Origin of the sequence: Vibrio sp. YQ_11 (assembly GCF_043103065.1) — a bacterium.
GTDB classification, from domain to species: Bacteria; Pseudomonadota; Gammaproteobacteria; order Enterobacterales; family Vibrionaceae; genus Vibrio; species Vibrio parahaemolyticus.
In genome coordinates this window covers 230,687-288,357 of the sequence record NZ_JBICJM010000048.1, presented here as the reverse complement: position 1 = coordinate 288,357, position 57,671 = coordinate 230,687, and the positions used below count along the sequence as shown (strand labels likewise).

37 protein-coding genes (2 of these 37 running past the window's edge) are annotated in these 57,671 nt (G+C 44.3%); 20 read left to right on the top strand and 17 right to left on the bottom strand.

Annotated elements, in window-relative coordinates; all coding sequences use genetic code 11:
• Window positions 1-4,751 carry the 3' end of a tandem-95 repeat protein gene (locus tag ACF8EG_RS19720; protein WP_392419699.1) on the top strand. Its footprint begins 5,671 nt before the window's first position, so only the last 4,751 of its 10,422 coding nucleotides appear in the window; its start codon lies off the left edge, out of view; the stop codon is at window positions 4,749-4,751.
• 65 nt (window positions 4,752-4,816) lie between these two features.
• On the opposite strand, the gene ACF8EG_RS19715 is transcribed toward ACF8EG_RS19720, so the two are convergent.
• The gene (locus ACF8EG_RS19715; protein WP_005477806.1) at window positions 4,817-5,434 is read right to left on the bottom strand and encodes an OmpA family protein; all 618 of its coding nucleotides are present in this window, start codon (window positions 5,432-5,434) and stop codon (window positions 4,817-4,819) included.
• Between the two features lie 2 nt (window positions 5,435-5,436).
• The gene (locus ACF8EG_RS19710; protein WP_005485460.1) at window positions 5,437-6,753 is read right to left on the bottom strand and encodes a TolC family outer membrane protein; all 1,317 of its coding nucleotides are present in this window, start codon (window positions 6,751-6,753) and stop codon (window positions 5,437-5,439) included.
• Window positions 6,754-7,155: 402 nt separating this feature from the next.
• Here ACF8EG_RS19710 and ACF8EG_RS19705 point away from each other — a divergent pair, with 402 nt between their 5' ends.
• Window positions 7,156-14,517 (top strand): VWA domain-containing protein, encoded by a 7,362-nt coding sequence (locus ACF8EG_RS19705; RefSeq protein WP_392419693.1) that lies wholly within the window; start codon window positions 7,156-7,158, stop codon window positions 14,515-14,517.
• 52 nt (window positions 14,518-14,569) lie between these two features.
• On the opposite strand, the gene ACF8EG_RS19700 is transcribed toward ACF8EG_RS19705, so the two are convergent.
• Window positions 14,570-15,763, bottom strand: a complete 1,194-nt coding sequence (locus ACF8EG_RS19700) for a class I SAM-dependent methyltransferase (RefSeq protein WP_025533725.1) — start codon at window positions 15,761-15,763, stop codon at window positions 14,570-14,572.
• A gap of 183 nt (window positions 15,764-15,946) precedes the next feature.
• On the bottom strand, window positions 15,947-17,350 hold the full coding sequence (locus ACF8EG_RS19695; RefSeq protein ID WP_005490568.1) for a methyl-accepting chemotaxis protein: 1,404 nt from the start codon (window positions 17,348-17,350) through the stop codon (window positions 15,947-15,949).
• 91 nt (window positions 17,351-17,441) lie between these two features.
• Here ACF8EG_RS19695 and yccX point away from each other — a divergent pair, with 91 nt between their 5' ends.
• Window positions 17,442-17,714, top strand: a complete 273-nt coding sequence (gene yccX, locus ACF8EG_RS19690; protein ID WP_021822802.1) for an acylphosphatase — start codon at window positions 17,442-17,444, stop codon at window positions 17,712-17,714.
• A gap of 2 nt (window positions 17,715-17,716) precedes the next feature.
• On the opposite strand, the gene ACF8EG_RS19685 is transcribed toward yccX, so the two are convergent.
• Complete coding sequence (locus ACF8EG_RS19685; RefSeq protein WP_015296771.1) at window positions 17,717-18,046, bottom strand: TusE/DsrC/DsvC family sulfur relay protein; 330 nt, start codon at window positions 18,044-18,046, stop codon at window positions 17,717-17,719.
• Window positions 18,047-18,454: 408 nt separating this feature from the next.
• Between ACF8EG_RS19685 and ACF8EG_RS19680 the strand changes: the two genes are divergently transcribed.
• Complete coding sequence (locus tag ACF8EG_RS19680; RefSeq protein ID WP_020840603.1) at window positions 18,455-18,829, top strand: chromosome partitioning protein ParB; 375 nt, start codon at window positions 18,455-18,457, stop codon at window positions 18,827-18,829.
• A 76-nt stretch (window positions 18,830-18,905) separates the two neighbouring features.
• On the opposite strand, the gene ACF8EG_RS19675 is transcribed toward ACF8EG_RS19680, so the two are convergent.
• The 5 genes from ACF8EG_RS19675 to ACF8EG_RS19655 form a co-directional block, all read right to left on the bottom strand.
• The gene (locus tag ACF8EG_RS19675; RefSeq protein WP_005494926.1) at window positions 18,906-19,574 is read right to left on the bottom strand and encodes a Bax inhibitor-1/YccA family protein; all 669 of its coding nucleotides are present in this window, start codon (window positions 19,572-19,574) and stop codon (window positions 18,906-18,908) included.
• Window positions 19,575-19,825: 251 nt separating this feature from the next.
• Window positions 19,826-20,575, bottom strand: coding sequence for an amino acid ABC transporter ATP-binding protein (locus ACF8EG_RS19670; protein ID WP_005457131.1), 750 nt, complete (start codon window positions 20,573-20,575; stop codon window positions 19,826-19,828).
• A gap of 23 nt (window positions 20,576-20,598) precedes the next feature.
• Complete coding sequence (locus ACF8EG_RS19665; protein WP_042780173.1) at window positions 20,599-21,696, bottom strand: amino acid ABC transporter permease; 1,098 nt, start codon at window positions 21,694-21,696, stop codon at window positions 20,599-20,601.
• A gap of 1 nt (window position 21,697) precedes the next feature.
• Complete coding sequence (locus ACF8EG_RS19660) at window positions 21,698-22,903, bottom strand: amino acid ABC transporter permease (RefSeq protein WP_025611085.1); 1,206 nt, start codon at window positions 22,901-22,903, stop codon at window positions 21,698-21,700.
• A gap of 228 nt (window positions 22,904-23,131) precedes the next feature.
• On the bottom strand, window positions 23,132-24,160 hold the full coding sequence (locus ACF8EG_RS19655) for an amino acid ABC transporter substrate-binding protein (RefSeq protein WP_005457119.1): 1,029 nt from the start codon (window positions 24,158-24,160) through the stop codon (window positions 23,132-23,134).
• A gap of 461 nt (window positions 24,161-24,621) precedes the next feature.
• On the opposite strand from ACF8EG_RS19655, the gene ACF8EG_RS19650 reads away from it, so the two are divergent.
• A complete protein-coding gene (locus ACF8EG_RS19650) occupies window positions 24,622-25,542 on the top strand; it encodes a bifunctional precorrin-2 dehydrogenase/sirohydrochlorin ferrochelatase (protein ID WP_015296766.1) in 921 nt (306 codons plus the stop codon).
• A gap of 127 nt (window positions 25,543-25,669) precedes the next feature.
• Here ACF8EG_RS19650 and ACF8EG_RS19645 read toward each other — a convergent pair whose 3' ends face one another.
• Window positions 25,670-26,152 carry a YajQ family cyclic di-GMP-binding protein gene (locus ACF8EG_RS19645; protein WP_005457116.1) on the bottom strand — a complete coding sequence of 161 codons (483 nt, stop codon included), beginning with the start codon at window positions 26,150-26,152 and terminating at the stop codon, window positions 25,670-25,672.
• A gap of 34 nt (window positions 26,153-26,186) precedes the next feature.
• Complete coding sequence (locus ACF8EG_RS19640) at window positions 26,187-27,239, bottom strand: 3-deoxy-7-phosphoheptulonate synthase (protein ID WP_021822869.1); 1,053 nt, start codon at window positions 27,237-27,239, stop codon at window positions 26,187-26,189.
• 382 nt (window positions 27,240-27,621) lie between these two features.
• Here ACF8EG_RS19640 and ACF8EG_RS19635 point away from each other — a divergent pair, with 382 nt between their 5' ends.
• Window positions 27,622-28,119 (top strand): DUF4442 domain-containing protein, encoded by a 498-nt coding sequence (locus ACF8EG_RS19635; RefSeq protein ID WP_005457113.1) that lies wholly within the window; start codon window positions 27,622-27,624, stop codon window positions 28,117-28,119.
• Between the two features lie 17 nt (window positions 28,120-28,136).
• Here the strand turns inward: ACF8EG_RS19635 and ACF8EG_RS19630 are convergent, their stop codons facing one another.
• The gene (locus ACF8EG_RS19630) at window positions 28,137-29,489 is read right to left on the bottom strand and encodes a hypothetical protein (RefSeq protein ID WP_005457111.1); all 1,353 of its coding nucleotides are present in this window, start codon (window positions 29,487-29,489) and stop codon (window positions 28,137-28,139) included.
• Window positions 29,490-29,680: 191 nt separating this feature from the next.
• Between ACF8EG_RS19630 and ACF8EG_RS19625 the strand changes: the two genes are divergently transcribed.
• A complete protein-coding gene (locus tag ACF8EG_RS19625) occupies window positions 29,681-30,514 on the top strand; it encodes a S1 RNA-binding domain-containing protein (RefSeq protein WP_005457108.1) in 834 nt (277 codons plus the stop codon).
• A gap of 282 nt (window positions 30,515-30,796) precedes the next feature.
• Here ACF8EG_RS19625 and rsmF read toward each other — a convergent pair whose 3' ends face one another.
• The 4 genes from rsmF to ACF8EG_RS19605 form a co-directional block, all read right to left on the bottom strand.
• Window positions 30,797-32,233, bottom strand: a complete 1,437-nt coding sequence (gene rsmF / locus ACF8EG_RS19620; protein WP_069507014.1) for a 16S rRNA (cytosine(1407)-C(5))-methyltransferase RsmF — start codon at window positions 32,231-32,233, stop codon at window positions 30,797-30,799.
• A 130-nt stretch (window positions 32,234-32,363) separates the two neighbouring features.
• Window positions 32,364-35,012, bottom strand: coding sequence for an MCE family putative adhesion factor MAM7 (gene mam7 / locus ACF8EG_RS19615; protein WP_069507013.1), 2,649 nt, complete (start codon window positions 35,010-35,012; stop codon window positions 32,364-32,366).
• Window positions 35,005-36,252, bottom strand: coding sequence for a paraquat-inducible protein A (locus ACF8EG_RS19610; RefSeq protein ID WP_005486416.1), 1,248 nt, complete (start codon window positions 36,250-36,252; stop codon window positions 35,005-35,007). Before ACF8EG_RS19610 ends, mam7 begins: the two co-directional genes overlap by 8 nt.
• 24 nt (window positions 36,253-36,276) lie before the next feature.
• On the bottom strand, window positions 36,277-38,073 hold the full coding sequence (locus ACF8EG_RS19605; RefSeq protein WP_005480797.1) for an ABC transporter ATP-binding protein: 1,797 nt from the start codon (window positions 38,071-38,073) through the stop codon (window positions 36,277-36,279).
• Between the two features lie 92 nt (window positions 38,074-38,165).
• Here ACF8EG_RS19605 and ACF8EG_RS19600 point away from each other — a divergent pair, with 92 nt between their 5' ends.
• The 13 genes from ACF8EG_RS19600 to ACF8EG_RS19540 all read left to right on the top strand — a co-directional run.
• Window positions 38,166-38,639, top strand: coding sequence for a GAF domain-containing protein (locus tag ACF8EG_RS19600; protein ID WP_005480795.1), 474 nt, complete (start codon window positions 38,166-38,168; stop codon window positions 38,637-38,639).
• A 97-nt stretch (window positions 38,640-38,736) separates the two neighbouring features.
• Window positions 38,737-39,366, top strand: coding sequence for an RNA chaperone ProQ (gene proQ / locus ACF8EG_RS19595; protein ID WP_005458274.1), 630 nt, complete (start codon window positions 38,737-38,739; stop codon window positions 39,364-39,366).
• 17 nt (window positions 39,367-39,383) lie between these two features.
• The gene (prc, locus tag ACF8EG_RS19590) at window positions 39,384-41,390 is read left to right on the top strand and encodes a carboxy terminal-processing peptidase (protein WP_025534473.1); all 2,007 of its coding nucleotides are present in this window, start codon (window positions 39,384-39,386) and stop codon (window positions 41,388-41,390) included.
• A 194-nt stretch (window positions 41,391-41,584) separates the two neighbouring features.
• Window positions 41,585-42,250, top strand: a complete 666-nt coding sequence (locus ACF8EG_RS19585; RefSeq protein WP_021453961.1) for a hypothetical protein — start codon at window positions 41,585-41,587, stop codon at window positions 42,248-42,250.
• A gap of 231 nt (window positions 42,251-42,481) precedes the next feature.
• Window positions 42,482-45,088, top strand: coding sequence for an aminopeptidase N (pepN, locus tag ACF8EG_RS19580; RefSeq protein WP_025591004.1), 2,607 nt, complete (start codon window positions 42,482-42,484; stop codon window positions 45,086-45,088).
• A 65-nt stretch (window positions 45,089-45,153) separates the two neighbouring features.
• Window positions 45,154-45,372: a DUF2835 domain-containing protein gene (locus tag ACF8EG_RS19575; RefSeq protein WP_074534427.1), complete on the top strand. Its 219-nt coding sequence runs from the start codon at window positions 45,154-45,156 to the stop codon at window positions 45,370-45,372.
• A gap of 201 nt (window positions 45,373-45,573) precedes the next feature.
• Complete coding sequence (locus ACF8EG_RS19570) at window positions 45,574-50,415, top strand: NAD-glutamate dehydrogenase (RefSeq protein ID WP_005458266.1); 4,842 nt, start codon at window positions 45,574-45,576, stop codon at window positions 50,413-50,415.
• Between the two features lie 306 nt (window positions 50,416-50,721).
• Window positions 50,722-51,732, top strand: a complete 1,011-nt coding sequence (gene pyrD, locus ACF8EG_RS19565) for a quinone-dependent dihydroorotate dehydrogenase (protein ID WP_005458264.1) — start codon at window positions 50,722-50,724, stop codon at window positions 51,730-51,732.
• Between the two features lie 168 nt (window positions 51,733-51,900).
• Window positions 51,901-52,443, top strand: a complete 543-nt coding sequence (locus ACF8EG_RS19560) for a cell division protein ZapC (protein ID WP_005494967.1) — start codon at window positions 51,901-51,903, stop codon at window positions 52,441-52,443.
• Between the two features lie 496 nt (window positions 52,444-52,939).
• Window positions 52,940-55,063: a bifunctional 23S rRNA (guanine(2069)-N(7))-methyltransferase RlmK/23S rRNA (guanine(2445)-N(2))-methyltransferase RlmL gene (gene rlmKL / locus ACF8EG_RS19555; RefSeq protein ID WP_069507012.1), complete on the top strand. Its 2,124-nt coding sequence runs from the start codon at window positions 52,940-52,942 to the stop codon at window positions 55,061-55,063.
• A 28-nt stretch (window positions 55,064-55,091) separates the two neighbouring features.
• On the top strand, window positions 55,092-55,334 hold the full coding sequence (locus ACF8EG_RS19550) for a glutaredoxin family protein (RefSeq protein ID WP_011105882.1): 243 nt from the start codon (window positions 55,092-55,094) through the stop codon (window positions 55,332-55,334).
• The gene (locus ACF8EG_RS19545; protein ID WP_069507007.1) at window positions 55,312-57,231 is read left to right on the top strand and encodes an ABC transporter ATP-binding protein; all 1,920 of its coding nucleotides are present in this window, start codon (window positions 55,312-55,314) and stop codon (window positions 57,229-57,231) included. The genes ACF8EG_RS19550 and ACF8EG_RS19545 overlap by 23 nt, the downstream gene beginning before the upstream one ends.
• Before the next feature lie 7 nt (window positions 57,232-57,238).
• On the top strand, window positions 57,239-57,671 hold the 5' portion of the coding sequence (locus tag ACF8EG_RS19540; protein WP_069507005.1) for a DUF3466 family protein. Its footprint extends 1,319 nt past the window's final position; only the first 433 of its 1,752 coding nucleotides appear in the window; its start codon is at window positions 57,239-57,241; the stop codon falls past the right edge of the window.

Here is a 57,671-nt window from a genome sequence, read left to right as displayed (position 1 = left end):
ACACCGTCTCCGACGGCGCACTGACTGACCAAGCAACGGTCAAAGTCACCGTGAATGCTGTAAACGACACGCCTGTTGTTGAAAGTAACATCGCAGATCAAGCCTTGGCAGAAGACTTCACGCCATACACCATCGATCTAAATACCGCTTTCAGCGATGTGGATAACGTTGATGGCGAGTTAACGTTTAGCGTCTCTGGCAACAGCAACATCCAAGTGGCGATCGTCAATGGCATTGCCACGATCACTCCAACGGCAGACTGGAACGGCTCAGAAACACTGGCCTTTACCGCCACCGACCCAAGTGGTGAAAGCATTAGCCAAACGGTGGACTTTACGGTTGCACCAGTAGTCGACATCAAGGCTGACAGCACAAATGTAGTCGAAGACACACCAACCATAATTAACGTCTTAGGTAACGACACGTTTGAAGGCGCTGATAAAGTGGTGTCTTTGGACGCTGAGAATAGTCCTAAAAATGGTACCGTCATCGTAAACAACGACGGCACGGTGACCTACACACCAGATGATAACTACGTCGGAGAAGATACGTTCACTTATGTCGTGACATCAGGTGGTGTATCCGAATCTACCACCGTCACTGTCAATGTGACACCAGTAAACGACAAGCCTGAAAGTGAAGACTTTACGCATGTCGTCGATGATCAGCTTACGCACGTTGTGTTTGATACCGATACTAAACCTCTGGGGAGCGGTGACTCTAAGGATCATATCGCGGATGTTGAAGACGACTTAAAAGGCAACGATCTACATGTCCGGATTACTGAACTGCCAACATCAGGTACGTTGTTCTTTAAAGATAGTGACGGTGAGTTGCACGAAATTAAAGAAGTAAGCGATACGCTTTATGACAAAGACAGTCTTTACTATGAAGCTGATAATGTTGGCTTCTTATTAGGTATCAAAGATCGTCCAAATACGCCTAATGGCTCAGAATCTACATCAGATTTCAATAACTGGGGATTAAGTGAGGATGGTGGACCATCACATTCCCGTATTGAGCATTTAGCAAATGGAGCCTCTATCACGATTTCCTCTGATAGCGGTGAACTTGCGCAATACAACCGTCAGGTGTCACATATCGGCAATGGTATCGCTGACAATGACGGGCAGGGTATTGAGAAGGGTGAAACGATTACGGTCGATTTGTCTAATAATCCTGTGGGCTCCGTAAACCTTGGTCTAGATGGATTAGGTGGATTGTTTGATTACGGTGATGACAACGCAGCGCTTATTACGGTTACATACTTAGATTCAAATAATGTCCAACAGACTCAAACGTTCGAGTTTTTGAAGCCTGAAGGCAACTTCATGCTATTCCAAGAAACAAGCGTTGGTTATGGGAAAGATCTAGCTCTTCCTGAAGGTTCGGTCATTACTCAGTTAGATTTTTCTACGAAAAATGAAGGTAACTGGGAGTTACGTTATGTAGAAGGTGTTCCTGCCGAAGACAGCTTTGGATATGTGGCAGTCGACTCTGAAAGTGGCGTTAGCGATCCATCTACAGTCAATATCGTTAACGAAATGCTAGATGGTAATGTTGCGGAAAATGGACCTGCGGTGCAGAGCATTACAGGTGTTACTGTTGTTGAAGGTGACAATGTCACATTTTCTGTTTCTCTAAATAATGCAACAGATCAGACCGTTAAGTATCAAGTGGATTTCTCTGCAGAGGGTTCTAGTACGAGCTCTCAAGACATTGATTTGTCGAACGCAACTTTTACTAATGGCGTGAAGTATTTGGGCGGATACCTTATTGTTCCAGCCGGTGTGAATGGCTTTGATATTACCATTCCAAGCATTGATGATCAGTTGGTTGAATCAACAGAAAGCCTTGTGATTAAAGTCGGAGATGTATCTGGCGTTGGCTATATTGATGATAATGATGTCCCTCCAACGGTTCAAAGTAACGAAATTTCCGGATTAGAAGACGAAGCGATTGTTATCACACTAGAACATTTAGGCGTCGTTGACAGTGAGGTAAGTGTTGAGTTTGACACTTCTGCTCTAAATGGCTCACTACAAGTGAAAGGTTCTGATGGTTGGGAAGTGGTTTCTAGCAGTGTACTCGCTTCTGATATCGAAAATGGTCTTGTTCGCTATGTTCCTGCTGAACATGAATCTGGTGCAGATGTTTTCGATAAAGACGGTGTTGGGAACGGCTTGGATACTTACGAGCAGATTCATTTCACTGTTAGTGATGGCAATTCTTCTGCTTCAGGTACGTTGAGTATCGACATAGAGCCTGTCGCGGACCCAGTTAAGATTGACCTTACTTTCGGTCCTGTAACGTCTGTACCTGTGACATTAGGCGGAAGCTGGTCTACAGACGAAGAACTTAAAGATCTGCTTGAGGCAAGTAATTTACCAGGGCTTGACTTTGAACATGTGGTGACACAAGCGTTTAATAATGGTCATGCTGGTAACGACTTAATGCTAAGCGGAGACACTGAATCACCACTGAGTTTTGTAGGTGATCAACAAGCAGGTGCCAACGTTGATGCTCAAGGCAGTGACATCTTTGTGACTGGAGGAGGTAATGATTCTATCTATGGCGGTATTGGTTCATTAGATGATCAAGCTGAGACTGACACAGTTGTTTACTCTGGTAAGTTGTCTGATTACGACTTCAGCTATTACCCAGCATCTGACCACTCAGAAGTCCCGTATTGGATTGTCGAAGATAGTAGATTTATTGATACAAAAGATGTTGTTTCGAGCACTCATAAAGAGTCGGGTGACCACCTTTATGAAATTGAACAGCTTATCTTCCAAGATGCCATTATCAAGCTAGATAACAACACAGGAGAGTATGTTGTTCTTACAGAGCAACAAGTCTCTTTTGAGCTGAACCTTGATCTTATCGATGTGGATGGCAGTGAGTCATTCATTAACGATAGCGTCACCTTAACGGGAATCCCTTCAGGGCTAACATTAGAGGTGAATGGCAAAACGGTTACAGAAAATAGCGATGGTTCTTACACGGTTGACCTTTCAAGTGAACCAAATCAAACCAGCCATCAACTAAGCGGTACGATTACGGTACCAGCCGATTACAATGGTTCGTTAGATTTTGATGTAACAGCGACGGCAGGAAGTGTTGAAGTTAATAACAATACTCAAATGGGAGCGGACACGGCTTCTGTTTCAGTCCGTGATTATGAGTTTGTTTCTGGTACGCATGGTGATAACAACATAGTTGGGTCCGATGATAACGACGTGATCGTTGGTGATGTTCAAGGGTTACAAATTGTCGAAGGTCAGGATTACAACATTGCCTTTATGCTAGATACGTCTGGCAGTATGGGTTACGACGTTGGCCGTGCGGTAACTGAACTAAAAACAGTGCTGAATACTCTGATCGAAAGTGCAAGTGGACCTCATTCGGGCAAAGTGAACGTTTTATTAACCACTTTTTCCACTGAGAGCAAACAGGTGCTCGAATTGGATTTGAGCTCTGACAACGCTAAGACTCAAGTAGAATCAATATTGGACGCAATTGTTAACCGCGGCGACGGTAACACAAACTATGAAGCAGGCTTCCAATCAGCATTGAACTGGTTTGAGAATGCTGATAGTGGCGTAACGAATTTAAGCTATTTCATTTCTGATGGTCGTCCAAACCAAGCTACTGTGAATGATGCAAATAACATAAACCAAATGGATAGCATTGTTCTTGGAGTGGAAAACAACAAACTGGTAACGTTAGCTGATGTGTTGCCAGCGGATTACAAAACTGGTGATGTTGTAACTTACGACAATAAGACGGTGGTAGATAGTAACTCACTTGTTTATTCGCTTTCGACAGGTGAGTTGTTAGGGAAGATGACAAGTAATCATAGTTATTACGATTATGAAACGTATGTACTTCATCAAGCAAATAACGCATATCAGGCATTGGAAGAACTTAGTGAGGTTCGATCGATCGGTCTTGGTCATGACTTAGATGAAGATTCGTTGAAACACTTTGACTCTGATGGTGTTGTAAGAACTAACATCGATGTTAATCAACTTGCAGAAGTGATTCTTGGCAAAGAAGTGTCATTAATGCAAGGCAAGGATGAGATTAGTAGCCTTGATGGAAACGACATCATTTTTGGTGATGCGATTCGTTTTGATATCAATGGAGAGCAAGGTGTTTCTGCGCTACAAAACTATGTAGCTTCTCAACTGGGGAAAGATGTTGCTCTGGTAACGAAGGAGGAAGTTCATCACTACATTACTGAAAACCAAGCTGAGTTTGAGCAATCTCGTTATTATGACCAAGCGGACACCATTTATGGTGGTGCAGGAAATGACATATTGTTTGGGCAAGGTGGAAACGACAAGCTGTTCGGTGGCGCAGATAATGACATTTTGATTGGTGGTTTAGGCAGCGACATTCTGACTGGCGGTGATGGTGAGGACATCTTCAAATGGATCGATGTGGCCAACGAACGCGACACTGTCACAGATTTTTCTAGCAGTGAAGACTCTCTAGACTTCTCCGATCTGTTTGATGATTTATCGAAAGATGAAGTAGGCGATCTGTTAAGTGATTTACAATCAGGTAGTCATACAGGAGACGCCGGCGGCTATCATGTTGAAGTAAGCCAAGATGGCAGCGCAGATACGAATTTGAGTATTACTAAAGGTAGCTCAACATTAGATATCCACTTCAATAGCACAAGCGTGGATGATATTACACAGCATTTGATTGCAAGTCTCGATTCTCAATACAAAGACATGTAGTGACAAATCAGCCTCTAATAAAAAGGTCTAGCAATTGCTAGACCTTTTTTGATGTTCTTGAATAGTTAGCTTTTTGGAAGTGTGGTAAAAATGGTCCATTCTTTTTTCACTTCACCTTTATGTCCTACTACTGTTGCGGTCACACGTCGGTTCAAAGCATGGCTTACTTCGTCTGTTCCGGTTGTTGCTAAAACCGTATCGCCGTAGCCAACAATAGTAACTCGATCAGGAGTAATACCGTTTTGAAGCAGTGCCTTTCTTACGTTCTCTGCTCGGCGTTTGGAGAGATCTAAATTGTGCTCAGACCCACCTGTGCGGCTCGCGTAACCTTGTAACTCAATGGATGTGCTTGGGTATTCTTTCAAGAAATCTGAGAGTTCTCGAATCTGCTTCGCGAAAACCGGGTTGATTTCATCTGAATCATTCGCAAATAACACTCGAATTTGCATTTGTTGTGATGAGTTTGCGTAAGATCCGCAGCCATCATTATCAATTTCCGCACCTAATGGTGTGCCCGGGCATAAATCGCGCTGGTTAATAACGCCGTCGCTGTCGTCATCTTGGTGGTCGGCCCATTGATCTGCAATAGGAGTGTCGATGTAATCGTATTCGTCGCCTCGATCACTCGAAGAGCTACATGCAGCAACAACTAATGAGAGTGCAATAATAGTTATGTTTTTCATAATTAATACTCCACTTTTTCTAGCCATTCTTTCGGCATTTCGACTCTTAACGCACTCAACAATTGGCCAGTTGCGTTCATCACACGATATTTGGCATATTGCTCTGCATATTTTGAATCAAGGTAATCTTTACGCGCTTCAAACAACTCGTTTTCAGTGTTCAGAACGTCTAGTAAGGTTCGTTTACCGATTCGATATTGCTTTTCATACGCGATGACCGTCTCAGCTGCCGAATCAACGTGGTCTGCTAAAAATTCTTTTTGTTGCAACGTTAAGTCCAGAGCACTCCAAGACAAGCGAAGTCCTTCCTCAACATTACGGTACGCGCCTTCACGTAAGTCTTTCGCTTTGTTGAGTTGGTATGCGAAGTTTTCTGAATTTGCCGCATCGCTACCGCCGTTGAACAAGTTATAGCGTAAACGCAACATGGCGAGAGTTTCATCGCTTCGACCTTTTAAGCCATCCGCATCGTCTTTCCAAGTTTGAGAAGCTTCAATCGAGATCGTCGGGTAGTTAACGCCTTTCGATTGTTTGTATTGGAACTTGGCAGAATCCACATCCGCCAATGCGATTTGAATCACCGGGTGTAATTCAAATGCCAAGCCAACCGCTTCATCGACGGTGTAGGGGATAAAGTTCTGATCAGCTCTTGGAAAAATTAACCCTTGTGGCGTTTGCCCCACCAAGCGAGTAAACATTGTGTGGGAGTCGTACAGGTTGTTTTGTGCAGCTGCCAGATTACCATGCGCTTTCGCTAAACGCGCTTCAACCTGTGTTAAGTCCGCAGTCGAGCCGATGCCGGAAGTGACGCGTTTTTTGATGTCCGTATAGATGTCTTTGTGAACGGCAAGATTGTTCTCAGACAGCTTTAAGACTTCATAAGCCTTCACCGCATCTAAATAGACTTTAGTGACTTCTAATGCTTTGTCTGAAGCATCAGCTAACAGTTGGAATCGCACCGATTCTGCATCAGCAGCGGTACGGTCAATATCGTTTAATGTCGCGCTGCCATCCCAAATTAATTGGGTTAGGGTGATAGACGCTTCTTTTCTCGTATAGTCAGTGCTGCCTCGTCCGACTTCATCAGATGGGTCGAGGCCTTCGTAACCAATGCCCGCATCAAGATCGAGAGAAGGCAAATAGGCGCCTGTTGACGCCTCATTGATGTACCTTCGGCTCTCAAATTCATTAAATGCGCTTTTGATATCTGGGTTATTTTTTAACGTTAATGCCACGGCTTGCTCTAAAGTTTGACCGAAAACGGGTATAGACACTATTAAGCTACAGCAGCAAGCAATACTTAGTCGGTTCCATTTCACGGTGTTTCTCCTAAAAAATCGTGTTGCTTTTTGCTGTTTCATCTCACATTTGAGATAAAACATCACAAATAACAGTGTTTGAGTAAGTAAATTATCAACCTACTGTTAAACCTAGGCTTTTGTTTCGAATATCCAGAAGTTCGCCTGATTAAACCTTAGCACATGTGCAAAATGTTGCTTGGCAACCGTTTGTGTTTAAGCAAGAGAAAAGCTTGATTTCTTAATATCATAGCGTTCCACGACCTGTGCAATTCCCGGCTGCACCTGTAACCCCGCCCCTTGAGTTAATCAGCACATCGCCCCTTGCACATACAACGAAAATATGAAGATTTTGACTAAACTATAGACGTAAATATTGGGGTGACAAACTTTTGACTTAGTTCAAAGTGGGGCGAGGTAGATATGGAACGAGTAACTTTTGGCTCAATGATGAGTAATATTGTAGTTATCGGTCTCGATGGGGAAATTAGAACCCTCGAACAAGGACAGTTGCCTAAACCAGGGGAACTAATTATTAACGAAGTTTCAGACACTTCAGAACTGGTCATTGAGCAAGTGACACCGCAAGGCAGTTCAATCAATGTAACTGGTGATATTACTGCGTTGATAGAAGCTATTGCAGCGGGACAAGACCCGACCCAACTAGGTCAAGAGTTTGAAACCGCAGCGGGCGAAGCAAATGGGTCTAGTCCTCAGACAACAGGGAATGTTGCGCGAACGGGGACAGAATTGCTCGCCAGTACCAACTTTGAGACAGTTGGCACTGAAGGAGCGGGGTTTTCAACCACTCAGATTCTAACTTTATTGGACATTCTCCCACCAACTCAGGCACCAGCTCCGACAGGAATTCCGATTCCAGTAACAATTACGGTGCAAGATATTTCAAGCCCTGCAGTAGATGAAGGGCAGCAAGTCTCTTTCGACGTTACCCTTAATCAACCAACGGAAGAAGAAACGACCATAGAGTTTACTCTTAATGATGGTTCTGCTGTAGGCGGGGCGGCGAGCGATGTTGGTGCAGATTATGTAAATACAACGGTTTTAATTACATTATCCGACGGAACCACCCAAGAAATTCAGGTGAATGATGATGGATCGTTCACTGTTTCTCTTCCGATCGGGGAAGAGTCTTTTACGGTTAGCTTGGATACCATTGATGATAATTTAGCGGAAGGTTCGGAAACATTCAGTTTGTCCGGTTCAACGCCAGATCAGCCTACTCCAGTTACGGGTGTTGCAACGATTACAGATGAGGCAGAGCAAGGGCCAGAAGATACGGTTACCGTGACCATGACCGGCCCGAATAGTGTTTCGGAAGGTGAAACTACTTCCGAATACACCGTGACACTGAGCGATCCGGCTCCAGTCGGTAGCATCGTGACTTTAGCTTATAGCTACACCACCGCGTCCGGTGATGACATCACTGAAACCACTCAAGCAGTGATTGGTGCCGATGGTGTGACCGCCACATTTACCATTGATACCGTGGACGATGTGTATGCAGAAGGCGATGAAGTATTCCGCGTCAGTGTGTCGGGCATTGTCGATAGCGACAGCAACCCTATCTTCGAAGCGTTGAACTTAGACAATGCCTTTGTCGATACCACCATCAGTGATGAAACCGACCCAGGGCCAGAAGATACGGTCACCGTCACCATGACAGGTCCAGCGAGTGTCGTGGAAGGCGACACCACCACAGAGTACACTGTGACACTGAGCGATCCAGCGCCTGTGGGCAGTATCGTCACGCTCGCTTATAGCTACACCACCGCGTCAGGTGATGACATCACCGAAACCACTCAAGCCATTATCGGTGCGGATGGTGTGACCGCCACATTTATCATCGATACGGTAGATGATGTTTACGCGGAAGGCGATGAAGTGTTCCGTGTCAGCGTATCGGGTATTGTCGATAGCGACAGCAATCCGATTTTTGAGGCACTAGATGTTTCAAATGCCTTTGTTGACACCACCATCAGCGATGAAACCGACCCAGGTCCAGAAGATACGGTTACCGTAACCATGACCGGTCCAGCGAATGTGGTGGAAGGCGACACCACCACGGAATACACCGTGACACTAAGCGATCCGGCGCCAGTCGGTAGCATCGTGACCTTAGCTTACAGCTACACCACGGCATCCGGTGATGACATCACTGAAACCACCCAAGCAGTGATTGGTGCCGATGGCGTAACTGCCACGTTTACCATCGATACGGTGGACGATGTTTACGCGGAAGGCGATGAAGTCTTCCGTGTTAGCGTATCAGGTATTGTGGATAGCGACAGCAATCCGATTTTTGAGGCACTAGATGTTTCAAATGCCTTTGTTGACACCACCATCAGCGATGAAACGGATCCGGGTCCAGAAGATACGGTCACCGTGACCATGATCGGTCCAGCGAATGTGGTGGAAGGTGACACCACCACGGAGTACACCGTGACGCTGAGCGATCCGGCGCCAGTCGGTAGTATCGTCACGTTAGCTTACAGCTACACCACCGCGTCAGGTGATGACATCACCGAAACCACTCAAGCGATTATTGGTGCGGATGGTGTGACGGCTACATTTACCATCGATACCGTGGACGATGTGTATGCCGAAGGCGATGAAGTGTTCCGTGTCAGCGTGTCAGGCATCGTCGATAGCGACAGTAATCCAATCTTTGAAGCACTGAATTTAGACAATGCGTTTGTCGATACCACCATCAGCGATGAAACCGCTCCGGGTCCGGAAGATACGGTTACCGTGACCATGACTGGTCCAGCGAGTGTCGTAGAAGGCGACACCACCACAGATTACACCGTGACACTGAGCGAACCGGCGCCAGTCGGTAGCATCGTCACGCTTGCTTACAGCTACACCACTGCATCCGGTGACGACATCACTGAAACCACTCAAGCGATTATTGGTGCGGATGGTGTGACGGCTACATTTACCATCGATACCGTGGACGATGTTTACGCGGAAGGCGATGAAGTGTTCCGCGTCAGCGTGTCGGGTATTGTCGATAGCGACAGCAATCCGATTTTTGAGGCACTAGATGTTTCAAATGCCTTTGTTGATACCACCATTAGCGATGAAACCGACCCAGGTCCAGAAGATACGGTTACGGTCACCATGACTGGTCCAGCGAATGTGGTGGAAGGCGACACCACCACAGACTACACCGTAACACTGAGCGATCCGGCGCCAGTCGGTAGTATCGTGACCTTAGCTTATAGCTACACCACTGCATCGGGTGATGACATCACTGAAACCGCTCAAGCGATTATTGGTGCGGATGGCGTAACCGCCACGTTTACCATCGATACGGTGGACGATGTGTATGCCGAAGGCGATGAAGTGTTCCGTGTCAGCGTGTCGGGTATTGTCGATAGCGACAGCAATCCTATCTTCGAAGCACTGAATTTAGACAATGCGTTCGTCGATACCACCATCAGCGATGAAACCGCTCCGGGTCCGGAAGATACGGTTACCGTGACCATGACTGGTCCAGCGAGTGTCGTAGAAGGCGACACCACCACGGAATACACCGTGACACTGAGCGAACCGGCTCCTGTGGGCAGTATCGTGACCTTAGCTTACAGCTACACCACTGCATCGGGTGATGACATCACCGAAACCACTCAAGCAGTGATTGGTGCCGATGGCGTAACCGCCACGTTTACCATTGATACGGTGGACGATGTGTATGCCGAAGGCGATGAAGTGTTCCGTGTCAGCGTATCGGGTATTGTCGATAGCGACAGCAATCCAATCTTTGAAGCGTTGAACCTCGATAATGCGTTCGTCGACACCACCATCAGCGATGAAACCGATCCGGGTCCAGAAGATACGGTTACGGTCACCATGACCGGTCCAGCGAATGTCGTAGAAGGTGACACCACCACGGAATACACCGTGACACTGAGCGATCCGGCTCCTGTGGGTAGCATTGTCACGCTCGCTTACAGCTATACTACTGCATCTGGTGATGACATCACCGAAACCACTCAAGCGATTATTGGGGCGGATGGCGTAACCGCCACGTTTACCATCGATACAGTGGACGATGTTTACGCGGAAGGCGATGAAGTGTTCCGCGTCAGCGTATCAGGCATTGTCGATAGCGACAGTAATCCAATCTTTGAAGCACTGAATTTAGACAATGCGTTTGTCGATACCACCATCAGCGATGAAACCGACCCAGGGCCAGAAGATACGGTTACGGTCACCATGACTGGTCCAGCGAATGTCGTAGAAGGTGACACCACCACAGACTACACCGTGACGCTGAGCGATCCAGCGCCAGTGGGTAGCATCGTCACGCTTGCTTATAGCTACACCACGGCATCCGGTGACGACATCACTGAAACCACCCAAGCGATTATTGGTGCCGATGGTGTGACCGCCACGTTTACCATCGATACGGTGGACGATGTGTATGCCGAAGGCGATGAAGTGTTCCGCGTCAGCGTGTCGGGTATTGTCGATAGCGACAGCAATCCGATTTTTGAAGCACTGAATCTAGACAATGCGTTTGTGAACACAAGTATTACTGATAACGACGCTCCTCCTTCTATTTCAAATGTTGTGAATGCAGTTGTTTCGGAAGAAGGTTTAGCTAATGGTATCCCTGATAATACCGGATCACCTTCAGACACCACTAACTCCGCAAGTTTCTCAGGAACATTCACAGTTGCCGATCCAGACACGGCGAATGTTTCAGTGGTATTGGCCGGCCCTAACAACCTAACATCAGGAGGGGAGCCTATATCGTGGACGTGGGACAACAGTACTCAAACGCTGACTGCGAAAACCGCTCACCTGAGCGTTGTTGCTACTGTTGTGCTGAGCGAGCCTTCAGCCTCAGGTCAAGGCTCTTGGGACTATACTATTACTCTGTTTGAGCCACTTGATCATCCTGTTAATGATGTGGAAGACATCATCAACTTTGATTTACAGATTTCTGTAAGTGATGGACAAACAACGACATCTCAAAGCTTAAATGTGGTCGTTGAAGACGATTGCCCATACGTGCCTGTGGTTGTTCAACCCGTTGATGTGTCGCTTACTGATGCACCAATCGTTCTGACAGGGCGTATAGATTTTGCAGGAAGTGAGGCAGATGCAACCAGTCGAACATTTGGGGACGTTGTTGTGACTGCAAACGGTTTTGTGTCTGACGAATCTGCGATGCTGGGAACAGCTGAAATCAATCAATCATCAGAAGGGATTGGCGTTAAAAGTTCTGGTAACAACGGCTTCCAGTTAGAAAACGAAGTCGATTATCGATTCGCGGGTAATGAGGGTGTATCAGAGCAGTTAATCATAGACTTAGGCAATAAAGTTGCTTATGGAGCAGAAATAGAATTTGAGAAAATGTTTGGTGGTGAACTTGAGAAAGGAATCGCATCTTTTTATAGAGATGGTGTATTAATTGCTCAGCAATCGTTCAGCTCTGACGCAAGCAGTGGTGATTACGCGGCGAATTTCAATGTTCAACAGGGGGGCTTTGATAAAATCATCCTAGAAGCGGCCAGTAATGGCAATGGCCCGGATACTGAAGACAACAGTGACTTTACCGTTAAATCAATAACCTTTACAGGTGCGTACTCCGGCGTGCCAATTGCTAGTGCGGATGGGAACCTCGGTGCTGTATATGGAGCTGATGGCCCTGGTTCTATAGTCTTAAATGGAGGCGAGGCTGGTTTAGAGACTCTAGATGGTCAAGACGTGTTGATATATGTCGACCCACAAAACTCTAATAGACTGATTGCAGAGGCTGATGGAGAGCTTGCATTCGAAGTTCAACTTACACCTAGCACTGGAAAATGGGAGTTCTTCCAATACTTGCCTTTGACCTCACCTTATGGCGATGGGGATATCGATTTTAACTACACGATTACTGATAATGATGGAGACAGTAAAACGGGGTACTTTTCTGTCAACCCTTACGCCCCACCAATCGTAGAAGGTGTAACACTAAACGTTTCTGAGGAAGGATTAAGCAACGCCATTGCTGATGACTCTGCTCTAAACGGCTTTGATGACACAACTGACTCGAGTTCTGATGTAGAACAATTGACGCTGGGTCAAACCGTTGATTCTGTTACGCTCAGTGAACCATCTACAGCTCTTACTAGTAACGGGATCTCTGTAACGTGGGCGTTATCAAATAACGACCAAATGCTTATCGGTTCAGCAAACGGTAAAGAGGTTATCAAAATATCAGTCAATGATACTGGAATGGTATCTACGGAGCTTCTTGGCCCAATTGATCACTCCAACGCATCTGGAGAAGACGCCTTAAATATTGAGGTGCCTGTGCTTGTCTCGAATGCTCGTGGTCTTACTAACTCCACAACGGTCAACGTTATTGTGGAAGATGACTCACCAGATTCTGCATCCATTATTCACGATGTAGTTGCAGAAACTAAAGAAAGTGCCAACGTTCAGCTCATAATGGATGTCTCGGGTTCTATGCGAACGGATAATCGCTTGCAGATAATGAAAGATTCGGCAACTCAGTTATTGAATCAATATGAGTCTATCGGTCAAACGCGAGTTCAAATTATTACTTATAGCAGTACAGCATCCACTTACGCTATAGGTGCTGCGACGTGGCTGACGGTCGACGAGGCCAAAGCGTATATTGAGACGCTAACTGCAGGTGGCGCGACTAACTATAACAACGCGCTAAATGAAGCAAAACAGTCGTGGGATGATGTAGGTAAGTTAACCAGTGCGTCGAATGTTAGTTACTTCTTGTCAGATGGTCAGCCAAACCCTGCGTCATCATTTATAAACGACGCTCGTGAGCAGAGTTGGATTGATCACCTAACCGATCCTGATAATCAGATAACAGCCCTAGCGTATGGTATGGGCGTTAATCTTATGCCGGAGCAATTAGATCGCGTAGCATATGATGGCTTCTTGAATCAAGATCTTGATGGTGTTGTGGTTCCTGACGTAACTCAATTACCTCCGGTTATGTTGCAGTCAGTGATTCAACCTGTTGGGGGGAACTTGATGTATACCACTTCTCCAGATACAGGTATTGGTGCAGATGGTGGTTATATTAGCGAAATAGAACATGACGGTGTCACTTATTCGTTTGATGGTACAGACCTAATAGTAACTGACAATAACGATGGTATTTCGCATGCATTTGACGACACAACGATGCAGCTTACTATCTATATCGACAGCAAACATACTCTGGAAATCGACCTAAACGATGGTGCGTATGCATTTTATGGCGCGGTGGGTGATACAGTTGAAACGTTAGACTTCGATTATGTATTGACGGATAACGATGGCGATCAAAGTGAGAATACCCTGCAATTCGTTATTGATGAAAACGGTGGAGTAAATGCTTCAAGTAATGGCTCTGCAAATATTATTGAAGCTGAAGTAGACGTAAGTCATGACATCTTGATCGGCAATGATAACGAGGCAGATATCTTTAAATGGGTCAACGACTCCTTGGATACAGGAACAGATCTAATTAGAGGCTTTGAGAGAGATTTGGACACCTTAGATCTGAGTGAAGTCGTCGAAGATGCAGGGCACAATACAATAGAAGAACTTCTTAATAGTATTGACTTGAACATTGATGGTGATGACTTGTCTCTAGAAATAACCCATAACGATGGAAACTCAATTCAAACTATCGTAATAGAAAACGGGGCGACAGAGTTTAGTGACTTAATCGTGGGGAATGCGGACTTTGAGAGAGATGTGTTATCCGCGCTAACTAAGGTTAACTTAGAGCCATAATGAAAAGGGCCAATAGGCCCTTTTCTTCTGCTTTGTCTTACTTATTCTTAGCCTAAAGCACTTTACAAGCAAAGCCTTTTAGGTAGAAACCTTCTGGGTATGCCGTATCGGTTGGGTGATCTGCGGCTTGTTCAAAGCGCTCAACAAATTTCACTTGGCGGTTTGCGTCTACCGCTGCGTCAGCAATGATTTTTTGGAACAAAACTTGGTCCATTAAGCCAGAGCAAGAGTAGGTCAGTAGCGTGCCACCAGGTTTTAGAATTTGCATCGCCAACATGTTGATGTCTTTATAACCACGACATGCGCCATTTAGTTGCGCTTTGCTTTCTGCAAACTTAGGTGGATCCATGATAACCACATCAAACTGAGTACCTTGGTCACGGTATTCACGAAGCAGTTTAAATACATCTGCGTTTAAGAAAACAGCGCGCTTTTTCGAGATATCAAACTCGTTCAGTTCTGCATTGTATTTTGCTGTGTCCAATGCTGGCTGAGATACATCCGCATTAATTACGCGTTTTGCGCCGCCTTTCAGTGCGTAAAGACCAAAGCCACCCGTGTAAGAGAAGCAGTTCAGTACTTCTTTATCTTTAACGTACTTCATCGCTTGTTGACGACTGTCACGCTGGTCTAGGTAGAAGCCTGTTTTATGTCCCCCTACAATGTCGACACTGATTTTTACGCCGTTTTCTTCGATGACGACAGATTTTGGAGGCTCTTCACCGTGCAATACGCCAGTGGTCTCTTTCAAACCTTCTTTCTTACGTACTGCTACGTCAGAACGTTCGTAGATATTGCAATCAGGGAAGCATTCAACCAATGCATCTACAATCGCTTGCTTGTTGTATTCTGCGCCTGCGCTGAGCAATTGACATACGAAGAAGTTTTGGTAGCGGTCAATCGTCACGCCCGGCAAGCCGTCAGATTCAGCGGCGATGAGTCGGTAACCTGTTAAACCATCACGTTCAATCACGTCTTCACGAAGAAGTTGAGCATTTTGAAAACGCTTCACGAAAAACGCTTTGTTGATTTCTTCTTTTTCAAAACTCCAAATACGAGCGCGGATTTGAGATTCTGGAGAATATGCCGCTTTTGCTAGCCATTTACCGTCGTGAGTGAACACATCAACTGTTTCGCCAAGAGCGGGTTCGCCCTCAACTTTACCGATGCCTCGAGAGAAGATCCAAGGGTGCTTGCGCTTAACCGATTTCTCACGACCTTTAACCAAATAGATAGCAGCTGTCATTTCATTTGCTCTTGTTGAATTTTGAAAGGGGCGTATTGTCCGGGATGTTGAGGGCAAAAGCAATATCCCTCAACAATCCAGTCATTTGCTAAACGGTCGGTATCGTTAGTCATTATCGTTGGCACAGCTGTTAGCAGGCATAAAAAAGGGCCACTTGCGTGACCCTGATTAACTGATATTTGGTTATGCTCTCAAACCTGTGAGGAGAGATTCCATCGTATCGCTTTGCTTACGCAACTGTTCGACGTTTTGCGAGGTCGTGCTGATCATATTGCACACATTATCTGCTTGAACTCGGATTTCTTCGACACTTGCGGCGATGTTATCTGCAACGACACCTTGTTCCTCAGCTGCAGTCGCAATTTGAATACTGCTGTCTGAGATGGTTTGGTTTTTATCGGCAAGCGAGCCAATCTCTTGGTTTACTTCTGCCATCAGGTTTTGACCTTCGTTGGCATTGTTTACCGTAACTTCCATAAGTTTGGTGAGGGATTGGCTGTTACGTTGTAATGATTCAATCATCGCTTGAATCTCAACGGTTGCTTGCTGAGTACGGCCTGCAAGAGCACGGACTTCATCAGCAACAACCGCAAAGCCACGACCTTGTTCACCTGCACGAGCCGCTTCAATTGCAGCGTTCAAGGCGAGTAAGTTAGTTTGCTCAGAGATGCCGTTGATTGTTGTCACGACTTCATCAATTTGCGCTGCATTTGCATCTAGCTCTTCAACCGCTTGAGAAGCAGATTGAATCTCATTCGACAGATTTGAAATCGAGTGAAGCGTGTTTTCGACTTTCACTTGGCCTGATTGAGCCACACTACGTGCATCATCCGTCTGTGTGCTTGAGTCGTGAGCCAGTGTCGCAACTTCACGAATCGTTGAAGCCATCTGCTCCGTTGCACTTGCAAGAGAGTTGAGGTGTTCTTGTTGCGTCGCAGAAATTTCAGAACTGTGGTGAATCGATTGATTCAAGTCCGAGCTGATTTGCTGCATAAGAGCGACAGACTCTTGGATAGATTGAACCATTTTTTGTTCACGCTCCGCGACTTTATCAATCGTGATGGCGATTTCACTGAACTCATCACGAACAGGGAAGAAATTCATCCGCGCGGTTAGGTCGCCATCAGCAAGCGTGTTTAGCGCCTTGTTCATGGTGAACATTGCGCCACCGATGAACGTCATGATGTAGTAAACACCCAACGCGAGAACAAACAAGCTCACGCAGATGATGCTCACTTGAGTCATTGATAGGGCAGTCCACAGAGAAAGCTCATGATTCGCAACCAAACTGAATGCGCCATTCAATACCGATACAGATTGCGGTCCTGTACCAATAGAGACCGTCTCTGAACCCGCAATAAGGTTGGCTACTTGAGCTTGAGAAAGATTGCCAGCCTCTATCAACCCTTTCATGAGCATCAACTCTTCCTGATACATACCTGAGATCAGAGAATTAGCCGCGCTATTGAGGACGAGAGTAAGAATGACTAGAGCAAGAAGAGGGAGAATGAAGAGCAAGTAGAACTTTTCTTGAATCTTTAAGTGAATGAGATACTTATCAATCCAGCGGAAAGGAATTTCTTTCATAATTATTATAACCATACGAAAACCCACTATCCTTAGTGGGGTGAATAAGACAAAACGAATATATCACTCAATAATCAGATGCGGTACAAAGATGAACGTAAAGTGTGAGAGATTTATAGTTAAAGGTCACGTTCAAGGGGTTGGCTTTCGTTACCATACTTCGCACCAAGGTTTAAAGTTTGGTTTAACGGGCTACGCGAAGAACTTGAACAATGGCGATGTAGAAGTGATGGCTTGTGGGCCTAAAGAGAAAATTGACCAGTTTTGTGAATGGTTACAAGAAGGTCCGCGGACGGCGACAGTAGAAAGCGTTACGCGAGAGAGCGTATCGTACAAACCATTCCGCGGATTTAAAATTCTATAATATTACAGGCACTTAGCTGGTTTAGGTAAACCTGCTAGCTTTGTGGCTTGTTTTGCTGGGCCTTTTTTGAACAGCTTGAACAAATATTTGCTGTTGCCTTTTTCTGGGCCGTGTGCCTTTTCCATTGCCTTGACAAGCATTCGCACTGCTGGAGAGGTATTAAACTCTTCATAAAACTCGCGCACAAAATGCACAACTTCTAAATGAGCATCAGTAAGTTCGATGTCTTCTTCTTTTGCTAAAAGCTCAATCATGCCTTCTTCCCACTGAGTATGATCCAGTAGGTAGCCTTGAGCATCAGTTTCAATTTCTTTGCCGTTGTAAACGAACATAACGTCTTATCCGTTAAGTGAACATGGATGTTTATAGATTAGCGCACACGTTAGGAAGTTCTCAACAAAAGAATCCTGAAGTCGTACTGAGCGAAGCAAAAGCATACAAAGTAGCAGGGCTTTAATGAATACTGATGATGTGTCCAAAACTCACTACTATGCAGAAAAATAATAAATTATTCAGCTTGTTAAAAATTTGCCGGGGGTAATACCAAGATGTTTGCATTTATATTCGGGTTTATTCATTTTCATTGTCGTTTTTTGATAGTCAGCTGTCTAATTAATGAAATTTTGTTTAAGGATGAATCGGTTACGACGTTGTGTTTATTCCTTTGGGTCGATATTCTCTGGGTTTGATAACCGACCTGTGCTCAGGTTAGAAACAAAACTCATGACAAGGAGTCAGTCATGTCGACACAACGTTACATTGAGATTAATGACAACGTAAAATCCACTTGGTCTATTGAGCGTATTTGGAAGCTTGCAGAATCTTTACCCGTAGAAGAAATTTCTATTGATGACATTAAAGGTCCGAATGAGGTGACCTGGTTTAGTGATGAAGGGCCGCAGCCAACCTGTCGTGAAATCGCGAAACATTGCCAACGCATCAACAATGCCGATGTATCGTATCCCGTGATCTTAACTAGTGACTACCGAGTCTTTGATGGTATGCACCGAATCGCCAAGCAAATCATGTTAGGAGAGGAAACGATCAAAGTGAAACGCTTTAGAGAAAATCCAGAAGCAGACGAAGTTATCGAGTTGTCTGTAGAGCAGGCGTAATACACTGAATTGCACTCAAAGAAAAAGCCCGAAGGAATTACCTTCGGGCTTTTTGATTTTACTTAACGAGAACCGATTAATCGTCGTTCATGATGCCTAGAATGCTTAGTAGGCTAGTGAACAAGTTAAGGATGTTTAGGTACATCGAAATTGTTGCACTGATGTAGTTTGTTTCTTCGCCACGAACGATACGACTTGTATCGAATAGGATGAAACCAGAGAACACGAGTGCAGAAACACTGCTGATTACTAGGTGAGCCATTGTTGAACCAACGAAGATGTTAATCAGCGCTGCAACGATCACAATGATCAAACCTGCCATCAGGAAGTTGCGCATGAAAGAGAAATCTTTCTTGCTTGAAATGGTGTAAGCCGATAGGCCAAGGAACACCATACCAGTCAAACCTAGAGCTTGAGCAATGATAGTAGGACCGTTTGGAATTGATGCGTAGTAGTTAAGCATAGGACCTAAAGCACCACCCATTAGAGTCGTGAAAACGAATGTCCAAACGATACCAGATGATGAGTTGATTGCCTTTGGCATAACAAAGAACAAAATACCAATCGCGGCAAGCTGCATCACAATCGCCATGATTGGTGAAATTTGCATTGCCATAGTCGCGACTGCTGCGATAGCACTGGTCATCAGTGTCATCGACAGTAGGAAGTAAGTGTTTTTCAGTACTTTGTTAGTTTCAAGTGTATTAGGAACACTTGTTGAACGAGTAAACATTGGACTGTTCATAATTATCCTCAATAAGGGAGTTTACTATTGGTACATTTATGGGGCTGAAAGTTCAAAAAATCAAGCCCTTTCCATGCATATCCTAGATAAAATGATAATGGAAATAAGATGTTATGTATGTGGCAACTTGTAACACAATATTACCACCAAGAATTTTTGCGTTGGTGCTCACAACGATTGGTGATGTAAATGACAAAAAGCACTGACTTCGTTCGAAATCAGTGCTTTTAAAGCGTTATCTGCGTTGATGATTAATGATGAAGGATTTGCGCTAAGAAGTTTTGCGTGCGATCCGATTGAGGATTCTCAAAGAAGTCGACCGGGTTGTTCTCTTCTATGATTTCTCCTGCGTCCATAAATATCACGCGATCGGCGACTTCTTTAGCAAAGCCCATTTCATGGGTTACACACAGCATGGTCATGCCTTCTTCCGCCAATTCGACCATAACGTCCAACACTTCACGCACCATTTCAGGGTCGAGCGCAGAGGTTGGCTCATCAAACAGCATGACTTTAGGACTCATACACAATGAACGGGCAATCGCTACACGCTGTTGCTGACCTCCAGATAACTGACCTGGGTATTTATCGGCTTGGTCTGGGATTTTAACGCGTTTGAGATATTTCATTGCAACCGCTTCTGCTTCCTCTTTCGGCATCTTTTTCACCCAAATTGGCGCAAGTGTACAGTTTTCCAAAACTGTTAAGTGTGGAAAGAGGTTAAAGTGTTGGAAGCACATTCCGACTTCACGTCGAACGGCTTCGATGTTTTTCAAGTCTTCCGTAAGCTCTGTTCCAGAAACAAAAATGCTGCCTGCTTGATGCTCTTCAAGGCGATTGATACAGCGAATCATGGTCGATTTCCCTGAACCTGAAGGGCCACAGATAACGATTTTTTCGCCTTTCTTTACATTTAAGTTGATGTTTTTTAGTACGTGAAACTCACCATACCATTTGTTCATGTCCTTCAACTGGATCATATAGTCTTGTTGTTGCGTCATAATACGTCCTTGATCTTGATGAGTTATCGTTTGTGACCGGTATGAAGTTTGTTTTCGAGCCATATTGAGTAACGTGACATACCAAAACAAAATACCCAGAACACTAACGCGACAAATACATAACTTTCGGTAGCAAAGCCGAGCCATTCGGGGTCGGTGTTTGCTGCTTGTCCAATACCGAGCACATCGAACATACCGATGATCAGTACCAGACTGGTGTCTTTAAATAGGCCAATGAATGTGTTTACGATGGAAGGAATGGTGATCTTAAGTGCCTGTGGCAAAATGATCAGGCCTGTTTTCTTCCAGTAACTCAAACCTAACGCATCGGCAGCTTCATATTGTCCTTTTGGAATGGCTTGCAAACCACCACGTACCACTTCTGCCATGTAAGCCGCGCTGAACATGACCACGCCAATTAAGGCACGAATAAGTTTGTCCGTCTCGGAACCTTCAGCTAAGAACAGCGGTAACATAACGGACGCCATGAATAGTACGGTAATCAGTGGAACGCCACGCCATACTTCAATGTAAATCGTACAGATGCTGCGTATGATGGGCATATCAGAGCGTCTACCTAGAGCCAGTGCGACACCGATCGGTAATGAAACCACAATACCAACAAGCGCGATGATCAGTGTGACCAACAATCCGCCCCATTTATGCGTTTCAACCACCTCCAAGCCAAACACGCCACCGTAGAGAAGCGCAGCAACGATAAACGGATAGATGTTGACAAAGAACAGCCAAATCCATAAACGTTTTGGTGTTTTTTCATAGGCAAGAAGCACAGTGAAAATCGCGAGCGTGATGTAAAACAGGCGAGGGCGCCAAAGTTCTGCTTCTGGGTAGAAGCCGTACATGAACTGCTCCCAGCGAACACTGATGAACACCCAGCATGCACCTTCTCGGCTACAGTCATCACGCGTTGAGCCTATCCAGTCAGCATTAATGAATGCCCAATCGACAATGTGCCAAAGCGCATTAAAAACGATATAAGCAAGAATAAGCGTGACAATGGAGTTGACTGGGCCATTAAACAAATTCTTGCGTAACCACCCAACCACGCCAACGGTATTTGATGGTGGCGGGAGATCGGGCTTAAATTGATGTGTACTCATATTATCTCTCCACCAGCGCAACTTTTCGGTTGTACAAGTTCATTAACGCAGACGTGAGCAAGCTCAGCGTTAGATAAACGCCCATTGTCATCGCGATGATCTCAATGGCTTGTCCTGTCTGGTTCAAGGTTGTACCAGCAAACACAGAAACCAGATCCGGATAACCAATAGCCATTGCCAACGAAGAGTTCTTCGTTAAGTTCAAGTATTGGCTTGTAAGTGGAGGAATGATGATTCTCAAAGCTTGAGGGATAACAACCAGCTTGAGCGTTTTAGCACGAGGCAAACCAAGTGACATCGCGGCCTCTGTTTGACCATGACTCACCGCGTTGATACCGGAGCGTACGATTTCCGCAATAAAGGCGGCGGTGTAAACACTTAACGCCAATAGCAAAGCTGCCAACTCAGGAATGATACTGATCCCACCTTTGAAGTTGAAACCTTTCAGTTCTGGGTATTCCAAAGAGATTGGCATACCGGAAACGAAGTAAACCAATAGAGGCAAACCAACAAGAAGCCCTAAACCAATTCGTCCCATCGGGGTTTGTTGGCCTGTTAGGCGTTGTTTGTTTCTAGCCCAAATAGAGATAGAGATCGTTGCGACAAGCCCGATAACAAACGCAGCAATTACAACCCCACTGCCTTCATTAAACACTGGTGCAGGGAAATAAAGCCCACGCACGTTTAAGAAGATAGCTTCGCCAAGGCTCAAACTTTGTCTTGCTGATGGTAATGCTTGCAGTACTGCGAAATACCAGAAAAAGATTTGCAGAAGAAGGGGGATATTTCGAAACGTCTCAATGTAAACCGCAGCTAAACGGCTAACCAACCAGTTTGTTGAGAGACGCGCTACACCCATCGTAAAACCAATCGCGGTGGCGAGAATAATACCCAACACAGAGACTAATGCTGTATTCAAAAGGCCCACGATAAACGTTCTGCCGTAAGAATACGTTTCGTTATACTCAATGAGAGTTAACCCGATACCAAAACCAGCTTCTTGGTTCAGGAAACCAAAGCCTGTCGCGATACCCCGAGCATCGAGGTTATTTAACGCATTGTTGATGATGGTATAAAAGAAAAATACCAGTGCAGCTATAGCAATGATCTGGAAAATAGCAGAACGAAAGGCAGGATTATAAATCAAGCTCTTGCTTCCGCTCGGTTTGGACATCGTACTTGGCGATGTATCTTTAGTCGGTTTCATACAGCGATAACCTCAAACCTTAGTTATAGATATCACTCTGTATAAATAAGTGGTTGTCCCTAAAGGCTTAACCTAGTGTTAGCTTGCAATAGATTTGTAGCGCGAGTTACTCGCCCAAACCCATATCATACTGACCAAGGCTTATTCCAGCCAATGAGCGATCCTTACTCATCCAGATTGATATATTCAAGAAAAAGGGCGGCATGAACCGCCCTGATTAACTCGTTTCTAACGGATTGGTGGCGCGTACATGAAGCCGCCGGCATTCCAAAGTGCGTTAACACCACGAGCGATCTCTAAAGGCGAACCTTTACCGACTGTGCGCTCAAAGCTTTCGCCGTAGTTACCCACTTGTTTGACGACTTGGTAACCCCAATCATCACGAATACCTAGGCCTTTACCTTTCGGACCATCAACACCCAAAATACGTTTGATGTTTGGATCTTGAGATTTTAACATCTCATCCGCATTCTTAGAGGTAATGCCGTATTCTTCCGCATTCACCATTGCTGCTAACGTCCACTTGGCGATGTTGAACCACTGATCGTCGCCTTGACGAACCACAGGGCCAAGTGGCTCTTTAGAAATGATTTCAGGTAGAACCGCCGCAGAAGAAGGATCTTTCAGATTCAAACGAAGTGCGTACAGACCAGATTGGTCAGTCGTTAGCACGTCACAGCGTCCGGCATCGAAACCTTTTGAGGTTTGCGCCGCCGTATCAAACACCACAGGTTTGTACGACATGCCACTGTTGCGGAAGTAATCCGCTAAGTTGAGTTCGGTTGTTGTACCTGACTGTACGCAAACTGACGCACCATCAAGCTCTTTAGCGCTAGAAATGCCAAGATCTTTCTTGACCATGAAACCTTGACCGTCATAGTAGTTAACGCCAACAAAGTTTAGGCCGAGCGCAGTATCTCGGTGTAATGTCCAGGTAGTGTTACGAGAAAGCACATCGATTTCACCCGATTGAAGTGCAGTGAAACGTTCTTTCGCGGTTAGGGGTACATATTTAACTTTCGTTTTATCCCCAAGAACGGCTGCAGCCAGTGCTTGGCAATATTCTACGTCGATACCTTCCCATTCACCTTTTGAGTTAGGGTTTGAGAAACCAGGTAGACCGGTACTTACGCCACAAGTAAGGAAACCTTGTTTTGTGACTTTGTCCAGAGTCGTGTCTGCTGCTTGTGCTGATGTCGCCATCATGGCAGTAGAAGCCGCTACGACGGAAGCAAGAATTGTTAGTTTGTTTGCCATTTGTATCCTTCCTGTATGATCCATGTTTAATCAGGAGTGACCTGAAATAACTTGTCCAATTTATTAGTATTTATTGTCCTACGTGGTTGATTTTCGAAAAAACGGCAATCGATAAATCAACCAGTTATAAGCGTAGGAAAGGATCTGTTAATTCTCAAATATATAATTTAAATAGAGTTTTGAGAGAACTTCCAAAGCTCCTTGAGAATTAGAATGACGAAATGTTAATTGTTTGTAAATAGTGCAAAACTCGGTCAATTTGGTGCATCAGAACAATCAATAGAAGAGTGAATAAAATGAGAGAATAAAAAGTTGTTATTAAATCTATCATTAGCCTAGCTCGACTGAGTTACGCAAAAATTTGAACAAAAATTATTTGTGATGTCGAAACAGGGTGATGTGTTTGCCCCATTTTTGGTAGCATGAGTAGCAATAGCAAATAAGAGTAATCATGGATTGAAATGCGATATTTTCCTCTGTTCTTAGATTTAGTGAATAAACCAGTACTTGTTGTTGGTGGTGGAGAAGTGGCGAGCCGTAAAGTGGAAGCGCTACTAAAGGCTGGGGCGAATGTCACCATTGTTTCTCCAACTTTGGTTGAGTTCTTATCAAGGCTTGCCGATGAGCACCAAATCCATTGGGTGCAACGCTTTTATTCAAGTGACCTTGTCACAAAACGTTTTGTTCAAGTATGGGCCACCACTGATAACCCAGAGTTGAATCACCAGGTGTATAAAAATGCCAAAGAGCTTGGCATTTTGGTCAACGTCGTAGACGACAAACCGTACTGTGACTTCATCACACCTTCAATGATCAACCGTGGCAGAATCCAGATTGCAATTTCAAGTGGCGGAGCGTCTCCGGTACTGATTCGCAATATTCGTGAAAAGCTTGAAGCGATTCTTCCTCAGAACATGGGCTTGATGGCCGAGTTTGCCAACTCGAAACGTAATTCGATCAAAGAAGCGTTACCAAGTGTCGATTTACGCCGTAAGTTCTGGGAGCAGTTCTTCTCGAATCCTGATGTTGAAAACGCGCGTAATAACCGCGAGCTTGAAACGATCTATCAGGCAACGATGGCAAACCCATTGGATGAGAAGGGCAGCTGTACTTGGATTCATCTCGGAAAAGACGTCGAAATGCTGCCAATCAAAGCTGTTCGCTACATGCAGCAAGCCGAACTCGCGCTGTATTCGACTAAGTGTGAATCAGACGCAATGGAGCTGGTAAGAAGAGATGCCGAACGTGAGGCCTTTTCAAATGCGGCAGAACTGTCTGATAAGTTAGCCAAAGCGAAAAAAGACAACTTACGTGTGTGCGTCTTCATTCCTCAAGGCACAAGCGAATTCATGTTGCTGCAAGGGCAAGATCTTGTGATTTAGTTTGTGGCGCTTTAGCAAAAACAACGCTCTCCAAAATACTGACAATAAAAAAGCGCCGACGAAAAATACGTCGGCGCTTTTATTTTGCTCCTTCTAACTGGTATCGAATACCAATTAGCAAAACATATTAATCACGGAAGTTGTTAAACTGGAACGGTTGGCCTAGCTCCGCTTCACGGATTGCAGCGATAGTTGCTTGCAGGTCATCACGTTTCTTACCAGTTACACGTACTTTGTCGCCCTGGATAGACGCTTGTACTTTTAGCTTCGCATCTTTGATTAGCTTAACCAGTTTTTTCGCTGTCGGTGTATCGATACCTTGGCGGAACAGGATGTTTTGATGCCAGTTTTTACCCGTTACTTCTGGGTTTTGAGCGTCCATTGCATTTGCATCAACATTACGTTTTGCCAAGTGGCCACGTAGGATGTCGCGCATTTGCTTAAGCTGGAAGTCACCTTCCGCAGACACTTTTACGTTTTCTTCTACTAGCTCAAAGCTCGCATTTACGTTGCGGAAATCGAAACGAGTAGACAGTTCACGGTTAGCGTTATCAACGGCGTTACGTAGTTCAACGGTATCGATTTCTGAAACAATATCAAACGATGGCATGAAGATTCCTTGATTATCTTGTTATATGGATGAATTACTTAGTGGATTTTACAGCTTCTGCCAGCATATCTAGCATCGTTACTGTATCGTCCCAACCTAAACAAGGGTCAGTAATTGATTGACCGTAAGTTAGGTTGTTAATGTCAGTCATTGGCTGGTTGCCTTCCATAATGAAGCTTTCCGCCATGATACCCGCAATGCGAGTGCTGCCTGACTTAATTTGAGTACAAATGTCACGTGCAACATCAAGCTGTTTTCGGTGCTGCTTCTGACAGTTTGCATGGCTGAAGTCTACAATAAGACGCTCAGGTAAACCAAACTCAGCAAGTGAATCACACGCTTGCTTCACAGACGCTTCGTCAAAGTTTGGACCTTTTTCGCCGCCACGCAAAATAATATGACCGAATGGGTTGCCACTTGTGCGGTACACCGTCATACGACCATTCTTATCTGGCGAGTAGAAGTAGTGTGAAGCTTGAGAAGCACGAATCGCATCAATCGCGATTTTCACATTACCGTTTGTGCCATTTTTAAAGCCAACAGGGCAAGATAGCGCTGATGCCATTTCACGGTGAATTTGAGATTCTGTCGTACGTGCGCCAATTGCGCCCCAAGTGATCAAATCCGCAATGTATTGGCCAGTGATCATATCAAGAAACTCAGTAGCAGTCGCAAGACCAAGCTTGTTGATATCCAGTAGCAGTTTACGAGCTTTGTGAAGGCCAGCTTCAAGCGCGTAAGAACCGTCTAGGTTAGGGTCGGTGATAAGACCTTTCCAACCAACTACTGTACGAGGCTTTTCAAAGTAAGTACGCATAACGATAAATAGCTCGTCTTTGTACTTATCTTGGATTTCACTCAGGCGTTTCGCGTAATCAATTGCGGCTTCAGTATCGTGAACAGAACATGGACCAACGATAGCAAGAAGGCGATCGTCTTCACCTGTTAAAATGTTTTCAATCTGACGACGAGATTGAGCGATGCGATCTGCAACGTCATCCGTGATCGGATGTACACTACCTAGCTCCGCTGGGGTAGGCATTGGACCCAAAGGTTGGGTTCTCAATTCATCTGTTTTTATAGGCATGTTATAGCTTTATTCTCTATTGCGAAGGGGTAAAGATAACGGAATTACAGGCAGGAATAAACCGTTTCACGGGAATCTTCCCCAGGAAATACCGAATTGTATACAAAGGTGTTGGTATTCATTTAAATGACTTATGTATAAATGACAAAACTTGATCATTAAATCAATATATATACATTTGAATTTATAACCTTTTCTTCTATCTCACCTTCGGTCAAGCGAGTTTAGTGCGACGAACCTCATGCTTCCTCTATTTGATAAAGGTGACGCTGTCACTAAAGTATGCTCAATAACTGTCTAGATCTAGCTTTTGTTAACATTTCTTTGACATCTATTTCGTTCGTTGATTAACTGGTCAGAGTAGTTTGGTAAGGAGACCAACATGTTATCAGCAGTACGTCGCGCAAATTTGTATCTCAATCTCTTTGGCTTTTCGAAAGTGCCTCTGATTTGGCTGTGTCACCCAAAAATTATCGCCATTGATAGTAAGCACGTTGAAGTGCGCATTCCACTTCGACGACGAACAAAGAATCACCTAAACAGTATGTATTTTGGTGCATTAGCCGTTGGTGCTGATGTGGCTGGTGGTTTTCTTGCGATGAGCAAAGCTCAGGAAAAAGGCGAGGCGATTTCTTTAGCATTTAAAGGAGTGAAAGCGGAGTTTTTAAAACGTCCAGAAGCGGATGTGCATTTCGTTTGTAATGACGGCCATGTCATTGATGAGATGCTAGACCATACCATTGCCACTGGAGAACGTGTTAATCGTGATGTGAAGATCATCGCACTGTGTCCGAGCCTACATGGGCAGGAGCCGATGGCAGAGTTTGCGCTTACTCTATCCATAAAAAAAGCAGCTCAACATACAAAGAAGGCTGCTTAATAGTTTGAATCCGTTTTTTAATTGAGCTCGATTTTCTCTATAGAGACTATTTTCGAACGGTTAAGCACGACTTTCCAACGGTAGTAAACGGGCGCATCAGTGTGGTTGTCTTCTTTGACGATCACATTGAGTAAATGACGTTTCTCTACAGACTCTTTGGTCACTTGCCCTTCATTTAGACGATAAACGCGGTTTGAGCTCTTATCCATTAGGCGGATGATCGGGCGTAAACTGATGTTCAACGTTTCTCGAGTCTGTTCGTAACCACTTAAAAAGAGCGACGTCGCCATTTCTGTTTTTTCATGGTAGTGAAGAATTTGTTCTTCTCTTTGAACGACGCGTTTTTTTCGAATCTGTTGAATCTTGTCTGGCAAGCTCGATAGCGTTTTATAATCAAGCCATTCTAATTTTTTACCGACGACTTTCTTCGTCGTCGGGTCGATGTACTTTTTACGCCACTTAGGTTTGCCTTTACGAATCCAACGCCACATTGCATCACGCAGATCATCTTTAAAAATTTCGCGTAAAGCATAGATAAAAGACATCGCTATTATGAAAGATGCGGAGATCTCGCCAAGGTAGTCTCGGGCTAGAATAACGGTCGATGTCACTACGACCATAACCAAGCCCGTCGCAATCCCTTTAATCGCTCGCTTGATGTTGTTACCCATGGAGATAGTTTGCTCACGTAAAACAATAGGGTGTTCAATCAGACGTCTTAACAAACGCATTTTGTTTGAAAGACGCGTCACGTCTTCAACCACGCGTGGAGAGTTGTATTTGTTTAGCTTGCGATGCGCTTGTTCTTTCTCACACAGAGTAATCAAACGCTGTTTAATGGTGCTGTAATCGCCTTCTCGAGGAAGATGAGCAACGAGAGACAAAAACTTTTGCTCGGTATACCACGACAAATAGTTATCAATATTAACGTAGTAACGCTTTAAGTTTTCTTCATAAGGGATAGAGCGTCTCAAGCGTTTTAAGATCTCAAGCGTCAACTCAATGACTTCGTCCACTTCATCTTCTGTAACGGAGTTGCTCTCGTGCTTATTCAAACTCGCCACTGCTTTATCTAATGCGATAACGTACTGGTAGGCGAATAAACTCAAACTTACGCGGTATTGCTGATTAGAAAGACGTCCGCGCTTCGCTAATCGGCTGTGAACAAGCGGCAATAGAATTTCTGTACTGTAATAAGCACGTTGCTGAGTGATAGAAGTGTAATAAAATTCGGATTCACTGATGATGTCGGCGTTTAAACCAAGCTCACCAGGCACAAAGAAGTAAATATCTAGGTCGACACTTTTGCTTTCTGCGAGCGCGTGGCTAATTTTTAATGTTACTGAGTCTTGTTTATCGACGGTGACCAAAGAAAGCTCCTGACTTTGCTAAAGCACTCTTGCCTTACGTAATGTAGTTGAGCGTGTAAGGTCGAGATTGCTAAGAGAGTGACTGGGGCAAATAGCCGAGCAGACAGCATAACAGAGAGGTTTGCTTTTCTCTCTGATTTTCTTGTTAGTTTAGGTATAATTCCGTGTAAATTTTAAGAGAGACAATATCAATGATTAAAATTGGTCAAATTAACAGCTTAGAAGTCATTAAAAAGGCTGATTTTGGCGTATTTCTGGATGGTGACGATTACGGCTCTGTTCTGCTGCCTAATAAACATGTACCTGAAGGCACTGAACTTGGCGATCACATCGAAGTATTTTTGTACTTTGACTCAGAAAGCCAACTTGCTGCGACCATTGACAAGCCAATCGCTCAAGTAGGCGAGTGGGGCTTGATGAAAATCGAAGGCATCAATCAAACGGGTGCATTCGTAAACTGGGGCATTAAAGAGAAAGACCTTCTTATCCCATTTAGTGAGCAACGAGCTCGCTTTACTGCGGGTCAAAACATTCTGGTTTATGTATACACCGATAAAGCGTCGGGACGTATTGTTGGTACGACGAAGTTCAACAAGTGGCTTGATAAAACGCCAGCAAACTACGAAGTAAACGAAGAAGTTGATCTGATTATCGCAGAACGAAGCCAACTTGGTTACAAAGCGATTGTAAACGGCAAACACTGGGGCATGATTTTCCCTTCTGATGTGTTTGGTAAGCTGTTTATCGGTAAAAAACTGAAAGGTTACATCAAGCAAGTCCGTGAAGATGGCAAAATTGACTTATCTCTACAAAAAGTCGGCGTGGCGAAGATGGATGATCTTTCAAGCAAGATTATTGATCTCTTGGAGAAGAAGGGCGGTTTCCTTCCTCTGAACGATAAGTCTTCGCCAGAAGCGATTTTTGATGCTTTCCGTACAAGTAAAGGCACGTACAAAAAGACCATCGGCGGTTTGTACAAGCAAGGTAAGATTGTTATTGAGAAAGACGGTATCCGTCTCGCTTAACTTATCTGCTTAAACGCTAGAAAGCAGCCAAAAAAACGGCCCAAACTCTTCCATTTTTTGGGCCTAGGGGAAACGGCTCTACAGAGCCTGCGCTAAACTTTCGTCAACCATTTATTGGGTGGTTAACGTAGAGAGAAATGCCGTATCAAAGCGTTACTTTGATATCTTCAGTTTAGTACAGCGAGCTTGAATCGCTAGCAGCCCTACGAGCTTTCATACTTACGAACTAAAAAGCCATCGCAAATACGATGGCTTTTCATTTATTTATGGTTCGTCATTTCTTTAAAATAAGTTCTTATCTCGTACTAACTCACGAGGAAGACCATTTTTAATGCGGTTACTGACCCACTTACCTAAACCGATAATCGCACCTTGGTACTTAACTAGCACTTCGCCTTTACCTGTTTTCAATCCTTCTGGAATGATTTGAGGACGAACATCACGGCCCATGTACCATTCACGTGCTTCTTCAATCGTTAGCTCAATAGCGTTGCTTTCAGCACCCGTCGCTAGTGCGGTCGCGACTTGGTGTTGCCAACGGTAGCCATTTTTATGTGCTTCAGCGATTTTAATGCCCATGCGAGAAAAACGTAATTCGCCAATCATAGGCTCAAGCGCATCTGGGAATAGCCAAACGTCTTTATCTCGGAGCCAAACCGTACTTTCGGAAGGTAACTCAATATCCAATGCGTTGTGTAGTTGCTTTGAAATCTCTTCTGATTCTTTCTTCGACGCTTTTACGAACGGGAATTTGCCCATGCGCTTTTTCACTTGTGGCGCCTCTACAGAATGGTGTTTGCGAATACGCGCAACAAAGAAGCCTTCACAGTCATAAATCTGAGGGAAGATGTGTAAGAAACCTTCTTCTGTTAATGCGGCGTTTGCATTTTCAAATAATCCATCCAGACTCTCAAACTCAACCGCGTCACCAAAGGTTTCTTTTAAGTGATGGCAAACTTGCTGGTTTTCCTCGGTACTTAACGTACACGTTGAGTAAACTAACACGCCACCTGGCTTAAGTGCGTGGAATGCGCTTTCAATGAGATCTTTTTGCGTATCTGCGATTTCTAGAACGGACGCTTGTGTCCAGTTCTTCATGGCATCTTCATCTTTACGAACTGTGCCTTCGCCAGAACAAGGGGCATCAAGCAATACCGCATCAAATTGTTCAGGTAACCAACCACCAAAAACGCGGCCATCAAAGTTGCTCAAAGCGGCATTGCGCACACCACAGCGTTCGATGTTGGCATGCAGAACTTTTACGCGGCTTGCCGCGTACTCGTTCGCGACAAGTACACCTTCATTTTTCATTAGTGCGGCGATCTGCGTGGTTTTTGAACCTGGTGCAGCAGCGGTGTCTAGTACCGCATCGTAAGATTCGTCATTCATGAATAGGGCAGATACCGGCATCATCGAGCTGGCTTCTTGAATGTAGAATAAGCCAGACATGTGTTCTGCTGTGTTGCCTAATGGTACAACCGACTCGTCGGCTTCAATCCAAAAACCAGTGTCACACCAAGGGACGGGTGATAATGTCCATCCTTTGTCGTCCGCGCGCTTAACAAAGTCTTCCACACTCATTTTGAGCGTGTTTACGCGGATACTTTTGCGAAGAGGCCTTTGACATGCAGAGATGAAATCTTCCATGTTGAGGTTCGCAGGAAGGATAGTTTGGATTTTTTCCAGAAACGCGTCTGGGATGTAAACATTAGGATGCAATGTGGAATCTCGTTTGCAGAATTTGTCGCAAATAATATACGAAAGCGACGCAGAAACGAATAGTGACAAGGTTAACGACCATAAAAAAGAGCAGCGATTGCTGCTCTTTACATCGAATCAATATCCCGCCTTAGGGCTTAGGAATTGGCGTTCTCCATTGAACCCAACTTTCATCGACACGTGGGTAAAGATAGAAAGAGTGACCACGTTTTGCTGCTGGTGGAATTTGTGATTGCTCTGGCGTTGAAAATGCAATGCCACCACGCACGAGGCTATCAATCGTACCTGCTTTGATGTTCGCACCAGTAATACCGATAGAAACATCCACACCAGACACATTCCAGAACACGCTGTTTTGACGCACTAAATACGCGTATTCAGGCTTGATTTTGATGGTGGAAACCACGCGATCAGCGAACTCGCCCAAGCGAACATCGGTAACTTGACCAACTTCCATTTGACGGTAGAGAACAGGAGTGCCGACTTGAACCGAACCGCGTTGCTCACTTTGCAGGGTAAACATGACGCCTTCTACACGGTCAAACCCTTTTTCTAATTGGAAATCGAACTTCGCCTTACCATTACCCGGTTCAACGCTGATAGATTTTGAAACCAGCGCACCTAAGTTCTTCACGCCGCCAAGGCCAATTTCAGGTTCAGTTAGCCAAAAATGCGTGCCTTCTACCGCGATATTTTCCACGTATTCCGGCAAAATTCGGGCGGTGACTTCAACCAGATTGCGACGGAAATTCGGTACGACAAGCGTCACTTCACCTACCTTCACGCCTTGGTATTCAATCGGCATACCTTTAAGTACTTCTTGCGTGCCGTCTGTTTCTAGCGAAATGACTCGACCAAATTTGCGCGCTTTTTGCTGATCAGCGTAAAGTTTCCAACGTTCTCCAACTTTGTTTTCCACGCCAGGCACGGAATCAAAGGCAATTCCACCTTCAATTAGAGATTTTAGTGGATGTGCTTTAACGCTAACGCCAGAAAGTGAGGCATCAATTTCGATACCTGAACGATTCCAAAAAACGGTTTGTGGGGTGACCAGATAAGCAAAGCGATTTTCAATGGTCGCTTTAATCAATACGCCACCATCGACGAGATGAAAGTCCGAGACGTTACCTACAGGCAGATTTCGATAGAGTAGAGGGCTGCCTTTCGAAATTGGTGGTAGCTCTGAAGCAAACAGCATTAATGTTTTCGAGCCAGTTTTGTTGTACTGCGCGAGTTCTGCTAACGATTCGTTCTGGAACAGTTGGTATTCTTTCTGAATTGACTCAGAACCTTCACTGACGAAACTGATAGAACCGGTCAGTAGTTGTTTTGCTGGCGGAACAGTGACGCTCAACCCAGACTCAGTAAGCTCTGCAGAAGCGCTACCAGTCACGTAAAAACGGTTATTTGATTTAATAAGATGCTTGTATTCGTGATCAATCAGCACATCCATAAAGACTTCGTGCTTCGCTTGTTTTTTCTCATCAACCAAACCAACGTTGATGATGGAACCGACCACAATACCTTTATAGAGCACGTTCGCTCCGCTATCTAAACCAAATGAATTGTCAGAAATTAGGCGAATCGCGATAGACTTTTCTTGCTGTTGATTAAATACGTTTTTGCGAATTGCAGTGAAGCGGCGAGAGCGTTCGCCGTCGCCAGGAACGATAGTGAGGAAGTTTCCTCTAACTAGGTTTGCAATGTTTTCGACACCAGACAATGACACTTTCGCTTCTTCCAAAACAAAGCGAGTGCCTGTGGTAAGCATGTCACTGAAAGCAGGCTGAATTGCTGCTGACGCCAAAATGACTTCTCGTCCTTCAGAAAGGCTTAAGTCGGTGACCTGACCAATTTCAATGCCACGGTACATGATTGGTGCGCCTTCGCTGCTGACTTTATTGTCGTCAGGTAGAGCAATTTTGATCGCAATGCCTCGACCTGCTGTTTTCAAGTCTTTATATAAGCGGAACTCGGTATTTTCTTCCACTGGTTCGCCATCGTCCGGGGAGTCAACCGCGATAGCGCCACCAAGTAGGGCACTCATGCTTTCTAAGCGTACGTCAACACCTTCAAAACCAATACTGGCGCCAATGCCGCTGACGTTCCAAAAACGGCTGCGGTCATTGATGATGTGTCGATATTGCTCTTGGATATTAGCTTGGATAGTGATGGATTTCGCATCTTCATCCAGTTGGTAGCTGTAGACCGCACCGATAGGAATTTTCTTATAGACAATCTGAGAGCCAATCGACACGCCGCCTAAGTCTCTGCTTTTAAGCTTGATGTTCAAACCCTGTGAAACACGTAGGTCCGTTGGCGCCGAATCGAGAGCGTGGAATGTGGTCTCAAATTCTTGACCGTCCCCCGGTTGGATAGAGATGTAGTTACCAGAAACAAGCGCATCCAAGCCCGACACACCAGTTAAACTCGCGGTTGGTTTGACGAGCCAAAAACGCGTTTTATCGTTTAGTAACTTCGTTGCTTCAGGGTAGATGTCTGCATCCACGTAAATGCTGCCGAGATCTTCGGACAAATTAATGTCACGCACCATACCGACTTCCAAACCTTGGTAACGGATAGTTGTGCGTCCCGCCACCAAACCAGCAGCGTCGGAGAAGTAAATCTGTACTCGTTGCCCCGCATCATGGATGGACTTCACCACAAGCCAGCCGGCGAGCACCATCGTCAAAATTGGCAGTAGCCAAAGTGGAGATATGCCTTTGCTCCTCTTAACATCAGGCACATACGATGTTTGAGAATTGTTCTGATCACTCATTAATTGACTCTTTTTCTGATTGTTTTGGGGCTTCATCCCAGATTAGCCTTGGGTCAATACTCTCTGCGGCTAACATTGTCAGCACAACGACTAAACCAAACGCGACCGCGCCGTAACCTGGTGTAAAGTCGAGTATTTGACCGCGATCGACCAAGGTCATCATGATAGAAATAACAAACAAGTCCATGACAGACCATTTACCGATCCACTTTACTGCAAAGTAAACCATCATTCGTTGTCTTCGAAACACCGAACGCTTGAATTTGATGCACAGCATAATATAGGCAAGGCCGAGGATTTTAACGACTGGCACAACGATACTGGCAACAAAAATAATAATGGCGATACCATACATTCCGCTTCTGACCAAAGACGCAACACCAGAGAAAATCGTATCTTCAAGGCGTTGACCGTTGGTTATCAAAATCGAAATAGGAATAAGGTTAGCAGGAAAAATCGCGATAGTAGCCGCGACTAGGTAAGCCCACGTTTTTTGAATCGAGTTTGGCTTACGATGATATAGCTCATGATGACAACGTCGGCAACGCTCACCTTCAGGTTGAGAGAGATGACACTCGTGACAATGCACATCTTTGTGTTCGAAAGAGTACGTGTTTTCTGGTTTCCAAGCTTCCCAATAACGACGAACGCTGATGCGTGATACCAGAAGAACAGTAAATATTTGCAGCAAGACCAAGCCAATCAATCCGGGGCCAACAAAAATATCTGAATAGTCTTGAAGCTTAAAACAAGAGATCGCAATGCTGACCAAAAACACATCCAACATTACCCAGTGTTTCAAATGTTGAATCAGCCACAGTGAGACGCGCAGCCCCTTAAACCATCTTTGATGCAATGAGATATGTGCAGTCACGACCGAGACACATACGGTCAATGGGGCAAGTGAACTACAAAATAGAATTAACAATGAAAGAAGAACAAAGCCTTCTTCCATCAAGGTTATCATCCCAGAGGGTAAGGTTGCCGGAATCATCACACCAAAAAGCCTGATGCTAATGAAGTTAAAGAAGTGCGACGGAATAAATAGCAGGATACAGGTTATCGCGACCGCTAAATTACCAGAAAGGCTAGGGCTGCCTCCGCGATATAATTGCGTACCACAGCGTGGGCAATGTGCATTTTTACCGTTAGGTAAATCGACAATATCGACAGGGAGTTCGCAACCTTGGCATAAACGCACACTATTAGGTTGCATGGCATGCTTAGACAGAGAGGTCATAAAGACCTCTCTAATAAGAAGGGTTTAAGCTTGGGACTGAATGCCCCCGTACAAGGTTTGATATAAGCCTTCTTGCTCAACGAGCTCACCATGGGTTCCTGTTTGTGTCACTTTCCCATCTTCAAGCACATAGATCAAATCTGCTTGTTTTACTGCCGATAGACGGTGCGCGACGATTAAGGTTGTTCGACCACGTAGGAATTCTGTTAGCGCTTTATGTAGTGCAGCTTCTGTTGCAGTATCGAGCGCAGACGTGGCTTCATCTAAAATAACAAATTGAGGATTGCTTAACACCATACGTGCAATCGCTAGGCGTTGGCGTTGTCCGCCGGATAAACGAATCCCGTTGCGGCCAATTTGCGTATCCAAACCGTGGTTAAGTTGAGAAATCACATCTTGTAATTGAGCAACTTCGAGCGCTCTCCACAAGGACATTTCATCAAAGTGACCACCGAGCGTCAGATTATGCCTCAAGGTGTCGTTAAATAGTATAGGTTGCTGTAATACCACGGCAATTTTATCGCGGATCACTTCAAAACCAATATCTTCTGTTAACTCATCATTAAAACGAATGCTACCTGCGTTCTGTCGGTAAACACCAATGAGCAGTTGAATCAGTGTTGATTTACCACCGCCGCTCGCGCCCACTAACGCAACTTTTTTGCCCGCTGGAATATGTAACGACAGGTCATCCAACACTTTGTTCTCATTATTATATGAGAAATCCACATGCTCGATTTTTACATCGACTTCGCGTGTTTCGTTGAAAGGATTCACCTTCGAGACAGGTCTATCTTCTTCTTCCAACTCTAGAAGGTCGTTAATACGTTTCAATGCGGCTTTTGCGCTATACCAAGAGAATTGTATTCCAAGAAGCTCTTGAACAGGGGACAACATAAACCATAGATAACCAAATACAGCGAAAATTTGGCCAATTGTTAGGTCACTAAACATCACCATTAACATGGCAACCGCACGGAATAATTCAAAACCGATTAAGAAGAGCAAGAAAGAAACTCGACCAGCCGCTTCTGATTGCCAGGCGTATTTGTCAGCATCGACGCGGACTTGATTGGCACTCTCTTTTAACTGCTGAAGAAATTCGCGCTCTTTATTGGCAGCGCGCAGCTGGTAAATACCATCCAACGTTTCTACCAGTCGGTTTTGGAAAATTTCGAACGAGTGGTTTTCTTTACGCTTGAGATGCTTGACCATACTGCCAAGTTTGCGAGAGAAATAAATGACAATAGGGTTTACGAGTAGAATAAATAAGCCCAGACGCCAATCTAGCCAAAGCAGAACGATAGCGGTGCCTATTACGGTCAAAAAGCTGATAACAAACTTTGCGAGTGTCGAACCAACAAATTGATCGATGGTTTCTATATCAGTAATAAGGTGGGCGTTAATTCCTCCACTGCCTTTGGTTTCGTACTGACGAATACTGATTCGACCCAATTTGTCGATCATTTTACTGCGCATCTCAAACGTAATGGTTTTCGATACCAGTGTGAATTGACGACTTTGAACAATGTTCAACGCTTGGCTGGCTGCGCGCATGAGCACAACTAAAAAAAGCGTGAAAAAGATATATCCAGTTGGGGTATGCCACGCTTCAGGAAGCACAGCGTTCATGGCAGAAAGACCAGAGGCAGGTTTGTCCAATAGCACTTCATCAACCATTAATGGCATAAGAAGAGGGATTGGAACACTAATCAAGGTCGCCACAATAGCAATCAAGTTCGCTAAAATCAGCTTGGACTTGTGCTTTTTAACTTGTGTTATCAACCAAGAACGGCTAATAGTGTCATTTTTCGGAATCATTGTAATTGAGAATAAGTCCTATTTTAAAGTAGGTCAGCATTTTAGCGCCATACGAAGAGAATGGAAGCTTTAATAATAAGTAGGAAGTTAATATGAACATAGAACAATACCAACGACTCACCAAACAAGCAGTAGCCCTAATTGAATCTGAGCCAGACTTTATCGCTAACTTGGCGAACCTGAGCTCTTTACTATTTATGGAGCTTGAAGACCTCAACTGGGCAGGCTTCTACCTAACAAAAGGGGATGAGCTTGTATTAGGCCCATTCCAAGGTAAACCGGCTTGCGTTCGTATCCCAATGGGACGAGGCGTTTGTGGTACAGCTGCAAAAACAAATACTACTCAAAGAGTATACGACGTTCACGAATTTGAAGGTCATATTGCATGTGATGCTGCGAGTAATTCTGAAATTGTGATTCCGTTTTCAATCAAAGGAAAAGTTGCTGGCGTATTGGATATCGATAGCCCAAGTATCGGTCGATTCAATGAAACAGACGAGGAAGGTCTCACTCATTTTATGTCAGAAGTAGAAAAGCTGCTTAATTCACACGCGAACGACGCATAAATTAGCCCACGAGTGTGGTTTTTCCTTGGCATGTCACTATAATACGAGAATATTTTTCTTAATGCTTCGCGGAAATCCGCTCAAATCAGGAACCCTCATGACTGAAAAGTTAAAAAACAGCAAAGAAGTTATCGCATATATTGCTGAATGTTTCCCTAAGTGCTTTACTTTAGAAGGTGAAGCAAAACCTCTGAAAATTGGTATTTTTCAAGATCTTGCGGAACGTCTAAATGAAGACGAAAAAGTAAGCAAAACTCAGCTTCGTGCAGCGTTAAGACAGTACACTTCATCATGGCGTTACCTACACGGTGTAAAACCAGGTGCGGTACGTGTTGACCTAGATGGCAACCCTTGTGGTGAACTAGAAGAAGAACACGTAGAACACGCTAAAGCGACACTTGCTGAAAGCAAAGCGAAAGTTCAAGCTCGTCGTAAAGAACAAGCACAGAAAGCTCGTGAAGAGGGTAAGGCGAAAGCAAAACCAGCGGCTAATAAAAAGCCTCAACAGCCTCGCCGTACTAACAAACCAAAAGTACAAAAACCAACTAAGCCTGTAGAAACGCGCGCTCTAAATGCTGATGAAATCACAGTAGGCAATGCAGTAAACGTGAACATGGGCAAAGGAAACATGGCAGCGACCATTGTTGAGATCAATAAGGATGATGTACGTGTTCAACTTGCTAACGGCCTACAAATGGTTGTAAAAGCGGAGCACTTGCGCGCATAAGGGAGATACTCCTACGCATGAATTGCCGTTCAAAAGTGACCCTGATTGCTGCTAGCTTATGGCTAGCAGCATCAGCTCAGGCTCTCGAAGCCAAACTACATAAAGATGACTTGCCGGTTCTCGCTCCTGAAGTTCAGCACGAAACAGCCAGCAAACGAGTCACCTCTCGATTTACCCGCTCTCATTATAAGCATTTCAATCTAAACGATGATTTCTCTAAAGCGATCTTTGAACGCTATGTAGAAATGCTTGATTACAATAGAAATATTTTCACTCAAGCGGATATCGATTCCTTCAAAGATTGGTCAATTGAACTTGATGATCAGCTTAAAGCTGGTAACAACAAGATTGCTTTTGATGTTTACAATCTTTCTATGCAAAAACGTTTTGAACGTTTCGCCTACGCGATGACTTTGCTCGACAAAGAGATCAAGTTTGATAACGCAGACGAGATTGAACTAGATCGTTCAGAAGCCGCATGGCCAAAGGATGAAGCTGAGCTTAATGAGTTGTGGCGCAAACGCGTGAAATATGACGCTTTGAATCTAAAACTGACGGGCAAAGAATGGCCTGAAATTAAAGAAGTTTTAGAGAAGCGTTATAACAACGCGATGAAGCGTATCACACAGACCAACAATGAAGACGCGTTCCAGCTTTATATGAACGCCTTCGCAAGACAGGTCGATCCTCATACTAGTTACCTTTCTCCTCGCAACGCCGAGCAATTCCAATCAGAAATGAACCTGTCTCTTGAAGGGATTGGTGCCGTTCTGCAAATGACAGATGACTACACTATTATTCGTTCATTGGTAGTTGGTGGCCCTGCGTCTAAGAGTAAGCAACTTGGTGAAGGGGACCGTATCATTGGTGTTGGTCAAGACGGTGAAGAAATTGTCGATGTGATTGGCTGGCGTCTGGATGATGTAGTTCAATTAATCAAAGGTCCTAAAGGAACAAAGGTTAATCTACAAATCTTACCAGAAGGTAATGACGCAAAGAGTTACATTGTCACAATTGTGCGCGACAAAGTTCGTTTAGAAGACCGAGCGGTTAAGTCAGAGATCATTGAGAAAGACGGCAAGAAGATTGGTGTTCTTGAAGTACCAAGTTTCTACGTCGGTCTTTCACAAGACACAGACAAGCTACTTAATGACCTAAAAGCGAAAAACGTTGACGGTATCATCGTTGATTTACGTAACAACGGTGGTGGTGCTCTTACTGAAGCAACAGCACTTACTGGCCTCTTCATTAAAGAAGGCCCAGTCGTACAAGTGCGCGACAGCTATGGCCGCATCAAAGTTAATGCTGATACCGACGGACTGGTAAGTTACGATGGTCCTTTGACGGTATTAATCAACCGCTACAGTGCATCGGCATCTGAAATTTTCGCAGCTGCAATGCAAGACTACAACCGCGCCGTCATTCTTGGCGAAAACTCGTTTGGTAAAGGTACGGTTCAGCAGCATCGTTCATTGAATCATATCTACGATCTTTTCGATAAAGAGCTCGGTTATGTTCAATATACGATTCAAAAGTTCTACCGCATCGATGGCGGCAGTACTCAGAACCGTGGTGTAGCGCCAGACATTGCGTACCCAACACCAATTGATCCGAGTGAAACCGGTGAAAGTGTTGAAGACAATGCTCTGCCTTGGGATAGCATCGATAAGGCGACTTATCAGACATTCCCAGATAACGACAAGTTGATTGCAAACTTGACAGAACTTCACAATAAGCGAATCGCTGATGAGATGGAATTCCGTTTCATAAACGAAGACATTGAGAAGTATCGTAAAGAAAAAGACGACAACATGTTGTCTCTAAACGAGAAAGTCCGCAAAGACGAGTCAGATAAAGCAGAAGCATTACGTTTGAAACGTATTAATGAACGTCAAACGGCTTTGGGTAAGAAAACATTCAAATCTTTGGATGATGTGCCTAAAGACTACGAAGCACCTGATGTTTATTTAGATGAATCTGTTGCGATTATGGTTGATATGCTTAAAGCACCAAAACAGTCATAAGCACTGGCAATTCAGTACAAAAAGGGCGAGTCCTAAGGGTTCGCTCTTTTTTTATGCCTTTTAACCTGCAAAGTTGACGGCACAAAGTCGGTTGTGCGCTTATTTTACTGCAATAATTTACGTGATATAGATCAAATATTTCGCGAAATAGAGCACCAATGCCTAAGCTAAAAGAAAACGATAAGGATGCCGATATGAAATGGTTCTTTATTTTGCTTAGCTTTTTCTGCTTAAGCGTGTTCGCTGGAGAAAACACAAAGGAAGACGATCTTAGTCACTTTGATACGCCGTTTCTGATTGGGGATTGGTATTTAATGAATCCGAGGCCTGACGAATCGGCTGAAAACTTCCGAGCGATCAAACTTTCTTTAGGCTCTGATTACACATTCTCCATAGATATTCAGAAAAAAGATTATTCTGTCGATCATTGGGAAGGAATGTATAACGCCAATGAAGACACAATTGTTCTTGGATTGAATACCGATGAGCCCCAAATTTACGCTTACCGAAACAATCACAATACCTTGGATTTAAACGGTGTCACTTTTACTAAAGGGTTATCGAACGCTCTAGCCGGTATTTGGTCAAGCTCTCATGTCTCTGGCGATGGATTGATGGCAAATAACATTAACCACATGGATCTGATTTTGCAGCCTGACTTCGTGTTCTTGTTCCGTGTCTCAAACGAAGCAGGTGAAGAGTCCGTTAAACAAGGCGTGTTTTACACTGAAGACGAGTATTTAGTTCTTTTGTATGAAAACGGCGAGCAGGGCACAACGTACAAACTAAAAGAAAATGAACTCACCATCCAAGATAGTAGTGGTGATATGTATGCCGTACTCAACCGAGTCACACAATGAGTCATTCATATTGTTAATTCTATAAATGAGTATTCATACGGTTAACTTCTAATGTTGAGTAAATGTTAATCAGAAAGCGGAGCTAACCATCAAAAAGCTCCGTTTTTTTATAGAAAGACTTGTATTCTGATACCACAACCCATACAAATAGCTTATATCGTGATACCAGTTAAAGGGTTTGAGACCTGTAAACTGGTATTTTTGTAGTTCGACATACAAGGATTTATGGACATGTCTCAAGCTCCCCAGGCGAAATATCGTAAAGATTATCAAGCGCCATCCCACACAATTACTGATATTGATCTTACGTTTGATCTTTACGACAACGACACCATCGTTACTGCACTATCAAAAGTAGTTCAAAAGGGTGAATCAACGACTCTAGAACTGGATGGTGAAGGGTTAGAGCTTCGTTCAGTTAAGGTGAACGGCGAAGATTGGGCGCATCATGAAGTAAAAGAGGCGTCCCTAGTACTGTCTGACTTACCTGCTGAGTTCGAACTTGAAATCATCACTAAAATTGATCCTGAAGCCAATACCGCACTTGAAGGTCTGTACAAATCTGGTGGTGCATTCTGTACACAGTGTGAAGCAGAAGGCTTCCGCCGCATCACGTATTACTTAGATCGCCCAGACGTACTGGCAAAATACACAACCAAAGTCATTGCAGATAAAGCAACATATCCATACTTGCTCAGCAATGGTAACCGTATTGCACAAGGCGAAGCAGAGAACGGTCGTCATTGGGTGCAATGGCAAGATCCACATCCAAAACCAGCTTATCTATTTGCGCTTGTCGCTGGTGACTTTGATGTTCTTCGCGATAAATACACCACAATGTCTGGTCGCAACGTTGACCTAGAAATCTTTGTCGATAAAGGCAACTTAGACCGAGCGGGTCACGCGATGACATCGCTAATCAACTCAATGAAGTGGGACGAAGAACGCTTTGGTCTAGAATACGACCTCGATATTTACATGATCGTGGCGGTTGATTTCTTCAACATGGGCGCTATGGAGAACAAAGGCCTAAATATCTTTAACTCTAAGTTTGTTCTGGCGAATGACCAAACGGCGACAGACCGAGATTACTTGGGTATTGAAGCTGTGATTGGCCATGAATACTTCCATAACTGGACAGGCAACCGCGTGACTTGCCGTGATTGGTTCCAGCTGAGCCTAAAAGAAGGTTTGACGGTGTTCCGTGATCAAGAGTTTTCTTCTGACTTAGGTTCACGTGCGGTAAATCGAATCGACAACGTGCGCATTATTCGTGGCCCTCAGTTTGCTGAAGATGCAAGCCCAATGTCACACCCAATTCGTCCTGACAAAGTTATTGAAATGAATAACTTTTATACACTGACCGTTTATGAGAAGGGCAGTGAAGTGATTCGTATGTACCACACTTTGCTTGGCGAGGAAGGCTTCCAAAAAGGTATGAAGCTTTACTTTGAGCGTCACGACGGTACAGCGGCAACATGTGAAGACTTCGTTTCTGCAATGGAAGATGCAACGGGCGTTGACCTTAAGCAATTCCGTCTATGGTATAGCCAATCTGGTACACCAACACTTCGTGTAAACAGCGAATACAACGCTGAAGCAAAAACTTACGCGCTAACAGTTGAGCAATTTACTGAAGCAACGCAAGACCAAGCAGAAAAACAAGCACTGCACATTCCATTCGATATCGAGCTGTATGATTCGAAAGGTCAGATTATCCCACTGATCATTAACGGCGAATCAGTTCACAATGTTTTAGACATCAAGCAAGATAAACAAACATTTGTGTTCGAGAATGTCGCAGAACAACCAGTGCCTTCATTGTTACGCGAGTTCTCTGCGCCAGTTAAATTGGAATACGATTACAGCGACGCAGAACTGATCTTCCTAATGAAGCACGCAACCAACGATTTTGCTCGTTGGGATGCAAGCCAAATGCTATTAGCGAAGTACATTCGACAAAATGTCACCAATGTCCAAACGGGCAGTGAGGTTCAACTTTCAGAAGATCTTATCGATGCATTCCGCGGCGTATTATTGGATGAAAACTTAGAGCCTGCATTTATCGCTCAAGTCTTCTCATTGCCATCTATCAATGAAATCACAGGCTGGTACAAACAGATTGATGTAGATGCAGTTGATACGGTTTTAAATAGCATTACAGTGTCACTTTCTGCCGCATTGGAAGATGAACTAAGTGCCACTTACCACACGCTAAAACAAGCCGAATACACCATCGACCATGCAGCAATCGGCAAACGTGCGTTGCGTAATCAATGTCTTCAGTTCTTAGCTCATACAGACAAAGGTAACACGTTAGTTAAAGCGCAGTATGAAGCTGCCAATAACATGACCGATACCATTGCAGCTATGAGTGCAGCGAATAGTGCTCAACTGGAATGTCGTGAAGAGCTGATGGCTGATTACAGCGATAAGTGGAAACATGACGGTTTAGTTATGGATAAATGGTTTGCACTGCAGGGGACTAACCCAGCAGAAGATGCACTTGAAAAAGTGAAAGCAACCATGAATCACGAAGCGTTCAGCTTGAAGAACCCGAACCGCACGCGCAGCTTAATTGGCTCGTTCTTGGCTGCAAACCCAGTTCGTTTCCACGACAAATCGGGTTCTGGTTACCAATTTGCCGGTGAAATTCTTCGTCAGTTGAACGACTCCAACCCTCAAGTTGCATCTCGCATGATTGATCCTCTGCTGAAGTTCCGTAAATACGATGAAGCTCGCCAAGCGATGATTCGTGCAGAACTTGAAAAACTAAAAGCAATGGACAACCTTGCCAAAGACCTGTTTGAAAAAGTGACTAAAGCACTAGACGAATAGTCGCCAAAATAATAGGGTGGTCGCAATGACCACCCTAATTGTATCTACTGCAACGTTTCTAGTTCATGAAGCACTATTACTTTACGCTGAATATTTCTTATCAAACATTTCTGTCCCATTACTCGGGCGCCGCAAGTTCCGTTCAAGTCATAACAAACAACGGCTTAAGGCTACAACTTCCTGCAGCCAAATTTAGACCATTTCTTAGCCAATTAGGGGTGAGAGGGCAATTTAGGCTAACAACTGACCAAAATAACAAGTTTCTAAAGTTAGAAACTCTGTGATGCTTTGTATTTGCAGAGAGTTAAATAGGAATCTTAGTCACAGAATCAGACATTTCACCTCCTACCACAGCGAATAGTTGTTAAACATTTGTAATTATGCTTTTACAATGAGTGCATGCATTACCTATGCTTAGTTTCTAGGGTAACAACCCTGTTACTAAGTCCCCCTACAAAACAACAATTCTAATGTGGAGTGTGAATATGACCGCGCGTGAAAATGTAGTGCCGGTTCTGCTTGAAAAGGTTTACCAACTGATTCAAGACAAACTCGAGCTTTCTCACCAAACGCTTGTAACCAAACTTGCTCAACACTTATTTAGTAACATTGCTGATGATGACTTGATTCAGCGAAACGAATCCGACCTCTATGGTGCTGTTGTCAGCCTCTGGCACCACATAAACGAAAAAAAACCAGAAGATATCTCGGTCCGCGTGTTTAACCCGACCGTAAGTCGTCAAGGCTGGCAATCCACACACACAATCGTAGAAGTTGTTGTTCCAGATAGTCCATTCTTAGTGGATTCAATCAAGATGGCGCTAGCGCGCTTAGATCTTGTTTGCCATTTAATGCTCAATAATCCAACTCAGCTAGAGCGTGATAAAAAAGGTCAAGTAACAGAAGTGAACGGTGAGGGTGGAGTTCTTCAATCACTATTCCACATCGAAGTTGACCGCCTAACAAGTAAAGAAGAGATGCAAGCTCTTAAAGAAGAGTTATTGAACATCCTGTCTGATACACGCCTAGTTGTTAATGACTGGCAGCCAATGGTCGACAAACTCAAGATCGTTACAGATGATCTTGAAAAAAACAAAGATCGTGTTTCGATGAAAACCGATCGTTTGGACGAAACCATCGCATTTTTACGTTGGCTTGGTGATCATAACTTTACCTTTATGGGTTACAAAGATTATGACTTAGCGGAAATAAACGGTGATACGGAACTACGACCAGCAAAAGAAAAAGGCCTAGGTCTGTTTGCTGATGAAAAGCGCATTCGCAGCGTTAAGTTGTCTGAATTGTCTGATTCTGCAAGACTAGAAGCGAAAAAACCTTACGCTTTGATCATTACGAAAGGCAATCAAGCGTCTCGTATCCACCGTCCTGCTTACACTGACTACATCGGCATCAAAAAGTTTGATGAAAATGGCAAAGTAATTGGCGAGCACCGCTTCACTGGTTTGTACACATCCGCGGTATACAACCAAGCTGTTCACAGCATTCCTCTAATTCGAGAAAAAGTAGATCGTATCTTAGAAGCGAGTGGTTACCGCCGCGGCTCATACTCCTACAAAGCGCTGCATAATATTCTTGAAAACTACCCACGTGATGAACTGCTACAAGCGAACGAAGAAGATTTGCTTGAAGTCGGCATGGGCGTAGTACAAATGCAAGACCGCGACTTGCTGCGTTTGTTCGTACGCAAAGACCCGTTCGGTCGTTTCTTCAGCTGCATGGTGTACGTAACGAAAGACCGTTACAACACAGAACTTCGCCGCCAAACTCAACGCATTCTTAAGCAGTATTTTGGCTGTGAACAAGAAGTTGAATTTACGACGTTCTTCTCTGAAAGCCCATTGGCAAGAACGCATTACATTGTTCGTGTAGACAATAACAACATTGATGTAGACGTGAAAAAAATCGAGCAGAATTTAATGGAAGTTTCTACCTCTTGGGACGACAGATTAAAAGAGTCGATCATTGCTAACTTTGGTGAAAGCAAAGGTCTACCACTATCGAAAGAGTACATGAGCGCGTTCCCTCGTTCATACAAAGAAGACATGATGCCTGGTTCTGCAGTGGCAGACATTGAGCGCCTTGAAGCACTGAGTGACGACAACAAACTTGGCATGCTTTTCTACCGTCCGCAGGAAGTTGCAACGGATTCGAAAGCGGTTCGCTTAAAACTTTACCATCGTGACGAGCCAATCCATCTATCAGACGTAATGCCAATGTTGGAAAACTTGGGTCTACGCGTGATTGGTGAATCTCCTTACGAGATCGAGAAAAACAATGGCCAGACATTCTGGATCCTAGATTTCTCGATGCTGCATAAGAGCGAAAAAACCGTTGATCTTCGCGAAGCTCGTGATCGTTTCCAACAAGCATTTGCTGCGATTTGGGCAGGGGATCTAGAAAGTGATGGTTTCAACCGTTTGGTACTGGGTGCTTCGTTATCTGGGCGTGAAATCTCGATTCTACGTGCTTACGCGCGCTACATGCGTCAAGTTGGTTTCCCATTCAGCCAACAATACATTGAAGATACACTAAGCCATTACCCTGATTTAGCTACTGGCTTGGTTAACCTATTTGCTAAACGTTTCGATCCAAAACATAAAGGCAGCGAAAAAGGCCAAAGCGATCTGATTAAGAAGCTGACTGAACAACTGGATCGTGTAGAAAGCCTAGATGATGATCGTATTATTCGTCGTTACATGGATATGATCATGGCAACGCTGCGTACTAACTACTACCAGTTGGACGAAAACAAGCAGTCGAAGCCTTGGCTATCTCTGAAGATGAAACCAAGCGAAATCCCAGAGATTCCTCAGCCAGTTCCTGCTTTTGAGATTTTCGTCTACGCGCCAGACATTGAGGGTGTTCACCTTCGTGGCGGTAAAGTTGCTCGTGGTGGCTTACGTTGGTCAGATCGCCAAGAAGATTTCCGTACAGAAATTCTTGGTCTTGTAAAAGCTCAGCAAGTTAAGAACACCGTTATTGTTCCAGTTGGGGCGAAAGGTGGTTTCGTTTGTAAGCGTCAGCCGTCTCTAACCACTCGCGATGAAATCTTTGCAGAAGGTCAACGCTGCTATAAACAGTTCATTCGCGCATTGCTTGATGTTTCTGACAACATCATTGAAGGCGAGGTGATTCCACCACAAAACGTAATTCGTCACGATGAAGATGACCCATACCTAGTGGTTGCTGCCGACAAAGGCACGGCGACATTCTCTGATTTGGCGAACTCAGTCTCAGCAGAATACAACTTCTGGCTTGGCGATGCGTTTGCTTCTGGTGGTTCAAACGGTTACGACCACAAAGCAATGGGTATCACTGCAAAAGGTGGTTGGGAATCAGTTAAACGTCATTTCCGTGAAATGGGCATCAACTGTCAAACGACTGACTTTACCGCAATCGGCGTAGGCGATATGGCTGGTGATGTGTTTGGTAACGGTATGCTGTTATCTAAGCACATTCGTTTACAAGCTGCGTTTAACCACATGCACATCTTTATTGATCCAAATCCAGATTCAGCCACCAGCTGGGAAGAGCGTAACCGCTTGTTTAATCTACCAAGATCAAGTTGGGAAGATTACAACGCCGAGTTGATCTCGCAAGGTGGTGGTGTGTTCTCACGTCGTGCAAAATCGATCCAACTAACGCCTGAAATCCAAAAAATGTTGGGCACCAAGAAGGCATCCGTAGCACCAAACGATCTGATTAAAATGATCCTAAAAATGAAAGTGGATCTACTTTGGAATGGTGGTATCGGTACTTACGTTAAAGCTTCGACTGAAACGCATACAGACGTTGGTGACCGAGCAAATGACCTGCTTCGTATTGATGGTCGTGAGCTGCGCGCAAAAGTGGTTGGTGAAGGTGGTAACTTAGGTATGACTCAGCTTGGTCGTATCGAGTATGCGCTAAACGGTGGTCGAGTTAACACCGACTTTGTTGACAACGTGGGCGGTGTAGACTGCTCGGATAACGAAGTAAACATTAAGATCTTCTTGAACGGACTGGTTTCAAATGGCGATCTTACCGTTAAACAACGCAACCAAATTCTTGAATCTATGGAAGAAGAGGTCGGTGAAATCGTTCTGGATGACGCATACCGTCAATCTGAGTCCATTTCAGTGACAGAGCAACAAGGCGTTGGCATCGTTAAAGAACAGATTCGTTTCATCCACACAATGGAAAAAGCAGGGTACTTGGACCGTGCTCTTGAGTACATTCCTGATGATGAAACGCTGCTGGAACGCGAAAAGCAGGGCCTAGGTCTTACTCGTCCAGAGCTATCGGTGCTTGTCGCTTACGGCAAAATGGTTCTGAAACAGCAGCTCGTGACGGATGACATTGCAAATGATGAATTCCATGCGAAACAACTGGTTGAGTACTTCCCAAGTGAGTTACGCCGTAACTATAAAGATCAAATGGTTAACCATCCGCTACGTGCAGAAATTATCGCGACTGCGCTAGCAAACCAAATGGTTAACGAAATGGGCTGTAACTTCGTCACTCGTCTTCAAGAAGAAACGGGCGCAAGTGTTGTTGATATTGCAAATGCTTACAGTGCAGCTCGTGAAATATTTGATCTTGCTGAAATTCTTAAGCAAACTCGCGCGTTAGACAACGTTGCAACGGCAGATGCACAGTACGAGATCATGTTCTACGTACGCCGCGCACTACGTCGTATTGCTCGTTGGTTACTGCGTAATCGCAGCGGTAAATCTACCGTTGGTGAGTTGATTGCAATCTACAAACAAGATGTGAATGTCATTACTGAAACTCTTGATAGCATGCTGGTTGAATCTGAAGTGGAAGAGCACAATGAGTTGGCTCAAACATGGATGGAGCGTGGGGTAGAAGAAAAACTGGCCCATCAAGTAGCACGTCTATCGAGCCTTCAATCGGCACTGGATATTTCATCGGTTGCAAGTGAAACTGGCAAAACGGTTGAACAAGCATCGAAGCTATACTTCAACCTTGGCGATCGCTTGTCGTTGCACTGGTTCTTGAAACAAATCAATAGCCAAGCTGTCGACAACAACTGGCAAGCTCTAGCTCGCGCGGCATTCCGTGAAGACCTAGATTGGCAACAACGTCAGTTGACAGCGCAAGTTCTTAACTGTGCGTGTGCAAACGAAGATCTTGATGTAATGCAAGCGCTTGAAGAGTGGATGGAAGCAAACGAACAATCACTTCATCGTTGGGAAAGCATCCTTAATGAGTTCAAAGTCGGTTCTGTACATGAATTTGCCAAATTCTCGGTAGCTCTTCGTGAACTGGTACTGCTTAATTTGAATTGCTCTTCAAACGAGTAGGCGAGTTAACTTATTAGAAAAAGCCTCGTAAATGCGAGGCTTTTTTGTATCCGCAATCACCAATTTCGACCACAAACGTGACATCGTAACTGAATTTTAAAACTTAACTTCTGCTGAAATCGATTGCTTTCCTATTAGAAACTGGATATTTCAATGCCGAAAAAATCGCTAATTCTTTGTTTTTATGAAAAAACTTCTAACTCAAGATGCAATTTTACTTAATTCGTTCATTTTCATTGAATTACAATAAAAAACAGTAAATAATATTGACCCGTTTACACGGGGCTTTTTTCTTTCGGAGGCACAATGCTTTACCGTCTAGCCAGAACTGGCTTTTTCCAACTTGATGCCGAAAAGGCACATGATCTTGCAATCAAGAACTTCCAACGCTTTAACGGCACACCACTCGATCTTTTCTATCGTCAACAATTACCTAACCGTCCAGTAGAATGCATGGGGTTAACATTCCGTAACCCAGTGGGTCTTGCTGCTGGTTTGGATAAAAACGGGGAATGTATTGAAGCATTCGATGCGATGGGATTTGGCTTTGTTGAAGTTGGCACAGTGACTCCTCGTCCTCAGCCAGGTAATGACAAACCGCGTTTGTTCCGCTTGGTTGAAGCCGAAGGCATCATCAACCGAATGGGCTTTAACAACTTAGGTGTGGATCATCTGGTTGAGAATGTGAAAAAAGCAAAGTTCAACTGTGTTCTTGGTATCAACATTGGTAAAAACAAAGATACACCAATCGAGAACGGGGCAGAGGACTACTTGATTTGTATGGAGAAAGTGTACGAATATGCTGGTTACATCGCTGTAAACATTTCTTCTCCAAACACTCCGGGGCTTCGCTCTCTACAATACGGTGAAGCACTCGACGAGTTACTATCAGAGCTTAAAGCGAAACAATCAGAGCTTGCAGAAAAACACGGCAAGTACGTTCCACTAGCACTTAAGATTGCCCCTGATTTGAGCGATGATGAAATCACTCAGATTTGTGAATCACTACTGAAAAACAATATCGATGGTGTTATTGCAACAAACACTACACTGGATCGAACAGTAGTTGAAGGTATGAAACACGCAAATGAAGCAGGTGGTTTAAGCGGTCGTCCGGTGCAATCTCGTTCAACAGAAGTTGTTCGCAAATTGCACGAAGCATTGGGTGACAAACTTCCTATCATTGGTGTTGGCGGCATTGACTCTTATGTTGCTGCAAAAGAGAAAATGATGGCAGGCGCTCAACTCGTACAAGTTTATACTGGCTTTATCTACCATGGTCCTGGCCTAGTACGCGATATTGTTAAAAATCTGTAGCACTCATCAAATAAATCGCTGAGAATTCAACGCTTATTTCAGAAAAAAGAGGAACTCGTTTCCTCTTTTTTTTTGTCCGTTCGTTTGTAAAATTTAGAAAATCATGAGTAGGTAATTAAGCGTCTTACCTCTTTACCATTGATTCACTAGTCAAGAGAGAACGGAATAATGCTTAAACCCAGCGACAAATGGAATTGGTATTTTGACGAGCACAAAGCTTGCTTAATGCTGGATCTGGGGGAGGAAATGATTTTCCAAACCAATCTATCCCGTAAGCTGTTGGTCAACTGTGCCTTCTCAAAAAACGAATTTACAGTCGACGATGCTAGTGCGTTTCAAACGTTTAATGAACGCATTCGTTGTCTCGATATCAATGAGTACCGTCAGGCCGAGCTAACACTTTACTGTGTAGCTGCGAAACGCTTCCATAAACCAGTCCAGCCTAAGAGTTGGTTCTTCGATGCTCAATCAACAGGGCACGAACCAGAAGAAGGGGACATGGTATTTCTATCTAACCGCTATTCTGAAGGCGTTTTCATCGTTTTAGAACCTGGCGAAGCTTCAAGCTTGTGCGCGTATGTCGGTCAAGAAGAGTTCATTCTTGATGGCCATAAAACGCTGCAGTTTGGACAGCCAATAAAAGTTATGCACGACAGAATGGTTTGTGCGAATCATTTATTTGTCATGGCTCCAATGGCTATGGTGGGTTAAACCTCTTTAAGTTTTCTCTATTTCGTTCCTTTGTTTGCCTTAATCGACCGCCTCAGGTCGATTTTTTTTATCCTTTTCCTTTCAAATACCTTTATTAATCGGCTGAAATCACTGCATTGTTAAGCACATAACTATGAAGCTGGTCACTTTTATTCCACTTTTTTCATCTTAGCGATCACTAATATTAGGCAACTTATCGCCTAACATTCCCACATTTCTTCCCCAATACGTGCAGTTGGTAAGTAAATTACAACACAACTCTGCCATTGGTATATACCAAAATTAAGGTAAATAAGTATTCACTTCTTCTTTAAGGTAAGGTTTTCGGTTAGCTAAAAGAATGGGAAAAGAAATGCTCAGCTCGAAATGTAGGAAGTTTCAGATCAAGTGATTGGTGATTGTTTGCGCTGGCGAAACTAAAAACGCCTTTAAAAACGAGGCATTGATCGTAAAGTCAGGTATAATTAAGGCCATTTTTTATTAACGAAAGAACACTATGAATCAATATCTCGCGGTAACTTCAAACGGCATGGAAAACCTGCTTGTTGAAGAACTGACTAAACTAGGCATTGAAAACGCGAAACCAGTACAGGCGGGCGTAAAATTTAAAGCCACGAATGAGCAAATCTATCGTTGTTGTTTGTGGAGCCGCTTGGCATCACGATTTGTACGTGTTTTATCTGAATTCACTTGTAACGACGACATGGATCTATACCTATCTACTTCGTCAATTAACTGGGTGAATCAATTCCACAGTTCTAAGCGTTTCGTTGTGGACTTTAACGGTACCAACCGCGAGATCCGCAACAGTCAGTACGGCGCGATGAAAGTAAAAGATGGCATCGTTGATTGCTTTGAGAAGAAAGGCTTACCTCGACCAAACATCAGCAAAGAACGTCCTGATATTCGCGTTCATGTTCGCCTTCACAAAGATAAAGCTATCTTAGGTGTTGATATGGTAGGCAGTGGCCTTCATCAACGTGGCTACCGTCCGGAATCTGGCCGAGCACCACTTCGCGAAACATTAGCAGCGGCGATCATTATGCGTTGTGGTTGGGACGGTCATCAGCCACTTCTCGATCCAATGTGTGGTTCTGGTACGTTACTGATTGAAGCGGCAATGATGGCTGCAAATATGGCTCCTGGTGTAAAACGAAAGCAATGGTGCTTTGAATCACTTGAAGACTTTGAGCCAGATACATGGGCTGAAATCAAATCAGAAGCAAACGTTCAGGCTAGACGCGGCGTCAAGAAAGTTGACGCTAAGTTTTTTGGCTTCGATAACGACCCTAAAGTGCTCAAAGTTGCACAAGAGAACGCTCGCAGAGCAGGGGTTGAGGAACTGATTGAGTTTGCTCAAGGCGATGCGGCAACTATCACGCGACCTACAGGTTTTGAAAATGGTGTGATTGTATCTAACCCACCTTACGGCGAACGTTTGGGTACAGAGCCAGGTCTGATTGCGCTTTACACCGCGTTTGGTGGCCAATTGAAAGCAGAATTTGGTGGCTGCAAAGCGTCTATTTTCTCTAGTTCAGATGAGTTGCTGAGCTGTCTTCGCATGCGTGCAGATAAGCAATTCAAATTAAACAATGGTGCGTTACCGTGTCACCAAAAAAACTACAGCATCGCAGAACGTAGTGCCGATGAAGTAAAAGGTGCAGATACCAATACTCAAATCGCTCCTGATTTTTCAAACCGTTTGAAGAAAAACATTGGCAAAATTGGCAAATGGGCTCGTAAAGAGAAATTAGATTGCTACCGCATCTATGACGCAGACCTTCCTGAATATAACGTAGCGATTGACGTATATGGCGATCAAATCGTGATTCAAGAATACGCAGCACCTAAAAATATCCCTGAAGAGAAAGCGAAACGCCGTTTGACGGATATCATTCGCGCAACGATTCAAGTGACAGGCGTAGAAGCGAACAAAGTTGTTCTTAAAGTTCGTGAAAAGCAGAAAGGTCGCAGCCAATATCAAAAGTTGGGTCAGGTATCTGAAACGTTAGAGGTGAACGAGTACGGCGTGAAGCTGATCGTGAATTTGCACGATTACCTTGATACGGGACTATTCCTAGATCATAAGATCACACGTCGTCGCTTAGGCGAAATGGCTCAAGGCAAAGATTTCTTGAACCTATTTGCTTACACAGGTAGTGCAACAGTACACGCGGCAGTTGGCGGAGCTCGTTCAACAACGACAGTAGACATGTCAAACACGTACCTGAACTGGGCAAAAGACAATATGCAGTTGAATGGTTGTATTGGACGCCAACATCGCTTTGAGCAAGCAGATTGCCTGCAGTGGCTTGAAAATGCAAAAGGCGAATACGACCTTATCTTTATTGATCCACCGACGTTTTCAAACTCAAAACGTATGGAAACGTCATTCGACGTGCAACGTGACCATATCAAGCTAATGACGAACTTGAAACGTTTGTTACGCGCAGGCGGTACGATTGTGTTCTCGAACAATAAACGTCACTTTAAGATGGATGAAGAAGGGTTGGCTGAGCTAGGACTAAAAGCTCAGAATATTTCATCGCAAACTTTGCCTTTGGACTTTTCTCGAAACAAACACATCCATAACTGCTGGCTAGTGACACACGCAGAGTAAAGAAACGATTGAGTATAAGGACGTATAAGTGCTGACATTGTATAGCACAGAGGGGTGCCATCTTTGTGAGATGGCATTTGCTCTAGTAAGCCAGGTCGGCCTGGCGGAACAAACAGATATTATCGATATCGCATTCGATGATGAACTGTTTTCTCGTTACGGCGTAACGATTCCCGTATTAAAATATCAAGATTCTGAGTTGAACTGGCCGTTCGATTTAGATGAACTCAAAAATTGGTTGGAAAATAATGGCATTACTTACCATTCATAACGCGCAACTTGCTTTCGGTGATCATCCGCTATTAGACCGCGCAGAGTTTACTTTGCAGGAAAATGAGCGTGTTTGTTTAGTAGGGAGAAACGGTGCCGGTAAGTCAACGTTGATGAAAGTACTTGCTGGCGACATCTTACTGGACGACGGCAAAATTCAAATAACACAAGATGTTGTTGTTTCTCGTTTGGAGCAAGATCCACCGCGCAACCAAGAAGGTACTGTTTATGAGTATGTCTCTGGTGGCTTAGCGGAAATTGGCGAACAGCTTAAGATCTACCATGATCTTCTTGATCTTGTTGCGCAAGACCCAAGCGAAAAGAACATCAACCGCTTAGCAAAAACTCAAGAACAATTGGATCATTCAAATGCGTGGCGTTTTGATGACCGAGTTAAAAACGTACTTAGTGCCCTAAAGTTAAGTCAAGACACATTACTTCGTGACTTATCTGGCGGCTGGCAACGCAAGGCGGCATTAGCTCGCGCTCTAGTTTGTGACCCTGATGTATTACTACTTGACGAACCAACCAACCATTTGGACGTCACAACCATCGAATGGCTAGAGAACTTCCTGAAAGATTTCAAAGGTTCAATTATCTTCATTTCCCACGACCGCGCATTCATTAAATCTATGGCGACACGTATTGTCGACTTAGACCGCGGGCAACTTTCCTCTTTCCCTGGTGATTACGACAATTACTTGCTTGAGAAAGAAGAGATGCTTCGTGTTGAAGAGATGCAAAACGCTGAGTTCGACAAGAAACTGGCTCAAGAAGAAGTGTGGATTCGCCAAGGTATTAAAGCGCGTCGTACTCGTAATGAAGGACGAGTGCGCGCACTTAAGAAACTTCGTGAAGAGCGTCGCGACCGCAGAGAAGTGCAGGGTAAAGTTAATCTCAATATCGATGATGCGTCACGCTCAGGCAAAATCGTCTTTGAAGCAGAGAATGTGTCTTTTGCTTACGACGGTAAGCAAATTGTTGATAACTTCAGCTTCAACATCATGCGCGGCGATCGTATTGCCCTTATTGGTCCAAATGGTTGTGGTAAAAGTACCGTACTGAAGTTATTGCTTGGGCAACTAGAAGCTCAATCGGGTCGCTTACATTGTGGTACCAAGCTTGAAGTCGCTTACTTCGATCAATACCGTGAGATCCTCGATCCTGAGAAAACTGTTATCGACAACTTAGCGGACGGTAAGCAGGAAGTAATGGTAGGTGGTCGTCAGCGTCACGCTTTAAGCTATCTTCAAGATTTTCTGTTTGCACCAAAGCGCGCTCGCACGCCAGTTAAAGCCTTATCTGGAGGTGAAAAAAACCGATTGTTGCTCGCTCGTATCTTACTGAAACCTAATAACTTACTTATTCTTGATGAGCCAACCAACGATTTGGATATAGAAACGTTGGAACTTTTAGAAGAAATGCTTGCCAATTATCAGGGTACGTTGCTGTTAGTAAGTCACGACCGTGAATTTGTTGATAATACAGTAACGACTAGCTGGATTTTTGAAGGTGACGGTGTAATCGAAGAGTTCGTGGGTGGTTATCATGATGCGAAGCAGCAACGTGATCAAGCACTTGCAGTTCGTTTTTCGACGGAAAAACCAGCGAAAAAAGAGAAAGTGGTTGAGGAAACTCCCAAAACAACTCAACCTAAGAACAACTCTAAGAAGTTATCGTATAAGCTGCAAAGAGAATTAGAAGCTCTTCCAGCTAAGCTAGAACAGTTAGAATCGGATATTGAAACTCTGCAAGAACAAGTGAATGACCCTGAGTTTTTCGCTAAGCCAGTAGAGCAGACTCAACCGGTATTGGAACAACTTGCTGCTTTAGAGCAGGAGTTAGAAATCGCATTCGAGAGATGGGAAGAACTCGAAGCAATGCAACAGGATAGTTAAGAATTCAATGAATTGTAGTAACAAATTCAAGTTAACCGCTGTCGCTTTGATGGTGGGTACCGTAATGAACGCAAACGCAGCATTGTATCAAGTCATCGAAGTATCGCCAGAAGTGAACGGCGATGTTGTTGATTATCAAACCGCTTATGGTGTTGCTATTCAACAGGGTGATGTAATCGATGCGTCAACAGACTCGCCATTTGCCCTAGGTTGCTTTGATGCGACGGCAAACTGCACACCAGAGCAATTTAAGCTTGCTGTTGAAACACGCACGACACCAATATCTGCCAGCCAAGAAGTTGATGGTAATAGCTACCGCGAAGAAATCCCTTTTGCGATGGATGCTGGTTTTTACTACATCCAAGAGTATAAGGACTTTGAGCGCTACTGTTTTAACCAACTTCGCTATTCTACCTGTGAATCATGGGCTTCAGTAAACT

Coding starts and splice junctions, on each gene's coding strand:
- ACF8EG_RS19645 (WP_005457116.1), bottom strand. CDS start 26,152: ATGCCATCGTTTGATATTGTTTCAGAAATCGATACCGTTGAACTACGT.
- ACF8EG_RS19610 (WP_005486416.1), bottom strand. CDS start 36,252: ATGACCTCTCTGTCTAAGCATGCCATGCAACCTAATAGTGTGCGTTTA.
- ACF8EG_RS19665 (WP_042780173.1), bottom strand. CDS start 21,696: ATGAGTACACATCAATTTAAGCCCGATCTCCCGCCACCATCAAATACC.
- ACF8EG_RS19545 (WP_069507007.1), top strand. CDS start 55,312: ATGGCATTACTTACCATTCATAACGCGCAACTTGCTTTCGGTGATCAT.
- ACF8EG_RS19605 (WP_005480797.1), bottom strand. CDS start 38,073: ATGATTCCGAAAAATGACACTATTAGCCGTTCTTGGTTGATAACACAA.
- ACF8EG_RS19570 (WP_005458266.1), top strand. CDS start 45,574: ATGACCGCGCGTGAAAATGTAGTGCCGGTTCTGCTTGAAAAGGTTTAC.
- ACF8EG_RS19695 (WP_005490568.1), bottom strand. CDS start 17,350: ATGAAAGAAATTCCTTTCCGCTGGATTGATAAGTATCTCATTCACTTA.
- ACF8EG_RS19660 (WP_025611085.1), bottom strand. CDS start 22,903: ATGAAACCGACTAAAGATACATCGCCAAGTACGATGTCCAAACCGAGC.
- ACF8EG_RS19675 (WP_005494926.1), bottom strand. CDS start 19,574: ATGAACAGTCCAATGTTTACTCGTTCAACAAGTGTTCCTAATACACTT.
- ACF8EG_RS19680 (WP_020840603.1), top strand. CDS start 18,455: ATGTCGACACAACGTTACATTGAGATTAATGACAACGTAAAATCCACT.
- mam7 (WP_069507013.1), bottom strand. CDS start 35,012: ATGAGTGATCAGAACAATTCTCAAACATCGTATGTGCCTGATGTTAAG.
- ACF8EG_RS19655 (WP_005457119.1), bottom strand. CDS start 24,160: ATGGCAAACAAACTAACAATTCTTGCTTCCGTCGTAGCGGCTTCTACT.
- ACF8EG_RS19640 (WP_021822869.1), bottom strand. CDS start 27,239: ATGCCTATAAAAACAGATGAATTGAGAACCCAACCTTTGGGTCCAATG.
- ACF8EG_RS19600 (WP_005480795.1), top strand. CDS start 38,166: ATGAACATAGAACAATACCAACGACTCACCAAACAAGCAGTAGCCCTA.
- ACF8EG_RS19625 (WP_005457108.1), top strand. CDS start 29,681: ATGATTAAAATTGGTCAAATTAACAGCTTAGAAGTCATTAAAAAGGCT.
- ACF8EG_RS19560 (WP_005494967.1), top strand. CDS start 51,901: ATGCTTAAACCCAGCGACAAATGGAATTGGTATTTTGACGAGCACAAA.
- ACF8EG_RS19700 (WP_025533725.1), bottom strand. CDS start 15,763: ATGACAGCTGCTATCTATTTGGTTAAAGGTCGTGAGAAATCGGTTAAG.
- ACF8EG_RS19575 (WP_074534427.1), top strand. CDS start 45,154: ATGAAGCACTATTACTTTACGCTGAATATTTCTTATCAAACATTTCTG.
- yccX (WP_021822802.1), top strand. CDS start 17,442: ATGAACGTAAAGTGTGAGAGATTTATAGTTAAAGGTCACGTTCAAGGG.
- prc (WP_025534473.1), top strand. CDS start 39,384: ATGAATTGCCGTTCAAAAGTGACCCTGATTGCTGCTAGCTTATGGCTA.
- rlmKL (WP_069507012.1), top strand. CDS start 52,940: ATGAATCAATATCTCGCGGTAACTTCAAACGGCATGGAAAACCTGCTT.
- ACF8EG_RS19585 (WP_021453961.1), top strand. CDS start 41,585: ATGAAATGGTTCTTTATTTTGCTTAGCTTTTTCTGCTTAAGCGTGTTC.
- pepN (WP_025591004.1), top strand. CDS start 42,482: ATGTCTCAAGCTCCCCAGGCGAAATATCGTAAAGATTATCAAGCGCCA.
- ACF8EG_RS19705 (WP_392419693.1), top strand. CDS start 7,156: ATGGAACGAGTAACTTTTGGCTCAATGATGAGTAATATTGTAGTTATC.
- ACF8EG_RS19650 (WP_015296766.1), top strand. CDS start 24,622: ATGCGATATTTTCCTCTGTTCTTAGATTTAGTGAATAAACCAGTACTT.
- ACF8EG_RS19685 (WP_015296771.1), bottom strand. CDS start 18,046: ATGTTCGTTTACAACGGCAAAGAAATTGAAACTGATGCTCAAGGCTAC.
- proQ (WP_005458274.1), top strand. CDS start 38,737: ATGACTGAAAAGTTAAAAAACAGCAAAGAAGTTATCGCATATATTGCT.
- ACF8EG_RS19670 (WP_005457131.1), bottom strand. CDS start 20,575: ATGACGCAACAACAAGACTATATGATCCAGTTGAAGGACATGAACAAA.
- ACF8EG_RS19635 (WP_005457113.1), top strand. CDS start 27,622: ATGTTATCAGCAGTACGTCGCGCAAATTTGTATCTCAATCTCTTTGGC.
- pyrD (WP_005458264.1), top strand. CDS start 50,722: ATGCTTTACCGTCTAGCCAGAACTGGCTTTTTCCAACTTGATGCCGAA.
- ACF8EG_RS19715 (WP_005477806.1), bottom strand. CDS start 5,434: ATGAAAAACATAACTATTATTGCACTCTCATTAGTTGTTGCTGCATGT.